General features: G+C 44.9%; 50 protein-coding genes (2 of these 50 only partly in view). 14 read left to right on the forward strand and 36 right to left on the reverse strand.

Features of this window, described 5'->3' with window-relative positions; genetic code table 11:
• On the reverse strand, positions 1 to 303 hold the 5' portion of the coding sequence (gene cls / locus NST74_RS27785) for a cardiolipin synthase (protein ID WP_341115488.1). It extends 1,206 nt beyond the left edge of the window; the window shows 303 of its 1,509 coding nt (coding positions 1-303); the start codon lies at positions 301 to 303; its stop codon lies beyond the left edge, outside the window.
• A gap of 229 nt (positions 304 to 532) precedes the next feature.
• Here cls and NST74_RS27790 point away from each other — a divergent pair, with 229 nt between their 5' ends.
• Together NST74_RS27790 and NST74_RS27795 are read left to right on the forward strand one after the other, a co-directional pair.
• The gene (locus NST74_RS27790) at positions 533 to 1,450 is read left to right on the forward strand and encodes a TetR/AcrR family transcriptional regulator (protein ID WP_341115489.1); all 918 of its coding nucleotides are present in this window, start codon (positions 533 to 535) and stop codon (positions 1,448 to 1,450) included.
• Between the two features lie 113 nt (positions 1,451 to 1,563).
• Complete coding sequence (locus NST74_RS27795; RefSeq protein ID WP_341115490.1) at positions 1,564 to 4,740, forward strand: efflux RND transporter permease subunit; 3,177 nt, start codon at positions 1,564 to 1,566, stop codon at positions 4,738 to 4,740.
• Between the two features lie 591 nt (positions 4,741 to 5,331).
• Here NST74_RS27795 and NST74_RS27800 read toward each other — a convergent pair.
• On the reverse strand, positions 5,332 to 6,024 hold the full coding sequence (locus tag NST74_RS27800) for a TorD/DmsD family molecular chaperone (RefSeq protein WP_076119010.1): 693 nt from the start codon (positions 6,022 to 6,024) through the stop codon (positions 5,332 to 5,334).
• Between the two features lie 414 nt (positions 6,025 to 6,438).
• On the opposite strand from NST74_RS27800, the gene moaA reads away from it, so the two are divergent.
• Positions 6,439 to 7,440, forward strand: coding sequence for a GTP 3',8-cyclase MoaA (gene moaA / locus NST74_RS27805; RefSeq protein WP_042131400.1), 1,002 nt, complete (start codon positions 6,439 to 6,441; stop codon positions 7,438 to 7,440).
• Between the two features lie 91 nt (positions 7,441 to 7,531).
• Here the strand turns inward: moaA and NST74_RS27810 are convergent, their stop codons facing one another.
• The 4 genes from NST74_RS27810 to NST74_RS27825 form a co-directional block, all read right to left on the reverse strand.
• Complete coding sequence (locus tag NST74_RS27810; RefSeq protein ID WP_341115491.1) at positions 7,532 to 10,936, reverse strand: S-layer homology domain-containing protein; 3,405 nt, start codon at positions 10,934 to 10,936, stop codon at positions 7,532 to 7,534.
• Positions 10,937 to 11,066: 130 nt separating this feature from the next.
• A complete protein-coding gene (locus NST74_RS27815) occupies positions 11,067 to 12,119 on the reverse strand; it encodes a HAMP domain-containing sensor histidine kinase (protein ID WP_341115492.1) in 1,053 nt (350 codons plus the stop codon).
• On the reverse strand, positions 12,116 to 12,793 hold the full coding sequence (locus NST74_RS27820; RefSeq protein WP_042131402.1) for a response regulator transcription factor: 678 nt from the start codon (positions 12,791 to 12,793) through the stop codon (positions 12,116 to 12,118). Before NST74_RS27820 ends, NST74_RS27815 begins: the two co-directional genes overlap by 4 nt.
• On the reverse strand, positions 12,723 to 14,585 hold the full coding sequence (locus NST74_RS27825; RefSeq protein ID WP_341115494.1) for an ABC transporter ATP-binding protein: 1,863 nt from the start codon (positions 14,583 to 14,585) through the stop codon (positions 12,723 to 12,725). The genes NST74_RS27820 and NST74_RS27825 overlap by 71 nt, the downstream gene beginning before the upstream one ends.
• Positions 14,586 to 14,895: 310 nt before the next feature.
• Here NST74_RS27825 and NST74_RS27830 point away from each other — a divergent pair, with 310 nt between their 5' ends.
• Positions 14,896 to 16,128: an MFS transporter gene (locus NST74_RS27830; protein ID WP_341116003.1), complete on the forward strand. Its 1,233-nt coding sequence runs from the start codon at positions 14,896 to 14,898 to the stop codon at positions 16,126 to 16,128.
• Between the two features lie 85 nt (positions 16,129 to 16,213).
• Here NST74_RS27830 and NST74_RS27835 read toward each other — a convergent pair whose 3' ends face one another.
• Positions 16,214 to 17,920: a glutamine--tRNA ligase/YqeY domain fusion protein gene (locus tag NST74_RS27835; protein WP_042131405.1), complete on the reverse strand. Its 1,707-nt coding sequence runs from the start codon at positions 17,918 to 17,920 to the stop codon at positions 16,214 to 16,216.
• Between the two features lie 230 nt (positions 17,921 to 18,150).
• On the opposite strand from NST74_RS27835, the gene NST74_RS27840 reads away from it, so the two are divergent.
• The gene (locus NST74_RS27840) at positions 18,151 to 18,699 is read left to right on the forward strand and encodes a GNAT family N-acetyltransferase (RefSeq protein ID WP_341115496.1); all 549 of its coding nucleotides are present in this window, start codon (positions 18,151 to 18,153) and stop codon (positions 18,697 to 18,699) included.
• An 85-nt stretch (positions 18,700 to 18,784) separates the two neighbouring features.
• Here the strand turns inward: NST74_RS27840 and NST74_RS27845 are convergent, their stop codons facing one another.
• From NST74_RS27845 to NST74_RS27910, 14 genes are all read right to left on the reverse strand, one after another.
• Positions 18,785 to 19,429, reverse strand: coding sequence for an MOSC domain-containing protein (locus NST74_RS27845; protein WP_341115498.1), 645 nt, complete (start codon positions 19,427 to 19,429; stop codon positions 18,785 to 18,787).
• Positions 19,410 to 19,940 (reverse strand): GNAT family N-acetyltransferase, encoded by a 531-nt coding sequence (locus tag NST74_RS27850; protein WP_076118994.1) that lies wholly within the window; start codon positions 19,938 to 19,940, stop codon positions 19,410 to 19,412. The genes NST74_RS27845 and NST74_RS27850 overlap by 20 nt, the downstream gene beginning before the upstream one ends.
• A 71-nt stretch (positions 19,941 to 20,011) precedes the next feature.
• Positions 20,012 to 21,232, reverse strand: coding sequence for an MFS transporter (locus NST74_RS27855; RefSeq protein WP_341115501.1), 1,221 nt, complete (start codon positions 21,230 to 21,232; stop codon positions 20,012 to 20,014).
• 408 nt (positions 21,233 to 21,640) lie between these two features.
• Entirely contained in the window at positions 21,641 to 22,468 is an 828-nt protein-coding gene (locus tag NST74_RS27860) for a formate/nitrite transporter family protein (RefSeq protein ID WP_042131410.1), read from the reverse strand.
• A gap of 276 nt (positions 22,469 to 22,744) precedes the next feature.
• The gene (locus NST74_RS27865; RefSeq protein ID WP_341116004.1) at positions 22,745 to 24,109 is read right to left on the reverse strand and encodes an FAD-dependent oxidoreductase; all 1,365 of its coding nucleotides are present in this window, start codon (positions 24,107 to 24,109) and stop codon (positions 22,745 to 22,747) included.
• A gap of 335 nt (positions 24,110 to 24,444) precedes the next feature.
• Complete coding sequence (locus NST74_RS27870; protein WP_341115502.1) at positions 24,445 to 26,079, reverse strand: formate--tetrahydrofolate ligase; 1,635 nt, start codon at positions 26,077 to 26,079, stop codon at positions 24,445 to 24,447.
• Positions 26,080 to 26,328: 249 nt separating this feature from the next.
• The gene (locus NST74_RS27875; protein WP_042131412.1) at positions 26,329 to 26,805 is read right to left on the reverse strand and encodes a glutathione peroxidase; all 477 of its coding nucleotides are present in this window, start codon (positions 26,803 to 26,805) and stop codon (positions 26,329 to 26,331) included.
• Between the two features lie 143 nt (positions 26,806 to 26,948).
• Positions 26,949 to 27,812 carry a M15 family metallopeptidase gene (locus NST74_RS27880; RefSeq protein ID WP_341115504.1) on the reverse strand — a complete coding sequence of 288 codons (864 nt, stop codon included), beginning with the start codon at positions 27,810 to 27,812 and terminating at the stop codon, positions 26,949 to 26,951.
• A 197-nt stretch (positions 27,813 to 28,009) separates the two neighbouring features.
• Positions 28,010 to 29,812 carry a DEAD/DEAH box helicase gene (locus NST74_RS27885; RefSeq protein WP_341115505.1) on the reverse strand — a complete coding sequence of 601 codons (1,803 nt, stop codon included), beginning with the start codon at positions 29,810 to 29,812 and terminating at the stop codon, positions 28,010 to 28,012.
• A 393-nt stretch (positions 29,813 to 30,205) separates the two neighbouring features.
• Complete coding sequence (locus NST74_RS27890) at positions 30,206 to 31,873, reverse strand: ABC1 kinase family protein (protein WP_341115507.1); 1,668 nt, start codon at positions 31,871 to 31,873, stop codon at positions 30,206 to 30,208.
• Positions 31,874 to 32,221: a phasin family protein gene (locus NST74_RS27895; RefSeq protein ID WP_042131416.1), complete on the reverse strand. Its 348-nt coding sequence runs from the start codon at positions 32,219 to 32,221 to the stop codon at positions 31,874 to 31,876.
• A 97-nt stretch (positions 32,222 to 32,318) separates the two neighbouring features.
• Positions 32,319 to 32,957: a ThuA domain-containing protein gene (locus NST74_RS27900; RefSeq protein WP_341115508.1), complete on the reverse strand. Its 639-nt coding sequence runs from the start codon at positions 32,955 to 32,957 to the stop codon at positions 32,319 to 32,321.
• A gap of 206 nt (positions 32,958 to 33,163) precedes the next feature.
• Entirely contained in the window at positions 33,164 to 33,976 is an 813-nt protein-coding gene (locus NST74_RS27905; RefSeq protein ID WP_341115509.1) for a uroporphyrinogen-III synthase, read from the reverse strand.
• A 121-nt stretch (positions 33,977 to 34,097) separates the two neighbouring features.
• Positions 34,098 to 36,083 (reverse strand): methyl-accepting chemotaxis protein, encoded by a 1,986-nt coding sequence (locus NST74_RS27910; RefSeq protein WP_341115510.1) that lies wholly within the window; start codon positions 36,081 to 36,083, stop codon positions 34,098 to 34,100.
• A gap of 242 nt (positions 36,084 to 36,325) precedes the next feature.
• Between NST74_RS27910 and NST74_RS27915 the strand changes: the two genes are divergently transcribed.
• From NST74_RS27915 to NST74_RS27930, 4 genes are read left to right on the forward strand one after another with little or no spacing between them, the layout of a single operon-like run.
• Positions 36,326 to 36,550, forward strand: a complete 225-nt coding sequence (locus NST74_RS27915; protein ID WP_341115511.1) for a TetR/AcrR family transcriptional regulator — start codon at positions 36,326 to 36,328, stop codon at positions 36,548 to 36,550.
• Between the two features lie 22 nt (positions 36,551 to 36,572).
• Positions 36,573 to 36,848, forward strand: coding sequence for a hypothetical protein (locus NST74_RS27920; RefSeq protein ID WP_341115513.1), 276 nt, complete (start codon positions 36,573 to 36,575; stop codon positions 36,846 to 36,848).
• Between the two features lie 3 nt (positions 36,849 to 36,851).
• Positions 36,852 to 37,127: a hypothetical protein gene (locus NST74_RS27925; RefSeq protein WP_341115514.1), complete on the forward strand. Its 276-nt coding sequence runs from the start codon at positions 36,852 to 36,854 to the stop codon at positions 37,125 to 37,127.
• Positions 37,128 to 37,155: 28 nt separating this feature from the next.
• Complete coding sequence (locus tag NST74_RS27930; RefSeq protein WP_341115515.1) at positions 37,156 to 37,443, forward strand: hypothetical protein; 288 nt, start codon at positions 37,156 to 37,158, stop codon at positions 37,441 to 37,443.
• Positions 37,444 to 37,491: 48 nt separating this feature from the next.
• On the opposite strand, the gene NST74_RS27935 is transcribed toward NST74_RS27930, so the two are convergent.
• From NST74_RS27935 to NST74_RS27950, 4 genes are all read right to left on the reverse strand, one after another.
• A complete protein-coding gene (locus NST74_RS27935; RefSeq protein ID WP_042131422.1) occupies positions 37,492 to 37,887 on the reverse strand; it encodes a Fur family transcriptional regulator in 396 nt (131 codons plus the stop codon).
• Positions 37,888 to 37,978: 91 nt separating this feature from the next.
• Positions 37,979 to 39,076 carry a Ger(x)C family spore germination protein gene (locus NST74_RS27940; protein ID WP_341115516.1) on the reverse strand — a complete coding sequence of 366 codons (1,098 nt, stop codon included), beginning with the start codon at positions 39,074 to 39,076 and terminating at the stop codon, positions 37,979 to 37,981.
• Positions 39,073 to 40,173, reverse strand: a complete 1,101-nt coding sequence (locus NST74_RS27945) for a GerAB/ArcD/ProY family transporter (RefSeq protein WP_341115517.1) — start codon at positions 40,171 to 40,173, stop codon at positions 39,073 to 39,075. Before NST74_RS27945 ends, NST74_RS27940 begins: the two co-directional genes overlap by 4 nt.
• A complete protein-coding gene (locus NST74_RS27950) occupies positions 40,173 to 41,531 on the reverse strand; it encodes a spore germination protein (protein ID WP_341115518.1) in 1,359 nt (452 codons plus the stop codon). Before NST74_RS27950 ends, NST74_RS27945 begins: the two co-directional genes overlap by 1 nt.
• 157 nt (positions 41,532 to 41,688) lie before the next feature.
• Here NST74_RS27950 and NST74_RS27955 point away from each other — a divergent pair, with 157 nt between their 5' ends.
• Both NST74_RS27955 and NST74_RS27960 read left to right on the forward strand, forming a co-directional pair.
• A complete protein-coding gene (locus tag NST74_RS27955; protein ID WP_341115519.1) occupies positions 41,689 to 43,236 on the forward strand; it encodes an FAD-dependent oxidoreductase in 1,548 nt (515 codons plus the stop codon).
• Between the two features lie 193 nt (positions 43,237 to 43,429).
• Entirely contained in the window at positions 43,430 to 44,149 is a 720-nt protein-coding gene (locus NST74_RS27960; RefSeq protein ID WP_042131427.1) for a 3-ketoacyl-ACP reductase, read from the forward strand.
• On the opposite strand, the gene NST74_RS27965 is transcribed toward NST74_RS27960, so the two are convergent.
• Positions 44,136 to 44,342, reverse strand: coding sequence for a hypothetical protein (locus NST74_RS27965; protein ID WP_341115520.1), 207 nt, complete (start codon positions 44,340 to 44,342; stop codon positions 44,136 to 44,138). The two genes, NST74_RS27960 and NST74_RS27965, sit on opposite strands and share 14 nt — an antisense overlap.
• A gap of 528 nt (positions 44,343 to 44,870) precedes the next feature.
• Between NST74_RS27965 and NST74_RS27970 the strand changes: the two genes are divergently transcribed.
• On the forward strand, positions 44,871 to 45,188 hold the full coding sequence (locus NST74_RS27970; RefSeq protein WP_042131428.1) for an antibiotic biosynthesis monooxygenase: 318 nt from the start codon (positions 44,871 to 44,873) through the stop codon (positions 45,186 to 45,188).
• A 117-nt stretch (positions 45,189 to 45,305) separates the two neighbouring features.
• On the opposite strand, the gene NST74_RS27975 is transcribed toward NST74_RS27970, so the two are convergent.
• The 8 genes from NST74_RS27975 to cidR all read right to left on the reverse strand — a co-directional run bounded on the left by NST74_RS27975 (position 45,306) and on the right by cidR (position 55,064).
• On the reverse strand, positions 45,306 to 47,534 hold the full coding sequence (locus NST74_RS27975; protein ID WP_341115521.1) for an MMPL family transporter: 2,229 nt from the start codon (positions 47,532 to 47,534) through the stop codon (positions 45,306 to 45,308).
• 212 nt (positions 47,535 to 47,746) lie between these two features.
• Complete coding sequence (locus tag NST74_RS27980) at positions 47,747 to 49,636, reverse strand: ABC transporter ATP-binding protein (RefSeq protein WP_341115522.1); 1,890 nt, start codon at positions 49,634 to 49,636, stop codon at positions 47,747 to 47,749.
• Complete coding sequence (locus NST74_RS27985; protein WP_341115523.1) at positions 49,633 to 51,393, reverse strand: ABC transporter ATP-binding protein; 1,761 nt, start codon at positions 51,391 to 51,393, stop codon at positions 49,633 to 49,635. Before NST74_RS27985 ends, NST74_RS27980 begins: the two co-directional genes overlap by 4 nt.
• Positions 51,386 to 51,907, reverse strand: coding sequence for a MarR family winged helix-turn-helix transcriptional regulator (locus NST74_RS27990; RefSeq protein WP_052414766.1), 522 nt, complete (start codon positions 51,905 to 51,907; stop codon positions 51,386 to 51,388). Before NST74_RS27990 ends, NST74_RS27985 begins: the two co-directional genes overlap by 8 nt.
• 200 nt (positions 51,908 to 52,107) lie before the next feature.
• Positions 52,108 to 52,230, reverse strand: a complete 123-nt coding sequence (locus tag NST74_RS27995; RefSeq protein WP_340005513.1) for a hypothetical protein — start codon at positions 52,228 to 52,230, stop codon at positions 52,108 to 52,110.
• Positions 52,184 to 53,584, reverse strand: coding sequence for a DNA-binding protein (locus NST74_RS28000; RefSeq protein WP_341115524.1), 1,401 nt, complete (start codon positions 53,582 to 53,584; stop codon positions 52,184 to 52,186). Before NST74_RS28000 ends, NST74_RS27995 begins: the two co-directional genes overlap by 47 nt.
• 166 nt (positions 53,585 to 53,750) lie before the next feature.
• The gene (locus NST74_RS28005) at positions 53,751 to 54,020 is read right to left on the reverse strand and encodes an aspartyl-phosphate phosphatase Spo0E family protein (RefSeq protein ID WP_341115525.1); all 270 of its coding nucleotides are present in this window, start codon (positions 54,018 to 54,020) and stop codon (positions 53,751 to 53,753) included.
• A 156-nt stretch (positions 54,021 to 54,176) separates the two neighbouring features.
• The gene (gene cidR, locus NST74_RS28010) at positions 54,177 to 55,064 is read right to left on the reverse strand and encodes a cidABC operon transcriptional activator CidR (RefSeq protein ID WP_341115526.1); all 888 of its coding nucleotides are present in this window, start codon (positions 55,062 to 55,064) and stop codon (positions 54,177 to 54,179) included.
• A 112-nt stretch (positions 55,065 to 55,176) separates the two neighbouring features.
• Between cidR and NST74_RS28015 the strand changes: the two genes are divergently transcribed.
• Positions 55,177 to 55,551, forward strand: a complete 375-nt coding sequence (locus NST74_RS28015; RefSeq protein WP_339288433.1) for a CidA/LrgA family protein — start codon at positions 55,177 to 55,179, stop codon at positions 55,549 to 55,551.
• Positions 55,545 to 56,228: a CidB/LrgB family autolysis modulator gene (locus NST74_RS28020; RefSeq protein WP_339288435.1), complete on the forward strand. Its 684-nt coding sequence runs from the start codon at positions 55,545 to 55,547 to the stop codon at positions 56,226 to 56,228. Before NST74_RS28015 ends, NST74_RS28020 begins: the two co-directional genes overlap by 7 nt.
• Positions 56,229 to 56,304: 76 nt before the next feature.
• Here the strand turns inward: NST74_RS28020 and NST74_RS28025 are convergent, their stop codons facing one another.
• The gene (locus tag NST74_RS28025; protein ID WP_341115527.1) at positions 56,305 to 57,273 is read right to left on the reverse strand and encodes a Gfo/Idh/MocA family protein; all 969 of its coding nucleotides are present in this window, start codon (positions 57,271 to 57,273) and stop codon (positions 56,305 to 56,307) included.
• A 53-nt stretch (positions 57,274 to 57,326) separates the two neighbouring features.
• A protein-coding gene (locus NST74_RS28030) for a helicase C-terminal domain-containing protein (RefSeq protein ID WP_341115528.1) crosses the window boundary here: on the reverse strand, positions 57,327 to 57,671 show its end. 1,968 nt of this gene lie beyond the right edge of the window; only the last 345 of its 2,313 coding nucleotides appear in the window; the start codon falls outside the window, past its right edge — the gene reads right to left on this strand; it ends in the stop codon at positions 57,327 to 57,329.

Genomic DNA, 57,671 nt, shown 5'->3' on the forward strand with positions numbered 1-57,671 from the left:
CTCATAGGCCATAAGATCTCGTTGTGCTTTTTTATCATATTTACGTCGTTTAAACACGTTCTGTCCGAATAAAAAATAGAAGACTAGACCTAGCACCGGAATCAACGCAAGCAAAAGAATCCAAGACATTGTGGTAGAAGGATTACGGTTCTCCATAAAAATAGCCAAACTAATCGAAATGACGGTCAGTGTGGAGAAAATACTAATAATCGTTCCAGCAGTACTCCCAAAAATACCAAAACCAAAATAATAAAATGCTATGAAAGCCCCAATAATAATTATAGATTGAAGTCCTCTTCTCATATTGTACCTACCTTCTTATTCATACAAGCAACACCAAAATGACACATTTATATATTACATGAAGAACCTATATCTTCCTAGACAATTACTGTGTAAAAATCTATTTACAACAAAACTGTAACCCTTCTGTTCTGAAATTTGTAATGACAGGATGGATCGAATATAATTATTTTTGACCGATTAGTCAATTATAGAACTGAGTAGTCAGAAAGGAGGTTATCCCCCCCCAATGAGCGATAAAACTATGGACAAACAAGAGCAGATTATTAAGATCGCCATGCAGTTATTCGCTGTGAAAGGCTCCTCATCCACGTCCATGCAAGAGATCGCCGAATTATGCGGAATTTCGAAGGGAAGCTTGTATCTAGTATTCAAATCAAAAGAAGAATTGGAACGAAGTATTTTTCTCTATTGTTACCGAATGATTCGTGATCCCTTATTGCGTGAAGAACAAGAAACCCAAAGAACACCGCGTGAGAAGCTTAGAAATCAAATAGAAATTCTACTGAGCCATGTATACGAATTACGGGAGTTCTTACAGCGTCAAATTCAGGAATTTGCCGGAAAAGGATTTGATACTGAAGTACCGGAATGGCTACGTAGAAACAATGCCTCCTTCTTGCGCTGGTTTCAGGTGAAGATGGAGAACCTTTATGGAAAAGACATCGTTCCCTATACCGGAGATTTATGTATTGTAGGTCATGGACTAATCAAGTCATATATTGCGGTTATTTTTCGTCAGGATACCCATTTGTCCCTTGCCGTTATGGCTGATCATCTAATGAATCTACTAGATATTATTGTAGCTGGTCTTCTTACAAGTAAGCAGGCGCCTCTCATCAACTCTACTATTCTAGCAAGCTGGATGGAGGAGAATGAGGAGAGTAAGCGCAAGAATCCACTTCAGATCATTAAGGACATGAAGACTGTGGTCAGTAAATTAGATAGTATAGAACCCGAAGAGTCAGCCGATTTGCTGGAATCACTCAACATTCTAGAAGGCGAAGTTCTCTTACCGCACCCACGCAAAGCAATCATACAGGGGATGTTGTCCAACCTCCAATCCTGCTCAGAGCTCACTACACCATTGGAAGAATTGAGGAAGCTGGTTACCTCTTTTTCAAATCATTCATGCGTATTTCGTTAATTGCTCTATAAAGAGTTCGTGAGAGAGAAGAAATTGGATAGCGAGTATTATAAATTTTCAAAATGGCGCCCTATTCGTAAAGAAAAGGCCCGAGAGGAGCAGAAACAACACTTATGAAAAGCTTAATTAATTTCTCGCTCAGGAACAAATTTGCCATTTGGCTTCTGACGATAATCATTGTATTTGCCGGTTTATATAGCGGACTGACAATGAAGCAAGAAACCTTACCTAATATTAGTATACCCTATCTTAGCGTAACAACCATTTATCCGGGGGCTGCACCAGAAGGTGTCGTTAATGATGTCAGTAAACCGTTGGAGCAGAAGCTACGTAATGTGGATGGTGTAAAAACGATCACCTCTACTTCTCTGGAGAATGCCTCCAGTATCCAAATTGAGTTCGATTATGGTACGAATCTGGATAATGCGACAGCAGCAGTTCGCGAGTCGCTAAATGAAGTCTCACTGCCAGACAATGCGCAGAAGCCTTCCATTTCTCGCTTTAGTCTTAGCTCAATGCCTGTCGTTTCCCTCAGTCTATCCAATGGAGATTCAGAGGATCTTGAGGAACTAACCCGTATTGCCGAGAACGACATTCGCCCTGCCCTTGAGGATGTTGAGGGTGTCGCTTCTATACAAATCTCTGGACAATATGTTAAAGAGGTTTCGCTTAAGTTCAATCAAGACAAGCTGAGTCAATATGGATTAACCGAAGATACAGTTAAAGGTATTATTCAAGGCTCTTCCCTCCGTGTTCCACTAGGACTGTTCGAGATGGACAAAGCCCAAAAGGCAGTAGTAGTAGATGGCAACATCACTACTGTTGATGATCTTAAAAATGTGGCCATTCCAGTGATGCCAACTGGGGCTGCCGGTGCTGCTGGCGCTGGTTCTCCTGGAGCTGAGGCTGCTGGGGCTGCCGGAGCAGGTGCCGGAAGTGCGGCTGGTACAGGCGCTGTAGGCGGAGCTGCAAATGCAAATATGGGACTGCCAACTGTGAAGCTGGGAGAGCTTGCCACGATTGAGGTTGTTGGGAATTCTGAATCTATCTCCCGTACGAATGGTAAAGAATCGATCGGTATACAGATTGTCAAAGCCAATGATGCCAACACTGTTGATGTCGTAAATGGCGTTAAGGACAAAACTGAAGAATTAAAAGCACAATATAAAGGCATCGATCTAACAGTTCTGCTTGACCAAGGTAAGCCGATTGAGGACTCCGTAAATACAATGTTGTCCAAGGCAGTATTTGGTGCCCTTTTCGCAGTAATCATCATTTTGGTCTTCCTGCGGAATATTCGTTCGACGATCATTTCTATCATCTCAATTCCATTATCACTACTGATCGCAGTGTTATGTCTGCGTCAAATGGATATCACGCTTAATATGATGACCCTTGGAGCGATGACCGTTGCCATCGGACGGGTAGTCGATGACTCGATTGTAGTCATAGAGAACATATACCGACGGCTCTCCTTATCCGGCGAGAAACTGAAGGGTCGGGAATTAATCAGTGCAGCCACCCGTGAAATGTTTGTACCCATCATGTCCTCTACAATTGTAACCATCGCCGTGTTCTTACCGCTTGCTTTGGTTAGTGGTATGGTTGGGGAGCTATTCTTGCCTTTCGCTTTAACTATGGTCTTCGCCCTGCTCGCTTCATTGGTAGTTGCGATTACCCTAGTGCCTGCAATGGCTCACTCCTTGTTCCGAAATGGATTGAAAGGCAAGAAAACGCACAGTGAGAAACCAGACAGACTGTCTGCCGGTTATCAAAAAATTCTGAACTGGTGTCTTTCTCATAAGCTCGTTACGTTCGGAGTTGCAGTTCTCCTCCTTGCGGGCAGCTTGTTCCTGATCAAGCCTATCGGTGTTAGCTTTATGCCTTCTCAAGAGGATAAAACGGTAATGTTAACATACTCACCAAAGGCTGGACAAAGAACTGAAGAAGTTCAAGAGCAAGGCCTGAAAGCTGAGAAATATATTTTAGCGCAGCAGCATGTGGATAAAATGCAATATTCCATCGGTGGCGGCGGCCCAATGGGTATGGGCGGATCCAGCAACTCAGGACTCTTTTTCATCGTTTATGATAGCAATACTCCTGATTTCGAAAACGTAAAAGAGAAGTTGATCGAAGGCTTAGCCGCAGAAGTTCCAGATGGTGTATGGGGCGATATGTCCGCCATGATGAGCGGAGGTATGGGTGGAAGCACGTTAACCGTAAATGTATTCGGAGATGAACTAGATCAAATTAAGCCGGTAGCGGATGAGATCGCCAAGATCGTACAAGCTGACACCGCTAATTTCAAAGATGGAGAAACAAGCCTCAAAGAAGCTTACGATCAATATACGATTGTAGCGGATCAAGGAAAGCTTAGCTCCCTTGGACTTACAGCGGGACAAATTGCGATGAAGCTTGCTCCTGCAGGCACACGTCCGGTACTCACAGAAGTAGAAATGGACGGCAAGAACTACAAAGTCTATATCGAAACTGATAAAGAAACGTATAAGAGTATTAAAGAAATGGAAGAGGCTACATTGACTTCACCACTAGGCATTTCCGTGCCAATCGGGCAAGTCGCTAAAATTGAAAAAGGCTCTTCCCCTGACTCGATTACTCGGATGGACGGTAAAATGAAGGTAGATGTCACTGCTGAGATTATTTCTAGTGACGTCAATAGTGCTTCAAATATCGTGAAGGAAAAAGTAGATGCTATGGAATTACCTGATGGCGTAACGGTTAGCTTCGGTGGTGTAACTGAGCAAATCAATGATACGTTTGGTCAATTAGGTATTGCTATGGCGGCTGCTATTGCCATCGTATACTTTGTGCTTGTGGTTACATTTGGCGGTGGATTAGCTCCATTTGCTATCCTGTTCTCACTTCCTTTCACCATCATCGGGGTTCTCGTGGCCCTTCTGATCGCTGGGGAAACCTTAAACGTCTCCTCCCTCATGGGTGCGCTGATGTTGATTGGTATCGTAGTCACGAATGCGATTGTCCTCATCGACCGCGTTATTCATAAGGAAAAAGAAGGAATGACCACACGTCAAGCCTTGCTTGAAGCAGGCGGTACACGTTTACGTCCAATCTTGATGACTGCACTTGCAACAATTGGTGCATTACTGCCACTGGTTACAGGACTTGAAAATAGTGCGGGGATCATCTCCAAAGGACTAGGCGTTACCGTTATCGGCGGCTTGATCAGCTCCACACTGCTGACACTTGTAGTAGTACCAGTTGTGTATGAGTTCCTGATGAAATTCCGCAGCAAAAAGGTAATTGACTAAACCACTTGATGCGAATCAAGTAAGCATGCTAGATGAAGAAGCTGTCTCAAAAGTAGTGAATGCTACTTATGGGACAGCTTCTTTTTTTATGGAATGGACAAAGTAATGGGCACTACTTATCCATTATTTTTTTGGTTGAGTAATGGGGCTTTTATACGGTGGCGGCGGGTGATTCGCGATAGGCGACTATGTAACGGACAGTGGGTCTAAAATTAATTAGGGAAAAGCTCCCTAATAAAAGCCGATAATCACTCAGAATTAACGAAATCAGGGAATTTCTCCCTGAAAATCAGCTAATTCGCCTGATTTATTACCCAGTCAGGTGAATTATAGGGAGTTTTTCCCTAATTACACGTCTTGTGAGCATTAACCCCAGAGTTTTAGGGAGAAATTCCCTAATTATTATTCTAGCGCTTCACTCGGATCGGAATTTGAGACTTCACTCAGATCATCATACCTACTTCACTTGGATCACCGCTTGGATCACCGCTTTGTTCACCATTCGACACTTCATTTTTCAGCGTATTTCACAACTCTTCAGCACGAAAAACCCGGCCTAATTTATAGGCCGGGCTCTATATTATAGTGTTCTTATACCATTGCTGTTGCACTGCTCTCCAGCGAAGCTCTCCAGGAACGCAGCATTTGTAAATCAAGGGGTAGAAACTCTGCGAGCATATGGGAAAGTCCCAAATACAACGTACTATCCGTTGCCGCATTTAATTTCTCACAGAACTGCGGAGTCCATTGCAGTAAATGATCCTCTAAAAAGGCTACCTGAATATCAAGTAGATCCATAGCACTTCTAATTGAGAAGCTATTGTACAACATACGCTCATGCATCACTGCCATAAACTCCAGCTCGATAGCAATATGATCATCAGCCTCACCATTACACTTGTTAAATACAATTCCCGCGGAAGTATACACATCAGCAAGCACGTTGCAGAAATCTTCAGAACGCCCTAGAATAGCAGCTTCACGTAATTTAAAAGAGCTTACTGTTTGTTCATGCATAAGCCGTTTATACTCTTGGCTCTCTTTCTCGCAAATATAAGGTAGCTTATTCGGTTCCTGACTCAAATATCGTTTCAGTTCCCGTCCACCTTCCGTCATCTCTGCTGCAACACTCATCTTGCGATTGCGGCTCCACTGAGCCACAAGCGAGAGTGATGGTTTTCTACCCAAAAAATCCACTAAAAGCTGATATATTAATCCCCGACTTTCCAACCAATGGCTAAATGCCTCCGGCACGGCGAGCGATGGAACAGTTTGCATAGTCATTTTGCAAATCCTCCTCAATGGGTTTCCCGGTCACGCATCGTCTAATTACGATATGCATTTTCCGGTATCCTTTCTGTTTTCGCAAAAGTGAACGTAAAAGTAATCCGCACCTAGATTATATCGGATATTTAAAATGCTTTCCGTGAGCATTCTATGTCTAATCACTTCATTTGTCGTACTTTTGTCACATTTTCGCAAGTCTATTTCGGCTTCGTTATTTTATTTAGTTTGTCCATTATTATGCAAAAAAATCATATGCCGACTTGTTCAAAAAGGGAGTGTTCGACCCATCCAACACTTTGCTCATTGACGTACCTCCGAGCGATCTTTAAAATTCTAAACAAGTATAAATGCCTTCGCCTCCTCTTAAGGAGAGAAGCACTCAAAACACCAACAAATGAAGGGAGCAACGCCATGGAGCCGCTGACGGACCCTTTTGGACGTTTACACGATTACATCCGCATTTCGGTTACCGACCGCTGCAACCTGCGTTGCATTTATTGTATGCCAGCGGAAGGGATGGAATTCCAGCCGCAGGACGAGATTCTAAGCTATGAGGAAATCACCGCAATTGTGGAATCGCTAGCCCCCCTTGGATTGCGTAAGGTACGGCTAACAGGAGGAGAACCTCTTGTACGCAAAGACCTGGAGAAGCTAGTGACTATGATATCCGCCATTCCGGGGATTGACGATATTTCACTGACTACGAACGGATTAATGCTTCCAGCGAAAGCAGCGCTGCTAAAAGAAGCCGGGCTGTCACGAGTGAATATCAGTCTGGACTCTTTACGGCAAGATCGCTTTTCTATGATTACACGCGGCGGTGAAGTCTCCAAGGTACTAAAGGGAATCGAGGCAGCACAAGCTGCTGGACTGGAGCCAATCAAGCTTAACGTTGTATTAATGAAAGGGATTAATGATGACGAGATCAAAGACTTCATCTCCCTTACGTTGAACAGTCCACTAAATGTACGCTTTATTGAATATATGCCCATCGGAAGTGCTACTGATTCTTGGCGCCAATCCTATCTGCCGCTGGAAACTGTTATAGAAGCTTGTACTGCGGCCGGCTGGGAAACCGAGGAGGCAGAGATGCCATCTGGTAATGGCCCTTCCCAGAATCGGCGGGTTATTGGAGCGCAAGGAACGTTCGGTCTAATCCATCCCGTAAGCGATCACTTTTGCGATAACTGCAATCGTCTAAGACTAACTGCAGATGGCCATATTAAAGCTTGTCTATATTGGGAAGATGAGTACAATGTCCGCCCCCTAATAAGCGATCCCGCAGCAGTGCAGGCCTTATTCCGCAAAGCTCTGGGTAACAAGCCGCATAACCACGAAATGGCATTAGCCTTGGAGAAAAAAGCACAAAGTCACACGCCGACGGCTCGGCGTATGTCTCAAATTGGAGGCTAGTCCGTCTCATTAAAAACGCCGCTTTCCCCAAGTCATCTGGGAAAAGCGGCGTTTCATTTAGAGATTAAAGGATAGCCTTCGCCATCCACTATTATAGATATAGAGCCTCGAGCAGCTTGTAAAGCGTCGTTGCTGCCTCCGCTCTTGTAGCATTGTTCTCAGGTCGGAACGTATGATCCTCGAATCCACCCAAAATACCAGCTTCAACACCTGCTTGTACAGATGACTGTGCCCATTGTGGAATGGAGGCAAGATCCGCGAAGTTCCCCTCATTATCCGTTTGCTTATGGGCATTGACCTTCAAAGCATTAGCGAGCATAACTGACATTTCAGCACGTGTAATCTTCTCAGAAGGCTCGAAGAACTTTTTACCGTTCACATCATATCCACGAAGGATTCCGGCATCTACCGCCGCTGCTACATCACCTGCAGCCCAAGCTGGAATATCACTTTGATCCTCGAATTTCACTGTGCTGCCTGTAGTTTGCAAACCAAGCGCCCGTACAATCATAGAAGCAAACTGCGCCCGGGTAACATCCTCATTCGGGCGGAAGGTATGATCCTCGTACCCTTTCATGATGCCCATACCAATTAGACGGTCTGTAAACTCTGTGGACCAATGATTATTCAAATCGGTAAGCAATGGGGCCTGATAATTAAACACAGCATATTTGGCAAATTGATTTAAACTTGCAGTTATAGTCCCATCCAATTGGATGCTTCCACCTACATATACCCACTTATTAAGCTGTTCATTGTAATAGTAAATAGCTGCTTTATGCCCTGGTGTAATCTGACCCGCATCGTAATTCAGAGATAGTTCTACGGGTTTATTAAGCATTCCAATCTTGTCGCTAGTAAGCTCTAATGTTGCACTCACAGCCTGAAGATCACCCATCACTGGTGTCTCACCGGTGGCAACAACCGTAAAGACAATTTCACTGTCTGCAGACAATGCTCCAGCCGGAATTGTAAAGCTGCCCATGTCTTTAAGTGTGCCTGTTCCTCCCTGCTGTGCTTTTACATCCAATTCCACATACGGAGTTGTAGAAGGCTGCTCTGTAGGAGATGGCGTTGGCGTAGGGACTGAAGTTGCAACTGGACCGCTGCCCCCTCCACTGCTGTTACCCGCATTTACAACTACGGTGCGTACAACCTCAGCAGCCGCATTACCAGCCAAATCTGTGGCATTGTACTTCAGTGTATAGGTTCCTGGAGTCTGAACATCCACTGTTCCTGTCACCAGGATAGAGCCTGCAACTCCAACCTTGTCAGTAACGTCTGCGCCCGGGTCCTTGAAGTCATCGCCTTGAGTCAGACTAAAATTGCTATCCCCCTTCAAGGTGATCACAGGTGCTGTACGATCGATATTCACAGCAATCGGCAATGTTGTCTTATTTTCTAAAGAATCCGTAGCCTCAAATTGCAGTTGATGTTGCCCTTCTTCCGAAATCTCAACTACTTTCCCGCTTTCATAGGGTAGGAAATCTCCGTTCACATCTTTCGCTAATTGAATAGATACATCTGACCCAGGAATATATACGCTGGCATATACACTTACGGAAACACTCTGATTCGTCCAGTTACCGCTTAAATATGTTTGTCCGTTCTCAGTCTTTAATGTGCTATGAAGCGCCAATGGAGTAATGTTATCATCTCCGCTAAGCGTTACTTCAAAAGCCTTCGTTTCCTTAGCCGCGCCTCGCTGGATCGTAGCTGTTAAGGTTAGCTTCGCATCCTTTTTAGGCTGGTAGATGAGTTTACCTTCATTCGTCATCAGAACCGGATTAGAGCTGTTCCAAACAATACTTGTTCCGTGTTTGCCTTCGGTAGGCAACGTTAGATCAGAAGTTACTGCGCTTGTGTCTCCAAGATCTAACTCAGTCATAGTATCGTTAACGGCCTGCTGATCGCTATACGACTCCACATAAACAAAAATGGGATTGGAATAAAACCACATATCACTATAATTACGGGCATTGATTTCTTCGAAACGAGTCAGGTTATCGACAGTATTATTTTTAGGATCAATCTGCGGTTCACCGTTTACGGTCTCTCCAGCAACGTCAGTTCCAAGATTAGTCCCTCTTAAACGGAAATAACGATCCTTGTCCGCTGCCCCTACCTGATACTTAATAACATTGTAGCCTTCGGCATCTGTAGTCCAGTCCTCCCTTGTGAAACGTTTCAGTACTTTTGTTGTATCGTTAGTTGCTTTGGTGTACTCAGGTGTACCAGGATCAACCTTGCCGTTGACTTCACCGGAGATCAGATCTACATGGTCCACTTTAACGGCATCGCCATTATTATTTTGCTGTGGACTTTTGAAACGGATCGTAAGCTCTAGGTCGTCCCCTTGTTTTACGTCCAGTTCACCGCCCATTTCTTCCTCTTGCCCATCTCCAGATACATTAAACTCTAAGGCGTTGATGAGATCTCCAAAGACAGAGAAGGATTTCCCTGACCGCATGCCGTCTACGACAGCATGAATATCGGAGCCATCCACCCAAGTGTAGTTCTTGGAATACTCACCAGGCCAGTAACCGCTAGAGAATTGATCATTTTTTGTTTTGAAATGAAAATCTGAGTTAGCAAAATTCCAGAACCTGCGGCCCTCGCCAAGCAGAGCATCCCACATTCCTCCAAGCTGAGCAACCTTGACATCTGTACCCCCGTAAGTCTCAGGCGTCTCTCCTCGATCACTCGACATCTGATTGCCCAGCATACCTTCAAAGCCGAAGACAAGATTTGGATCGATATTATTAAAGTCCCGGATATCCTCTATTTTAAGCTCCGAGCTTGTACCATTTTTTCTGGAGGGATGATTGATCAGTACATAGCTATCTGGATAATGACTGCTTAGCCATTTCATAGCTGTGCGTGTATCTTCTTTTGTAGAAAAAGCTCTAGTATCCGCCGCACTCCACTCAGCCACATCTGCCGGATCGAACATACTTACATCCCGATTAGTAAATAAATATTCAAATTGATTAATAGCCTTCAAAGCTTCTGCGGACCTTGGTTCATCTGTAACAATGCCAACCGCTGCATGATCATATTGAGGCATATCCCACTCAAAGCCGGAAAAAATGATTTTTCCAGCGTATTTGCCTTCTGCCTGTAATTTCTTAATTTTCTCATTTTGATAATCAACAATGCCTTGAGACATCGGAATAGAACCGCCAGGGATATTCACTCCTTCATCATCCCGGTCAGATACCCGAAGATGGTCAGCCAGTGCCATCCAGTCAAAACCATTTTGTTCAAATGCAGCATCTAGCACACTTTTCAAAGATTCCTGAGCATCATTCGATTCATAAGTATGTGCATGGTATTCACCTGTCATCCATTTCCCTGAATGTTCTGAAGTTGTAGCTGTGAAATCAGGCGTTGATTCACCTGAAGCACTGTAAACTGTCTGTAATGAAAAGTTGGGTGCTAACAATAATACGGCAAGCGAACTGGTCAGAAAAACGCGAATTTTGCTCTTCTTCAAAATATTTAATCCTCCGATGACTTTTTGATTTTCGTAGATTCTATATTTAGAATAGTAGAAAATTGTAAAGCCATGTCGGATTTTGTTGCATGTTTATGTAAATATTCATTTTTATATTAACATTACCGATTTATTTTACTTGCATTGGCAAGCTCACTATAAACGCTGTTCCTTCACCAGGACGGCTAGCTACGGTTACTTTACCTTTATGCAGCTCAACGATTTTCTTAACCAGTGATAGGCCTAAACCACTGCCACCACCGCTCGCGGTTCTAGCTTTGTCTGCCTTATAGAAGCGATCAAAGACGCGAGGTAAATCTTCGTCAGAGATGCCAATCCCACTATCATGAATCTCCACCTCTACGCGCTCATCTACTGTTCGAAGCTTGATATGAATACATCCATTCTGGGGAGTGAATTTAATGCTGTTATGAAGAAGATTGGTCCAGACCTGAGTCATCAAATCTTTTACCGCAGTTACATTCAATTCTTCCAATTCAGCCTCTACCTCTATATTTTTCTCCAGCCACTGTGGTTCAGAAGCCAGAATCGTATCTCTAAGCTGCTTATCCAGACGGTAAACCTGATTTTCAAACGGAAAGTTGCCCGATTCCAGCGCGGACAGCTTCAATAAATTATCACTGAGCCCAGATACGCGGGTACTCTCAGCCACGATAATATTAAGGTAGTGCCTCCTACTCTCCACACTCAGAGTCTCATCCTGCAGCGCAAGAGCAAACCCCCGAATAGAGGTTAGTGGAGATTGAATTTCATGCGATACATTGGAGATAAAATCCTGGCGCATGGTCTCCATCTGGCTCAGTTCACTGGCCATGACGTTGATACTCTCTACAATCTCACCGAATTCACCATAATCCTTAGTATTATCCAGTACTACATTGAAATCACCTTTAGCAATACGCCCCAAGCCTTCGATGATCGATTTATAAAAAACACGTTCCCAGCCCCGGAATAACTTGGAGGATACCAATGCCATCATGAACAAGATCACAATACCGACCATCACGCTGATTAATTGGACTACATACTCCGAGGAGGGACGCCCAACCCTGCTATATATCCAGTTCATCAGGAAATAAGCTGCACTCCAGCTAATCGCAACGCCACCGAAATAAACTAAAATCATCCCGATTCGCTTAACAATTTCTTTAAATCGATTCATGCCTCAGCCTCCAACCGATAGCCTAGCCCCCGAATGGTACGAATAACGAACCCATAGTTATCCTGATTAAATCTTTCACGCAAACGATTGATATGCACATCTAGTGTTCGTTCATTCCCCTCAAAATCATAACCCCAAATCTCTTCGATCAGTCTGTCTCTAGTCAATGTCTGACCTGGATAGCTGCCTAGCTTAAACAACAACTCAAATTCCTTAAGCGGCAAAGTGATTTCTCCATACTCTGAGGAGACCTCATACGTTTTACGGTTCATTCGCAACCGACCAACGGTCACTCTTTGTGCAGCAGAAATTTGATAACGCTTGAGCAGCGCCTTTACTCGTGCAATAAGCACCACTGGCTCAAAAGGCTTAACGAGATAGTCATCACTACCCAGCTCAAAACCTTTTACAATTTGTGAGGTTTCCCCTTTAGCCGTCAGCATTAAAATCGGAAAATCATAGTTCTGGCGCATCCGCCGGCATAGCTCCCAGCCGTCCAAATTGGGCATCATCACATCAATAATAGCTAAATCTATATTATTGCTTTCCAGTATCTGAAGAGCCTCCAGTCCATCGGAAGCTCCATAGATCTCATCCATTCCCTCAGCTCTCAGAAATACTTCTACCAATTCGCGGATGTGCGGATCGTCGTCCGCTACTAGTATTTTTGTCATGTGTCACTGGAGCCTCCTCTTTCTCTTCTGTGTCCTTAATCTCAATGGTATTCATTTGTAGCTGTTGAGTGGCAAATTCCCGGTATAGCTCATGATTGTCCAGTAACTCTTCATGTCTTCCCATTCCGGTAATCTGACCCTTTTCCATAAAAATAATCTGATCTGCATTTACAACCGTAGCCAAACGGTGGGCAATAACAACCGTGGTACGACCCTTCATTAAATTGGACAGCGCCTTCTGCACTACCGCTTCTGATTGACTATCGAGACTGGAGGTCGCTTCATCAAGCATAAGAATCTTCGGATTCCGCAGCAATGCTCTGGCAATGGCAATCCGTTGCCGTTGTCCACCAGACAGCTTCACGCCTCTTTCGCCGACATCCGTATTATATCCTTCAGGAAGGGCATCAATAAATCCATCTGCATAAGCCATGGCTGCTGCTGTGCGCATCTCCTCACTGCTAACGTCCCGATCCAATCCGTAGGTTAAATTCTCAGCAATCGTACCGGCTAACAGTGGGCTTTCTTGTGAGACGTACCCGATCTGCTTCCGCCACGAGCGCAGTGAGAAGGTCGACACTGGCATGTCGCCAAGCTTAATCTGACCTGACTGAGGTTTATAAAAACGTTCGAGCAACGAGAACAACGTGGTCTTACCGCCCCCGCTCGGACCAACAATAGCCGTCACCTGACCCGGAAGCATACGGAAGCTTACATCCGTCAATACATTCTCACCTTTTTTATATCCAAAGCTTAGACCCTCTACCGAGATTGGACCTTCAGCACCAGTCGCCTCTTCCTGTCCCTCGTATACTTCCTCTTCTGCTGCCAAGGTTTCAATAATACGCTCTGAGGCACCCTTAGCCTTCTGAATCTGTGTGAAGAACGTAGTCAATTGAGTAAGTGGCATAATTATCTGAATAAGATAAAGAATAAAGGCGACTAGTTCACCAGCGGTAAGGACACCGGAAGATACCTGCATTCCACCGTAGCCGATAATGACGACGAGCAACATCATAAAAACAAAGGAAACTAGCGGACTGATCATGGCGCTAATCTTACCTTCACGAATACCAAAGGAAAGCAGATTCATAATTCCGGTTTTGCCTGCTTCGTACTCTTTCTTCTCTGCACCCGAGGATTTCACCAGACGGATCTCTGACAATACACCACTTAATGTAGCGGTAAACGAGGCTGTCTCGTCTTGCATCCCCTTGGAGATTTTGTACATCTGCCGTCCAAGCGGCACTAGAATCAGCGCAGAAAGCGGAAGCACTGTAAAGAGAACCAGCGTCATTTTCCAATTGAGAAATAATAACACTGAAATAGAGCCCACAATGGAGATCACTCCGGTAAATAAACTAGCTAAATGTTCAGAAATCAGTGTTTTGATGATCCCTGTGTCATTCGTCATGCGGCTGACGCTTTCTCCTGTTCGATTGTCGTTGTAATAAGCCACAGGCAGAACTAAAAACTTACGCCACAGGCGATCCCGCAGACCTGCAACCATCTTCTGACCCACATAATTAAGCAGATAGATGGAGATCCCTCCCGCAATGGTCTGCGCGATAAACGCGGCTGCTATACCCGCAATCTGAAGCTTACTAACGGAGGCTAGTGAGAAGCCATCCACTAAATTCTTAGTGAACATCGGAATTACCAGACTGACTAATGTCGATATCATGCTTAGTGCAATGGCTATAGCCAATAAGCCGTATGAAGGCTTGGTTTCTCTTAGTAGCATCAGGAACGGCTTCAGCGCCATCTTGCGCTTGGATTCGGATTTCTTCATGACAATAACTCCCCTTTTCTTGGTACCTCTACGAGAAAAGCATAGTAATGTCTTTCTCGTCTTTCAATTATCCTATCTGCAAATTGTAAACTGAAGTTAAACCCGCTGATTAGCCATTTTGCGTCTTCTTCACCTTTTGTACCACGTTTTATGCGTTTTTTGTCGCTTATCGTCTCAAACCTAAATAAACACCAAAATAATGTAAAAAAGTAAAAAAGGGTGTTTGTATCCCTTTTCAACACGTGTTACAGTGATAGAAGGGCCTACTATTGGTCATTCTACTCCATGCAAGATATTTAGTGAGAAAGGAGTGAACCATTTGCGAAAAGGCGCTATTCCATCTTCTATCACGTCTTTAAAATGGTTCAATTTTTTTGTATATGGAACCATGGTCCTCTTCACCAGCTTCTTTCAACTATACTTGCTGGATGTAGGGATGAACAAATTAGAGATTGGTGTCTTATTCTCTATGGGAGCGCTAGTATCCATATTTGCAAATCCATTCTGGGCGTTCTTAACAGACCGTTCTCAGAATATACGGCGTATCGTTTTGTTTATGTTATTCGGAACGCTAGTGGTCTCACAGTTTATGTTTCGAGCAAATACATATGAGATGATCTACAACGCCATTATTTTATTTTATTTCTTCCAAGGGCCATTATTTGCTCAAAGCAACTCGATGATTCTTAGCTATATTGAAGGAACTAATCAGCGCTTCCGTTCTTTCCGGCTTTGGGGCTCAATAGGGTGGGCACTGATTGCGATTGTCGCCGGTTTTATCCTTGATTGGGCTGGCGTATCCATCTTGACCTATCTGCTTACAGCGTTACTAGGCGCATCAATTCTATCCGTTCTTGTATTACCTAAAATTAACCATACCATTATGAGAGCTCCGATGCCGTTTAAAGGCCTAAGTAAAGTGATTTTCAATCCCTTTTTCCTGTTGTTTTTGTTATTTGGCATTCTGGTTTCCATACCAAACACGATGAACACCACATTCATCTCATTGTATATTACGGATCTGGGCGGTTCTAAAAAAATGATTGGTCTTGCCGTGTTCCTCTCCTCCATTTTGGAGATAGGCGTATTCGTTCTCTGTGACCGATTCCTAAAACGTAAAATTTCTGTTCTGCTCGGCTGGCTTGCATTGGTCAGTGGTTTGTTCGTTCTGCGTTGGTGGTTTATGGCTGATGCGACCACTGCCATTCAAGTAGTGTTTATTCAGATTTTGCACTGCATAACGTTCGGCGGCTTCTTCTATGTAGGGACCCAATTGACGATGCTCCTGATTCCACGGCCTTATCGCTCTTCCGGACAAGCGCTCTACACCCTAAGCTGGAGTGGGATATCCGGTTTCATTGGAGGCATTCTCGGAGGTTGGATGTATCAATATCTGGGTGCGCAGAGCATGTATCAGACGGGTGTATTCTTGACGTTGTTTGGAACGCTCGGTTTTGGCTTTATGTGGCTCTTTGTTAGTCGTGGAGGTTATCGTCCCCCTACAGAGGAAGAAGAAGAGCTATCCGAGATTGAAATTTTATAGACACGAAAATAAAAAAGAGGCTCAGGCGTACCCGCACGGGACGCTTGAGCCTCTTTCAATATAATCAACTTGCTCGAGTTAAATATTAACCTTGTTTAGGAGGTTGAAATGAACTCTTCAGTGAAACGATAAGGTTGAATACAAGATGTCCAGGTGCCGAATATTTGCTATCCACATTAAAATAGCCATGACGGAAGAACTGGAATTTATCCTGAGCCACGCTATCCTTAAGCGCTGGTTCAACAAACCCTTGTAAGATTTCAATGGACTTAGGATTAAGCTGATCTAAGAAGCTAGGCTCCGATTTCTCTACCGAGGAATCCAAACCTTCTACTTCCACAGCCTCATCCGCTTCTTCAGCAGAAATCAGAGGCTCGTATAAACGGAATTCCGCAGGAACCGCTTGGCTAGCTTCCACCCAGTGCAACGTCCCTTTTACCTTGCGGCCTGTAAATCCGCTGCCACTCTTCGTTTCTGGATCATACGTACAATGCAGCTCCACTACCTCGCCATTCTCATCCTTAATAACCTCATTACATTTGATGAAATAAGCGTGCTTCAGACGTACTTCATTGCCAGGGAACAACCGGAAATATTTGTTCGGCGGATTCTCCATAAAGTCATCACGCTCAACATAAATTTCACGTGAGAACGGAATTTGGCGTACACCCATTTCCTCATTCTCTGTATTATTCTCCGCTTCAAGCCATTCTGTTTGACCTTCCGGATAATTGGTGATAACAACCTTAAGCGGTCTCAGCACAGCCATTGTACGCGGTACAGTTAGCTTAAGATCCTCACGGATAAAGTGTTCCAGCATTTGCAGATCCACCAGGCCCTGACTCTTAGAGATACCTGCTTCATACACGAATTTACGAATCGCTTCCGGCGTATATCCTCTGCGGCGTAGACCAGAAATCGTCGGCATCCGCGGATCATCCCAACCATCCACATGTCCTTCGTCTACAAGCAGCTTCAACTTACGCTTACTAGTCATCGTTTGAGCTAGATTCAGACGACCAAATTCATATTGATGTGGAACAGACGGCATCTCACATTCAGCTACAACCCAATCATAAAATGGACGTTGATCTTCGAATTCGAGTGAGCAAAGGGAGTGAGTAACTCCCTCAATAGCATCTTCTAACGGATGAGCGAAGGTATACATTGGATAGATACACCATTTATCGCCTGTGTTATGGTGATGTGCATGTGTAATCCGATAAATTACAGGATCACGCAGGTTAATGTTCGGTGATGCCATGTCGATCTTGGCGCGAAGGACCTTCTCGCCGTCCTTGAATTCGCCTGCACGCATACGCCGGAACAAGTCTAAATTCTCTTCGATGCTACGATCGCGATGCGGACTGTTCTTCCCTGGCTCCGTCAGCGTTCCCCGCAATTGACGAATTTCATCCGCACTGAGGTCATCGACATAAGCTTTGCCCTTTGTAATTAATAATTCGGCACGTTTGTACATTTCCTCAAAATAATCAGATGCAAAACGCAGCTCTTCCCATTCATAACCGAGCCACTTTACATCTTCCTGAATCGAGTTCACATATTCCGTATCCTCTTTGGCCGGATTCGTGTCATCAAATCTTAGGTTCGTCTTGCCACCGAACTCATCCGCCAGTGTAAAGTTAATCCAGATCGCCTTGGCATGTCCGATATGTAAATAACCGTTCGGCTCCGGCGGAAAGCGTGTAATAACTTCCTTTACTTTACCCGTACGGAGGTCCTCGGTAATAACATTTTTAATAAAATTGGAGGGGGTGCTACGGTTCTCCACAGCTATCAACCTTTCGTTCTGTAGTGTTACACTACTTCTTGTATAAACATGTTTCCTACTAATATACCCGTTAACCGTAGATTGTTCAATAAAAGGGGGCATAAGGCATAGATCATTTTTTAGCATCTTTAGACCTTTTGACTTCTGTCAGGGCGATAGAGTAGCATGATAATCATAAGAAATAATCCATAATCATACATAAGGCCTTGTGCCAAAAAGGAGGCAACCGCTTGTTTAATTATGTCATCGATGAAGAGCTGATGTTAAAGCCGCTCATGCCGGAGCACGCTCGGCACATGTTCACGTTAGTAGAGCACTCACGGGATCGACTAAGACAATGGCTCCCTTGGGTGGATGCCGTTACGGAACAGGCTCATACTCTAGATTTCATCAAAAATGCGATTAAACAAAGTACCGAGAATGGTGCTTTTACCGCTGGACTGTGGGTTCGTGGTGAGCTCGCCGGTGTGATTGGGTATCACCAGATTGACTGGCATAACCGATCCGTTGGGATCGGCTACTGGCTTGGTGAAGGATTTGAAGGCAAAGGGTATATGACCAGTGCCTGTCGGGTTCTAGTGGACTATGCACTTCTGGAAATGGAGCTGCAACGTGTAGAAATCCGCTGCGCAACCGGCAATGTTTCCAGTAGAGCGATTCCGGAACGGCTTGGTTTTGTGCTTGAGGGTGTGATTAGACAGGCAGAGAAATTGCCTGATGGCTACGTGAACCACGCCGTATACGGTTTGTTACGTAGCGAGTGGCAATTGCTCGGCTAAGTTAAGCAAGTAAAATAAGCACACAAAACCAAAATAAACCTGGCAGGCATATGCCTCCGGGTTTATTTTGGCTAATAGATATAGTCTAACCCTCCGACAGACCCAGCTGTTTTCGAAATTTGTTCCGAACTACGGCAGAGAGCGCCTCTAGCTCCGCAAGCTCAGCCAGTGCAGCTTCCTCTTGCAGGCCCACCTGCATTAAATGCAGAACATGCGCTACGGACGCACCGCCAGCACCATCTTCTTTTTTAACAATGGCATCTCCGGTTGAAATCTTCCCCTCACGAAGCACACGCAAATAAAATCCGCTATATCTAGTATCCAGCACTTGAGCGGGGAGATCTGCCGGACCATGCTTTTGCGAGATTTTGAAGCAAGGATAACGTGGCTGGCTGACCTGCAGCACAGTGGTGCCTATTTCGTACACATCACCTATGCACACGTCTGTCTCCAATAAGCCGGCAGTTGTTATATTTTCCCCGAAGGCAGAGTATTCCAGCTTCTTCCCTAGCTGCTTCTCCCAGTAGGAATAATGCTCAATCGGATAGGCACAGACCGCCTTATCAGGGCCACCATGATGTTTAAGATCCGCTTGACCATCTCCGACAAAACCGTTGGTATGTAACTGAACCGCTCCTTCTACAGGCATTTTATAAATCCCAGTCTCCAAAGGTTTTCCCCGATAATCCACTGTTACCGGCCGCCCCACGTTAAGCGAGATGATCTCCATATCCTTCTCCTCCTGTCAGCATGCAGCACATAAATATTTCATCCACATAACGACCGCCAAGATAAAACTCTTCCCGCAGACGTCCCTCTTCTACAAATCCACATTTACGATAAAAAGAAAGCGCTGACTCATTGCAGGATAATACGCGTAAACGAAGCTTTCGAATAGCATTTTCTGCGGCATGTTCCTTAATCGCCTCTATGAGCTGCCGGCCAATACCTAAGCGTTGATAATCTGGATGGACAGCAATATAGACTTCGCACACATGCCTGTTGCTCTCCATTCGACTAGGACAACCAAACCCAACATATCCGCAAAGCTTGTCATCCTTCAGCGCTACAAGTTGCGAACCCGGAGGAGCATTCAATAGGTAATCCTCTTGGGAACGCCACATTAAAGGCCCCGGGCTAGTGTGCTCCGTCCAGATCAAATGATCCAGATGAATCAGTTCCCGCACGTCTTTAATCTCTGAGAACCTTATGATAAACCTATCCCTGTTGCTTAGTTTCATATAAGATGTACACCCCTTGCCTTGCACCTCTATAGAATTCACAGTAGATCAACTGAATCCACTATGCACAACTATCCTATTGACCGCTCCAGTGAATTTCCTCGGCGGTTGATATACGCATGAACAATAAAGAATCCTACGGATAGCAGTGCCATCGCACATGCCAACCATGCGGTAGGCGCTAAGCCTCCACTATCATACAATCTACCCATTAAGTAAGGCCCAATCACCCTTCCGACTGCCCCCATACCTCCACTAAGCCCTAAATAGAATGGAGCACTTCGACCTGCATGATCCGAAATAAAGGAAGGCATGGCCGGAGATATCAGCATTTCCCCAAGCGTAGCGAGCACCATCCCAAGCACTAGACCTGAATAAGTCGGCATCCATAAAAGAACAGCATAACCACCCAAATAAAATAGAGCACTTACAGTCATTTGCGCTGTTGAGGTGGACGCGAACCAACGTTTAATCACCGTTACGAGCGGCTGGGCCGCAAAAATAAGAATACCGTTGAGCGTCCAGAGAAAACCATAAGTCTTCTTAGGCCAGCCCTCAGAAATAATGAACGGAGATACCCCTGTATTCCAGATAGAGTTCCCTAACAGTAGGAACATCGAGGCAATACCCATATAAAGATAAATCCGTGTATGTCCCATTAGCTTCCAGGTGGATTGTTTGTCAGGACCAGCCTTCTGGTGTTCTGCGACCTCCTGTGAAGAATCTCCTCCGACTTTCTTGAGATATACAAAAAAGAATACCGCAAATACCGCTGAAGTTATGCCGTTCATTACAAAGCTGAGCATATAAGAAATATCGGCCAAAAAACCACTTAACGCCGTACCCAGTGCTACACCAATATTATTAGCGACATAAATAACATTAAACAGCTCTCCGCGCTGCTTCGTAAAACGAAAGCCGATAAATGCCTGAATCGCAGGTAATGACAATGAATTAAAGAGTCCTACCAGTCCCATCGCGACCATAAATAACGTCCAGTTGTTACTTGCTGCCGGCAAAGTGAACAGTGCAAGTGCATTCATGCCCAGCGCTCCGACAATCAGCCGGTTAACGCCTACCTTATGATAGAGTGAGCCCCCGAGTAGTTGACCCACAATCCCTCCAACTGATTGAATAAGAATCACTAATCCAGCATCCGACATGCTGCGTCCAAGCTCATCAAAAACATACATTGTAACCAGTGGCCACATCAGTGCACTACCCGTTGCATTAATAAGGCTAGCAATTAAAAATATCTTAACTTCTTTAGGATAATTCTGTAAAAACTTCATAAGTAGTGTACATCCCCTGTAATATATGTGTCATTATTCCATCCAGTATTATCCCAAAACAGGGTTCAGGGCAAGCAGACGCATTGACGTGCTATCGTGATAAAGTCTTAGTGCACTTTACCTCTTAATTAGGACTAACTTCAACCGTAGCTGAGAAAAAAGTAGCACCCGTTCCCATCTATTTATATTTTATAGTTGCTGCTGTCGTCCGTAAAGCAGACTAAACAAAACGATGTGATTCGTTCTTGCAAAGTCGGGGTAATAGAGCCTAGAAACACTCCCCCTTCTAAAATCCGCCGTGCGTCCGAATCGTTCCCCCGAGCTCGGATACATCACGGCGGATTTTATTTGTCTATAACATCAAAAAGCACCCCTCGACTATGCTAAGGAGTGCTCTATAAGATAGGTTTAGGCGTGTTTCTTTACACCGCTGCCGGACATGCTGTCCACGGATTGAATAGATGCTGGCTCTTTACGTAAGTAAGCCATCCAATAAGCTGCCGCAACAAAGATCGCACCGCCAGTCAAGTTGCCTAGCCATACCGGAACAAAGTTGTTGAAGTACTCTCCCCATGAAAAATAGCCTTCAAAAATAGCCGCCGGAATTAAGAACATGTTAGCTACAACGTGCTGGAAGCCGATAGCTACAAAAGCCATCGTCGGGAACCAGATACCGAGGATTTTACCACTGAAGTTATCTGCTCCATAGGAGAGCCATACCGCCAAAGCTACGAGCCAGTTACAACCGATACCGGAAACAAATGCCGGCAAGAAGTCTGCCTCAAGCTTATGCCCTGCCATCTCTACTAATTTTTCCAGATACACACCGTCAGAGGTTAAACCAACCACGTGACCAAAAAAGTAAGCTACAAACAAAGCTCCCGCTAAATTGCTCAGGGTAATCAATACAAGATTCTTAATAACTTCCCAGAAAGATATCTTCTTCGCCATAAAAGCAAGCGGCACAGCCATCATATTGCCTGTCAGTAGTTCTCCCCCTGCAAGCAATACTAGAATCAATCCAACAGGGAAGACTGCTGCCCCAATAAAGTTAGCGATAGATCCCCATTCATGCGGTGCGCCAGCAATGACGCGAATATCCAGTAAAAATCCGAGCGCGATAAACGCCCCTCCCAGAAAGCCCAGAATTAGTACGGTGCTTAAAGGATTGTGCGCCTTTTTTATGCCGTTCTCGACCGTGACTGCGGCAATCTGCTGCGGTTTATTATAAGCCATGATTCCTATCCCCTTCATCTATTTACTTAAAATTTGTTCCTTTACGACCATTGTAGCGTGTCACAAAACACAATAACGTGACAATTATCACTTAATGAAAAACTAAGTGAAACTTTTCACTGACATGTCAAATTTAACGAAGCGCATCCATAATTACAATTGTAAGAATAGGCTCCATATTATTTTAAAGGTAAATAGTACCAGCATCAAACATGAAAAAACCGAAGCCATGAATGGCTCCGGTCTACCCGACTATAATGTTCTTATGCAATTACGTTAAACGGTTACTGCCTCTTTACTTGGTACTGATGTCGGCAGCGCTTGAATTCCTACGGTGTTCAGGAAGTTCCAAGGCTTATTGTAATGAGGTTGGAAGAAGAAATCGATAAAGGCCAGCTGGTCGATTGTCATTTTATTTTGAATACATACAGATACGGTGTTGATCGATTGCGTCAAATCCATCTTGGACATAATTTGTGCTCCGACAATGCGGCGTGTAGCACGATCAAATACAACTTTTAATTGAACCTGCTCGAACGTTGGCATAAATTCTGGACGGTAGTTGTCAATAATCGTGGTAGTCTCTACGTCCATGCCTTCAGCCTTAGCCGCTTCTTCTGTAAGACCGGTAGCAGCGATATTATCTTCATAAATCTTAATGCCCGAAGTCCCTTGAGTGCCCATATATGGAATCGTCTCTGTCATCAAGTTACGTGCGACCAAGGTGCCCATCCGTACTGCGTTGGTTGCTAGTGGAATATAAGCGTGCTTCCCTGTAGGGTTGTAATGAATCGCACAGCTGTCACCAGCGGCATACACATCTGGGCAACTAGTCTGCATATAGTCGTTGACCAAAATCGCACCATTTGGCAGCATATCCACCTGGCCTTTTAAGAGTTCAGTATTCGGACGGAAGCCGATGCAGAGAATAACAAGATCCGTCTCATGCTCTCCTGCGCTTGTGATAACCTTGGTAACTTTACCGCCTTCTCCAGCAAAAGAACTGACCTTCTCATTCAGTGCCAATTTAATGCCGTGATCCTTAAAGGATTGTTCGATTGGTGCAGTAAACTCTGGATCCAAATATTTATTCAGAATGCGGTCTTCACCATCAATCAGCGTTACTTGCTTCCCATTCATTTGGAAGGCTTCCACCAATTCAACGCCGATATAGCCAGCGCCTACGACTGTGATTTTGTTCGCATGTTTAGCTTTTTCTATAATGGTGTTGGAATGTTCATAATTCTTGCAAAGCAAGACGCCTTCCAGCTCAAGCCCTTCGAGCTTCGGCACAATCGGCCATGATCCAGTAGTCATAATCAGCTTATCGTAGGTATCCTCAAACTCCTGTCCAGTTGCCAAATTGCGAACACGCAGTGTTTGGGACTTCGTATCCACTTCGGTCACTTCATGACGCATGTTCGTCTTTACTCCGAGCTCTGCAAGCTTCTCTGGGGAAGAATAGAACAGTCCGTGCGGGTCTTTGACCACTCCACCTACATATAAAGCAATGCCACAGGATAAGAAGGAAATATTATCGTTACGCTCATATACCGTAATCTCAGCTTCTGGGTACAGTTGGGCAGTATTTACAATTGCGGCAGTTCCGGCATGGGTACATCCAATGACAGCTATTTTCATCATTTTCTTCCTCCTTCAAATGGACAACCTGGTTATATATTTGACTTGATTGACTGACCAAACTAGATATCTGATCACCGATGAGTTAATTGTGATTTATTTCACTTTATAAACTGATTATATTGTGATATTTATCACATTACAAGTCTTTTCGCCTATATTCTCAGATTGTTCACAATTTTAAGCATTTTCCGTCACCACTGCCGATGCGACCTTGTTAGCTTTGCCATGGGCGTAAGACATTATGTTCAGACCCCTCAGGATATACTTTCTTATAGCGCACAAAAAAGGCTTCCCCCTAATCCAACAGGGAAAAGCCTGATCATAAACCTAATTTACACCAAACCGTGAATCTCGCCGTCCTCATCCACCCATAGTGCCTCAGCGGCAGGTTTAGCCGGTAGACCTGGCATCGTAACAATATTCCCCGTAATGACAACAGCAAACCCTGCACCGAGCGAAAGGGTAATATCACGGATACCTACGGTAAACCCTTCAGGCGCGCCAAGCAATCTTGGCTGGTCCGAGAAGGAATACGGTGTCTTCGCCATACATACTTGAAGATCATTTAACCCAAGGCGCTCGATCACCGCCAGGCTGCGTTTAGCCGCAGGGGAAAAGTTAACCTCAGCACCACGGTAAATTTCGCGCACAATCTTAGTGATTTTAGAAGGAATGTCGAGTTCATCCTCATACAAAGGCGCAAAGCGCCCAGTGTCGCTATGCTCCAGAAGCTTCTTTAGTTCCGAAGCCAACTCTTGTCCGCCCGCACTACCTTCTGCCCATACCTTGGATATTGCCGCAGGAACGTTCAATCGGCGACAAGCCTCTACAACATCATTAATCTCTTCCGGGCTGTCACCTTCAAAATGATTAATGGCAACAAGGACAGGTACCCCAAATTTGCCGAGATTCTCTACATGCCGCTCCAAATTAGACAATCCAGATCGCAGCGCCGTCCGGTTCTCAGTTTGAAGCTCATTCTTAGGTACACCACCGTTATATTTCAAGGATTTCACCGTCACGACAAGCACTGCCGCTGAAGGGGTTAGACCGGCTTGCCGGCATTTGATATCCATGAATTTCTCTGCACCAAGATCCGCTCCAAAGCCTGCTTCCGTGACAACAACATCTCCCAGCTTGAGTGCGTAACGAGTGCCGATAACACTGCTGCAGCCATGGGCGATATTTGCAAATGGACCGCCGTGTACAATAACAGGGGTGCCCTCCAAGGTCTGTACCAGATTAGGTTTAACTGCTTCCTTCAGCAGGGCTGCCATCGCTTCAACTGCCCCTATTTGCTCTGCCGTTACAGGTTGTCCCTCTTGGTCATATCCAATCAAGATACGGTTTAGACGCTTTTTAAGATCGCTCAGATTATCGCATAAGCATAATACAGCCATAATTTCTGAAGCTGTCGTAATCTGGAATCCACTTTCCCGTACGGCTCCGTTTCCATCTCCGAGCCCTGTCACAACATTCCGCAAACTGCGATCGTTCATATCCATCACACGTTTCCAAACGATGCGCTGTGGATCAAGACCCAGTGCATTGCCTTGGAAGATATGATTGTCAATCATCGCAGACAATAGATTATGTGCAGAAGTCACTGCATGAATATCGCCTGTAAAGTGCAAATTAATCTCATCTGCCGGAACGATCTGCGACTTGCCGCCACCAGTGGCACCACCCTTCATGCCTAGGCATGGTCCGAGAGATGGCTCGCGTAGAGCAGCCACGGTCTTTACACCTGCTGCGTTCAGTGCCTGTGCCAGCCCTATGGTGGTTAAGGTCTTTCCTTCGCCGGCAGGGGTGGGATTAACCGCAGTGACCAGCACCAGCTTGCCATCTGGCTTGTTCTTCTTTTCCTCCCATAAGGACGGTGAAAGCTTACTTTTATATTTGCCGTATAGTTCCAGATGCTCTTCGCCAATTCCCGCTTGTGCCGCTACCTCTGTAATTAACTTCATGCTTGTATAAAACCCTCCTGCCGTTATTATCCTGCTGCATTCCACGCTTTATGCATATTTTGCATTGACATTACATTCTCTTCAAAGGATACATGGTCTCTGTAAAGCGTCAAGTATAATTTATCACAATAAAATTCAAGGCAGCTATTTCCTTATTCCTATGTAAAAAAGAATCCCGTCGAGACTCGGCCAAAGACCGGGTTCGAAAGGATACTTCTAAAGAAACAATTTATCAGACCCTAAGCGGGTCTAAAGTAAGGACTCAATATGTTCTGTCATCGTTTCTGGCGATTCCTTCGGCTCAACCCGAGCCACTACATTACCGCTACGATCTATAAGGAACTTTGTGAAATTCCAGCTAATATCGCTGCTGTCTCCAGTACCCGGCTGCTGCTCTTTTAAATAATTGAAAAGAGGGCTCGCTTCCGGTCCATTCACATCCACTTTAGCAAAGACGGGAAAGGTAACACCATAATTAATCTGGCAGAATTCTTCTGCCTCTTCACTTGTACCCGGCTCTTGACCCGCAAATTGATTGCAGGGGAATCCTAATACTACAAGTCCCTGATCCCTATACTGCTCATATAGCTTCTGGAGATCCCCATACTGCGGTGTAAGTCCGCATTTGCTAGCCGTATTGGCAATCAACAGCACCTTACCTTCATACTCCGTAAATGACACTTCTTTACCCGAAGGTGTAACGCCGGAAAAATTGTAGATCGACATCCTTATTCCCCTTCCTTCCATGTACTTAGACTACACTACGTATCTTACCCGAACTTTAATAGAATGCAACTTATCGTCACTTTCTGTAATTACTAAGAAAAAGCAGCCCTATGTATTTCTTAGGACTGCTCTCTATAACTCTGTTATTTGGATACGGGTACAACATCATAATATTCTTCCAACGTAATCCCTTTTTCCGCTATATAAGTAGCTATATCCTTACCTACATAACGGATATGCCAAGGCTCATATTTATAGCCTGTAATGTCCTGCTTACCTTCTGGAAAACGGATGATATAACCATATTCCGCTGCATGCTGCGCTAGCCACTCCGCTTCCTTCGTTCCACCGAAACAGCTCTCCGCAGCACATTTTCCGTCACTTCCTGAGACATCGATAGCAAGCCCTGTCTGATGCTCACTATAGCCAGGCACGGCACTGTAAGTACGGGCCAGTTCCTCTCCATCTTTCTCAACATAACGATTGAACAGTCTCGTTTGGGTCTCCTTAGAGCGGTAGGCCGAAACGCCAGCCAAGTAAATCCCGTCTTCCTCTGCGCCTGCGAACAGTTTTTCTAATGCTTCGGCAGCTTCCTTACGCATCATACGCTTCTCGATTTTCTCTTTAAACGTAAACCGCACATCCGGATAGACAAGATCAGAGGGTTTATAGTTATCAGGCAGTCCATACTGCTTATTCACCATCACAGCTATGCTATCAGGCTCTTTAAAAGAATCATCCGTGTTATTTCCCTTGCCGCCATTATCCGATTCGGATGGATCAGAGGGATCTGCTGAATTAGATGGATTAGCTACCACGGGTTCCGTTATGCCCCCTTCGGCGCTATTGCCGTCTTCACCAGGCTTAGCTTGAAGATTATCTTGTACATTTATATTTGACCCGCTATTGGTCGACGCAGAAGGTGAAGTTGTCGTATACTTCCCGATTCCCCAACCCACTGCAATAACGACAATTAACAAGCTCACTAATTTCAATTTTTTAGACATCTGCAAGTTCTTCCTCCTCGAAGTCGAAACACTCTATTTATCTATTAGACAAGCTTTCCATTAAAAATGTTACACTAAGATTCTTTTTTAGACAAATATCGCACGAATCTGCCCACAAAATAAAGTTACCATAGGTAATTAGCTTGTCCGCTAACTTTCCTATGGTAACAAGTTTTAGTTATGAAATTCCACTCACATTATCTGGATGTGCCTCTGCCGCCGCTTTTAAAGCCGCCGGAGCTGCCTCGTCCACCGCGTGAGGAACCTGCGTTTCCGCTGTTGCGCCCGCCTTTACCAGCGCCACCTTTGGCACCGCTGTAGCCGCCTTTGCTGCCTTTACCGCCTTTACCGCCGCCTCTAGACGGGCCTGCACCGTAGCCGCTGCCTAAGCCGCCTCGTGGTGTGCCGCCAGCGTAGGCACCGCCGTCTGCGCCTCTGGCTACGTTCTCGCTGTAGCCTGTGCTTGGTCCGCCCTTACGGTTCGCACCGCGCGAACCGGCGCTAGGCGCTGCTGCGTTACCGCTAGCTGGCGCATCGCCTCTGGTGGCGAAGGCGCCGTAGCCGCCGCCTACTCTCACTACGCCGGCAGCCTTGCCGCCGCCCTTAGGTGCGGCAGCATCATAGCCGCTGCCTCCGCGCTTGCCAGCCGCCGCATCGGAACGACCGCCGCGGCGACCTTCTGCAGGCGCACCCCAGCCGCCTGCTTCCTTACCGCGGCCGCGGCCACCTTGCCGCGCTCCGCCTTCGCCGCGCGGAGCACCGCCGCGGCCAGAGCCGCCGGTCTTCGGTCCGCGGCCCGTGCGCGCTGCCTCAGCGCCGCCGCTTTGGCGACCGCCGTGGCGTCCGCCGCCTTGTACTGCAACGAATTCGCCAACGCCGAATTCATCCTTGTCGTAACGGCGACGATCCAGGCGCTGCGAAATGCCGTGCTCGATCATGTCTAGTCCATCTTGCTCACGCGGAGAAGTGAACGTAATCGCAAGCCCTTTACCTCCGGCACGGCCTGTCCGGCCGATCCGGTGGATATAGCTGTCCACATCAAGTGGCATATCATAGTTAAAGATATGCGTGATACCTTCGACATCCAGCCCCCGAGCCGCTACATCTGTGGCTACAAGAAGCTGCAGCTTCGCATCACGGAATCTCTTCATTACACCTTCACGTTTACCTTGAGACAAATCGCCGTGCAGTTCATCACAATCATAACCGGCTGCTTGAAGTGCTTCGTTCAGCTTGGACACCCGACGTTTGGTCCGGCAGAAAATAATAGCCAAGTAAGGACGATCTCGTTCAATCAAAGCTATTAGTGCCTCTTCTTTATTGCGATCCGAGACTTCCACGACTTGCTGTTTGATATTATCCAGCGGAATCGGAGAACCACTCTTAATAATGATATCCAGAGGCTCTTTCATGTAATTAGCTGCGAGGCGTTTAATCGGATCTGGCATCGTCGCAGAGAACAGCATCGTTTGACGACGATAAGGAACAGCCGTAATAATGGTCTCTACATCCTCCAAGAATCCCATATGCAGCATTTGATCCGCTTCGTCCAGAACGAGCATCTTAACACCACTAAGATCGAGCGTCTCGCGGCGCATATGATCTAGCAGTCTACCCGGTGTACCGATAATAAGATGTCTTCCGCCTTCCAGCTTACGCAGCTGCTTCTCAACATCCTGACCACCGTAAACGGCCAAGATTTTGATATCCGTATGACGTGCCAGCTTACGTGCCTCTTCTGTAATCTGCAAAGCCAACTCACGTGTTGGAGCCATAATTAGCGCCTGCGGATAAGCTCGCTCCGTGTGGATCTTGTCCATAATTGGCAGCAAGAAAGCCAATGTCTTCCCTGTACCTGTCTTAGCTCTTGCAATTACATCCAGACCCTGCACCAATGGCGGTATTGCTTCCTGTTGCACTGGCGTAGGCTTTACGATGCCTTGACCTTGAAGCAATGTACACAGTAATTCTGAAACTCCTAATTCTTTAAATCCCGGCAAATTCTCCACCTCACTATTTTCTCAGTTAAATTTGATTACATCTCTTACTTAACTTCCGTCTTCCAAAGCCCTATTCAGGCAGCCCCTATCAACTGTCCTTTTGGGGGCTTATGCTTCCGATTCAGCTATATTCAAACAAAAGCGGAAGAACCCCGTCACCGGCATTCTTCCGTCCCATGTATCCCTTGACCCGTTAAAAGAGTGCGGTCAAAGTTCGGTTTCTGGGCAGCAGCGATCCACCGGACGTTTAGACGGCACTCCATTTGCGTTCCATTCCACTTTATACAATAGAAGTAAAGTTAAGCTTAGAAAGTTATCCTTTATATTGTACTTGATAGAACGGCATTTGTGTGAAACTGCAGAATAATAATTATTCTATCCTGTAGTTGCAGGTTAGAACCTTCCCGATTTAAAAATCGCAAAGATCAACCATAAAAACATCAGAAGTGCCACCACGCCGCCAATCTCCACTGTAGGGAAATTCCATAACACTGAAGGCTGACCGCGCATCGCAGTCCCAATAATGAGTCCAACCATGATGATACTGAACGCAAGCATCACAATACTAAATGCTAAACGATTCCCGACCCGGTCCAGCTTTCGCTCCAAATGCTCGAGCTCAGGTGCCACAATCTCTACCTTTAGCTTTCCCTTAGTAATTAGAGCAGATAGCTGCTTAGCCTGCCCAGGAAGCTCCAGCAGACTTTCCGTTAAATCAGCTACGCCTCCGAGGAGCTTACGCTGCAATCGTGGACCGCTGAAGCGCTGCTTCACAAGTTCCCGTCCAAAGGGCTCTGCCATCTCTAGAATGCTAATCGTTGGATCCAAGTTGCTAATGACACCTTCAAGCGTCAGCATCGTCTTGCCGAGCATCGTTAGATCCGGGGGAAGGACTAATCGATGCTTGCGAGCGATGCCAAACAGATCGTTTAGCGCTTTACCTATGCTCATCTTACTGAACGGAACATCATAATACTCATCGCGAAGTCGATCCATATCATTATGGAGCGCCGCACGATCAGCATCCTCAGGGATGACTCCGAGACGCAGGATTGCCCGGACCATAGCGTCCGTATTCTTGCGCATCAGCGCGATGACAAGCGCAGACAGCTGTTCTTTCATTTCTTCGTTCAGTCGCCCCATCATGCCAAAATCAATCAGAGCCAGCTTCCCATCCGCCATCCGTATAACATTTCCTGGATGAGGATCCGCATGGAAAAAACCATGAATGAAGATTTGTCTTAGCATCATTTCCACGAGCTGCTGAGCGATAGCCTTAAGCTTAACTCCGTTACTCAGCAGCTCATCACGACGACTTAGCGTAATCCCTACTACATATTCCATCGTAAGTACCCGCGTTGACGTATAATCCCAATAGATATCCGGGATATACACTCCATCATAATCCATCTGTTGAGCAATTTTCTCTGCATTACGCCCTTCTTGGCTATAATCCAGCTCGCCAAGAAGCGATTTCGAGAACTCCTCTACCATACGGGATAACTGATATTGCCTTGCCCAGCCTAACTGCTTCTCAGCAAGCGTGCTTAGATCTTTGAGAATTTCCAAATCTCTGCTCATCGTTCGCAGAATGCCGGGGCGCTGAACCTTAACAGCCACGACCTGCCCGCTGTGAAGAACAGCTCTATGCACTTGACCGATCGACGCAGCCGCAAGAGGCGTATCCTCAAAGGAATTAAAGATTTCATCCATCCGTTGATCCAGCTCATGCTCCACAATCGTGCGCACGCGTTCCACAGGGAACGGGGGCACATTATCCTGTAGTTTTACCAATTCTTGAATAATAGAATCAGGCAGCAGATCTGAACGGGTACTGGCAAGTTGTCCAAGCTTTATAAAGGTTGGACCCAAATCCTCCAGTACTAGCCGAATCCGCTCCCCGAGCGTAAGACTTGTATGTGCTTCTTGCGTTACAAGACGGCGTGGAAGGGATAATAAATGATAGAGCCCCAGCTCCTCCACCATATAACCAAAACCATGGTGCATAAGCGCCATGGCAATGGACCGGTATCGTCCGGCATGTCTAATACGTACTGCCATTTAGTCCGTACGCGTTTCCGCCGATGTTCCTTCTAGATGGGAAATCCCCTCTAGCTCGGCCAATCGACGCTCCAATACAGCAATTCGGCCTTCCAGCTCGTCAATATCACTTTGTACAGGAACCTTCATTTCCTTCAACACGCGTTGTACTTGCTCTTGTACAACAGACTTGAGCATGCCTCGCTCTTCCTCGCCGCGTTCAATCAGCCGATCAACGAGGGCCTTAGACTCCGAAGGAGCAAGCTCCCCTCGCTTCACTAGTTCTTCAACAACCTTTTCTACTTTTTCCTTGCTAACAATGGTGAGGCCCACTCCTAAAGAGATCGCTTTTTTAAACAAATCACTCATAGTACTTTCCTCCCAAAGATTCCGTTTCATTACAAACGGAGTTGATGATTAAAGTATACCTCACTGTGTGCATATTTCAAAAAGCCGGGGCATCGCCTTAATTATTTACCGGAATACGGGCAGCCCAAGTAGCCGCCTGCAAGATTAATTTTCGCAATGCCGGGTGACGGAAGGATGGCTCATGGTGACCAGGCATAAGAAATACTACTCGTCCTAAGCCATAGCTGTGGCACCATGCAGCAGGCAACCATCCATCTTCTGATTCATACTGAAGTAGAATGGTCCGCTCCGTAAACGGGTCAAGTTCAAAATGATATGGCTCTTCATCCAGATGGAAGTCTTCAACGCCCTCAGTAATGTCATGCTCCAGCACCTTGAAATTCATCGGCTCGTATGCGGAGTGGCCGTTAAAGCGGCCGCCAATCAGCTGAGCCAGCTCGTTACGCTTCGTCAAGGAAGCACCTGTATGAAGAACAATCAGTCCTCCACCACCGCTCACATAGCTGAGTAGGCCAGCGGTTTGCTGAGGCGATACAGTTTCATTCCACAATTCGTTGTAGGCTATACATAAGTCATAACTTGCCAGATGCTCAATGCGCATCAACTTTTTATTCTCCGAACACTGAACGGTTAATAAATCATTTAAAATCTCACTAATTTGTTGGTCCACTCCTTGAAGTGGATGGAAACGGGGATGGGTGTAATCACCAAGTAATAGACATTTTCTTTTGTCCATGGGGATCCTCCTCCTTATTCATTGTTATTATTCATCACATGTTGCCTATATTCTAAGGAAAACTGCTGCGAATGTCCATGCAGATGGCAGGTTTACTACTCTTAAGACATCATCTTCCGGGAAAAAAAGCATCCCCACCCAGTGAACCCGGAGGGAATGCTTCTGTGTGGTAACACCAATCTTGTAAGGCTGCCGCACAAAATGGTCTAGCGATTCGCTGCCACATATTTGCCCAGCTCTACAATCATGCTCCCCATCCGTTCATGCTCGGGCATAATGATACGCTGTACGCCCTCTTCCTTAAGGGCTTCAGAGGTAATACGCCCTACAGAAACGGCAAGTACCTTATCCTCAAAAGACTTCAGCATCTCTTCCAGCTTACCCTCTTCCCGAGCAAATTGAGAGAGAAAACGAAACTGCGGCGCACTCGTAAAAGCCACGGCATCAATCTTGCCTTCTATAATCTCAATAAGCAGCTTGTCAAGCTCCCCCGGCTCTGGCGGAGTATGCCGATACGGCAGCACTTGGCGGGTATTTGCCCCTGCCTCCTGCAGCCATGCGAGCATACGAGGAGCTGGATCACCGTGCAGCTGCAGAACGACTTCCTTGCCCTGCAACTCCAGGGATTGAAGCCCACGAATCAGTCCGATCGTACTTCCGTCGTCGTCGCGAAACTCTGGCGTAAGCCCTCTTTTTTTCAAAGCATTCACTGTCTTATAACCCCGTGCAGCAATAATAGAACCAGAAAGTACTTCTAAAAAGCGATCGGCGATGTTCAGGCGTTCAGCCGTTTCGAAGAGAGCGTCCAGTCCCATGCCTGTAGTAAGGATCACCAAGTAAGGTGGATGGCTGATCCATGAATTCAATCCTTCCTCCAATGCCTCATCATCAAGAAATACAGTACCTTGGGCAGGTCGGTATAATGCCGTCCCCCCCATATTTTGGACCAGCTTGGCCATTTCTTCCGATTTACGCGGTCCCGCCAAGGCGACCGTGAACCCTTTCAGTTGCTCTGCCATGTACTATTATCTCTCCTCTCTCCGTTGCCTAATCCAACATTATTGTTTATCAGTATACTTGGAAAGGACTGCAAAAGGGAAGATAAAACCATCGTTATCCTATCTGAAATATATATTTTTGCTAGGAGGAGTGTATCTTAAAGGTACTCACAAGCTTTTGCAGTTCCTCCGCAAGACGACTAAGGTCGGTAGACGAAGACGCCATCTCTTCAACAGAAGCAAGCTGCTCTTGTGCTGCCGTTGCGATGGTCTCTGTATTCACAGCCGCCTCTTCAGAGATGCCGCGAATCTCTCCAATTGCCTTCTCCATATGATTTGACTCCACCAATAAGGTCTGTACCGCACCGCCCATCGACTCAATCTTCTCCGCGGCACTCTTGACCGCTCTACGAATACGGGAGAAAGAACGTCCAGAAGTGTCAACAGCCTCAATTCCTTCGGTTACGCGCTGCTTTGTATCCTCCATTGTATGGGTCACCAGCTTCATTTCACTATTAACGGCAATAATCTGCTCTGCAATTAGATGCGCTGATCTCTCTGATTCCTCTGCCAGCTTACGCACCTCGGCAGCAACAACGGCAAATCCACGGCCATGCTCTCCAGCTCTGGCCGCCTCAATGGAAGCATTGAGAGCTAACAGGTTGGTCTGACGGGCAATCCCTGTGATGACGCTGACAATGCCCTCAATTTGATCCGTTCTTTCATTCAGCCTGTCGATTACACTGCCAAGCTCTCCCACCGTTCTATGAATACCATTGATTTTATCCACCACGCTAATGACCGAATCATTTCCTTCTGAAGCAGAGAGCGAAGTCTTGTCCATCATCGCAGACACCTGCTCCATATATACGGAAATATGATCCACTTCGCTTGTCGTCGCCGCTGTACTCTCCATTCCCTTTCGTACACTGATCACCTGCTGTTCCGTACCTGCTGCTACCTCCTGGATCGCTATCGTCATCGACTCAATCGTTTGGGCATTCTGCTCTGCACTAGCGGTTAGTTCTTCGGCTGAAGAGGATACATTGCTCGTCATCTCCTGCACGCCGATGATCATCTCCCGCAAGCTGAGCACCATTAATTGAAAGTTCTCGGCAAGCATGCCAATTTCATCTCTGCGGAACCCCCTAATGTCTTCAGACAGATCACCTTTCGCTATCACTGCAGTTGCTTTTCTCAGCTGGAGGAGCGGCCGCAGAATAGATTGAATATTAAAATAGATCATGATCAGCGCAAGCAAAACGGAAACTATAATAACAAGAAGCGCTGTATTGCGAATTCCGCTCGTTGCCGATGTCACTTCATCTACGCTTATCGTACCTCCGATTCTCCAGCCCGTAAGCTCATTCACCGTAAACATCATCTTTTTGTGTGTACCCTTATAGACATAATCAAAAGTACCTTGATCTTCCTCAAACATTCTCTTTATAAAATCATCGGATGACTCCTGTCCAATCGCCTCTGTTGGATGAACAAGATATTTCTTGCTGTTATCAAGGATAATAATGTATCCTTCCTTGCCAACCTTAGTCGAAGTCAAATCGCCTAAGGCAGATAGATTGAGATTCAAGGTTACCACCCCGTTACCGCTCTTAAGAACCGTCGAGATCGCAATCGCCGTTTCTTGATTTACGGTTTGAAAGGCCGGGGAAATCACAACACCATTCCCGTGCTTCAGAGAATTAATGTAGGCACTCTCCTGCCTGGGATCGTAGCCTTCGGGCAGCTTGGCTTCCGAAGCGTGGATGGATCGCCCCTTGCTTGTACTAACATAAATATCTAACACATCAGGATGTAATACAGCGTATTCCTTTAATCTGTTCTTCATAGAAGCTGCTGCCCCCCCAGTTACCTCACTGTTGGTCCCTTCATCAGTGAACTCAGCGGCAAAATAAGAAACAGCATCTATTTTGGATTGAATATTCGAGTTGATGATTTCATTTACTGCTACCACACTTTCGGTAGCATTGTTCACCAGTTGATCTTCCACTTCATGGCTAGCAGATTGATAGGTTCTCCAGCCGATAATGATACTGGGCAACAGCAGAACTAATAGGTATGTAAGAATTAACTTGGCACGGATACTCATACCTGTTTTTTTGTTCATAAATGTCATCACGCTCTCTCTCTTCGAGTCTTAAAGTAGGACCTATTTACCAGACTAAATATATAATTATATATCCTACTTTGGAACCGATTTTCCTCCTATCTTTCTTCATTTTTCTCATTATTTTTATGAATTGTCATATAAACGCAACAAAAAAAATGATTATTTAAAGTAATCAATAAATCACCGTCAATCAGGTTAACAACTGTTCACCAGTTTGCTTTAAGGGGAGAGGTTTCTAAATGACTACTAAAGAAAAGATTCTATATGAAGCATTAGCGCTATTTTCGAATTGTGGATACGGCTCTGTATCTGTACGTGAAATTGCAGGGGCTGTAGGGATTCGTGAAAGTGCATTATACAAGCATTACAAAAATAAACAGGATATTTTTGATACAGTAGTTCAAGTAGCTGCTGAACGGATTCAGAAGTTGCAGAAAAAATTTATCGGAATCATATGTAGGTAATGATGTAGAAGTTAATTGGAGTGTGAGTGATCAGATACAGGAGGTATACAGTAGCATCTTTTCTTTTTATTTAAATGATGGGATTATGTCCCAATTCCGTAAAATGATGACGATTGAGCAATATAGAAATCCAGATATGAGCCAGCTCTTTATGGCATTGCACTTCTACTCACCAATCTTCCTGCTGTTGTTCCGTTATGATGGTCAGATAGAGAAGGCAGACGAAGCTTTAGAATTAGTCAAAAGTCATATTAAAATTTCCTTCCAGATTAATAGTCGAGTAAGAGAGGAGGAGTAGACGATGAAACAACGGGCAAATTCTAATTTGAAGAAATGGACAGCAATATTTATAACGATTATCGTCTATTATGTAATTCATGAAGGTGCACATCTGATTCTTGCTCTCTGCTACAATGTATTTGAAAGAATACGTATCGTCGGATTATGGGGAGTTCAAATTGTGACAACGGACGGGGAATTATTGGGATATCAGCTTGCAATATTCTCAGGGATCAGTAGTATTGTTACCGATTGTAATCGGGTATCTTCTTTACGTACTAACTCCTCAGATCCTTAAGCTTAGAACTAAAAGTTTTATCATATTGATGTATTATATAACAGCTTGTTTTCTGTTACTCGATCCTATTTACATATCCATTTTATCCTCTTTTATAGGCGGCGGTGGAGATATTAACGGGATTGTAACAGGTTTAGGGATTCCCGAAGTTCCAATTCAATGGTGTTTGGTTGCATTGCTTTGCTTAATATTTTTCTTTTTACTAGAAAAATATCCCCCCAATTTACCAAGCTATTTAGACGCTGATTTAAGAAAGGTTGATGATTACTTTTACTTTGGTAAAAACGAATCACCCACCGTGAGCAGAATTAACTAAAAGAGGCTGATTCTTAGGTCATAAACCTTTGAATCAGCCTCTTCTATCTTAGTTTACGTTCTTGTTCTTACAGTTCGGGCAGACGCCTCCGAATACCACATGAGCATGACCAATTGTATATCCTGTATCCTTCGCCACTGTGTTCATCCAGTCTCGTGGAACTTGGTTCATTACCTCATCAACCGCACCGCAAACCTCGCAAATGATATGCTGATGATCATCCATGCGAGCATCATATCTGCTGGCAGCCTCACCAAGCTTAAGCTCACGAATCATTTGTTTATCTGAAAGATAACGAAGAGAGTTATATACAGTACCGTATGCTAAGCTATGACCTTGTTCTACTAGCCGGTTCATTACTTCCGCAGCAGTGGGATGGTCATGTGAATTAAGGACGATATCGTAAACGGCTTGACGTTGGGAAGTCAAATTTAGACTTTTCATTGCTATCATCCTCTAACTTGTTTTTAGATCAAGTATAAATCGTGAGTGTAAGAACGTCAATCCCACTTTTATCCACTCATTACTTTCTAAGCTATTTGATCAATCCAGAATATTTGATGTTTACATCAGCCTCGACCTGAAAATCAAGCCCAGCATAGAGGTCCTTCCACACTTCCATTTCGGTATCATTCTTAAAATGCCTAGCTCCATAGTGAAGCCCCCATCCAAAAGGATCCAAACCGCTCGTATGAATTTTTTTTAGTAATGCTGAGATATCATCTTCCAATTCTTTCTCGCCAGCTGTCTGAATTTTTTTCAACTTGCTATGTGTCACCAAGTCCGGACTGCTACTCTCTTCGAGGATCCCTTTAATCTTAATATGGTATCGAATAGTAGCTTTCCCGCTCTCCGTATCTAGTATCTTGTAGTCCGACGATGATCTCTCTGTGTAATACTGATACATGACCCCCTCAGTATGGGCTGGCAAATTGGTCCGTAAGTTGGAGCGCGACAGCAAATTGTATAGCCGGGTTTCGTTCGGTGTAAGCACCATCTTGATTTTCTCGCTATCCAGTAGAGCAATTTTATTAATTAAGAACTCACTCTTCCCTTTGGCCTCGATAATCGGCAAAATCGGATCAATACCCTTCTCATAAATATTTCTCATCAGCTGAAAGGAATACACACTAGCAATAAAAGGAGACTCCGTTCCCTGACCACTCATCGCCAGAATAAGAGAATTCGATGGGATACGCTCCGATTCGGGTCGTACCTGCAGCACTTGAAGTGCCTCCGGACGCCCGACTGCAAAATTTACAATAAGCTGGACATCTCTGCGCCGCACGGCCCAATCCATAACATGCTGAATATCTTTACGTGCGATCCCTTCACCCAAAATAATCGATTTACAATGGGAATAATCAAGCTCCTTCTCCACTTTTGACTTCATTCTGCGGAGCGCTTCCGAAATACTTGGGGACTCTTCGGTTAATATCTGCATCTTCTCATCAATCTTGGTAACTTCTCCCTGTGGGATGGCCAGTTTCAAGCTGATCTTGAAAGTCCCTTCTTCTTTACCAGGGTCAACACCGATCGCCAGTACGAATATCCTTAAATCAATTTCTTTGAAGTCACAGCCGGCAAGGAATAGCAGTAACACAATTCCTATTGCACTAAGTGCTTTTCTCACACGCCCTGCCTCCTTACTTTACGATAACAATAAAACAGCAGTGCGATTAAGAACATCTCACCAAACCAGCGGACTTGTAGAAACCAAGCGCCCATTAAGTTGAGCTGATATTGATCCATCCATATTAAGGAGAGGACCACTCCGCTAAACAAGCACAGGATGAGCCACTCTTTCCACTGCTCTGCCTTCTGAGATTTTTTTTTCGTAGATGAAATAGCACCTTTGAATAATCCTAACCCTACATGCCAATGAACAATTACACTCACCAGAGATAAAGTCATATAGGCAAAATAAAAAATAAACAACATCCGTTCAATGATAAAGGATTCTATCCGGATACTGTCTGCCGTCGAGAACCACGTATATACATGTCTCTCAATCGCAACAGTACCGAAATAACCGATAGGGACCAAAAAGGTTACGAGAAGTACGAGAAGTCCTTCCACCCCTAAAATCCAGACATGCTTTAGCTTTAACCCATGAAATACCCGATTAAAGATGGCTAGATTAATATAACCACTAAAAGAAAAGGTAGCTGCCGAAAGACTCATCAGATCCGGCTTATGCCAGATGTATGTAGTGATCTGCAGAACTGAATCCCAATTGAAATCTGGATTGGTCAGCGCCTTTACAATGCCATAGATAATTAACGGTAATGTAACGACAAGAATGATCTCAAGACCATACAAAAGTGATAGTGAATCAAAGCGACAGCAGATGCAGACTAATATCAGAAAGCCGATCACGACAGTATATGGGCTTGAATTCGGACTGACATATCTAAGCGTAATATCTACAAAGGAGAGCAAGGTAACCCCCCCAGCCACACACCATAAACCCGCAAAAAAGACAAGTAAGGGTTTGACTAGCAGCTTAGGAAGAAGAGGGTTAAATATTTCCGGAAACCCCTTACCAGGAAATTTAGCAATCAATACAGTAAATATATAGACAAACAAAGTGCCAAGGACCGTTGCAATTAGTATGGAGAACAAAGCACCGTCAAAGCGTCTGTCTATTAGTTCCCTAGGAACAAAATTAATGATGTTGATCAGGCTGTTCATCAGAAAAAGACAGTAGAAATAACGGCTTTTGGCCATCAATGTTCCCCGCCCTTCTTCTTACCAAGGTTATCAAGAAAAAACAATCTGAAATAAGGTTGTCCAAAGCTGCGCTGATTGCATAAATACATCGCGAATCCCACAACACAGACCACTACACCAACCATTCCTAGAACAGCGGCAGCTATAAGAAAAATGTACTTCAGCACGCGTATCGACAAGCTCATCATATTCAGAGGAATCAGAAAATTGGATATCGCAACGGCAGAGACCAATATAATCATAATATTACCTACAAGCCCTGCCGCCGTAGCTGCCTGACCTAAGATTAGACCTCCGACCGTCGTGGCCGTAGGACCAATCGCTTTGGGCAGCCGTAAACTCGCCTCGGTCAGAAATTCCATCATCATAAGCATTAAGAGCACTTCCACAAAAGATGGATAAGGCACGGTCGCACGACTACCCGAAATGAGTAGTGCAACCTGTACACGAATAATCTCTGGGTTATAAGAGGTAAGTGTTACATAGATCGCAGGCAGCCATAACGTCATGCACACACCGATAATTCGGAGTAGCTTTAAGAAACGGCCCACAATAGGAAATTGGATCTTATCATCCATAGATGTAAAGAAATCGTTAAATATGGAGGGCAGCACTATCGCATATCCCGTTGTATCCAGGAGTATCGCTACCTTTCCTTCAGACAAATTAAACACAACTCTATCAGGTCTTTCAGTAATAATAGACTTAGGGAGTATTCTCAATTTATCACTGCTTATAAACTTCTCAAGTTCTCCCGTAGCCTGTAAAATATCAACCTTTAGGGTATTCATCTTCTCCCTTAATTCCGCTAATACATTATGATCAACACGACTGATGTCGTACAGGATGGCCACTTTTGTTTTGGAGACGTCACCGATGGCCATGGTTTCCATTTTGAGATTAGTGGATTGATAGCGCCGACGAATCATGTTCAGATTAACCGCAATATCCTCCGTTAGTGCATCTGAAGGTCCCTGTGAAATGCTTTCTGCAGACGTTTCACTAACACCGCTGCTCTCTGTACTCATCGCGTCGAAAAGACAAATCACATCATTTATACCAAGAAGAACATAGCCGCTTAGCAAAAGCTCGATCGCTGTTTCCTTCGTAGTCTCCTCTTCCGTCCCCGGATACGTCGTAATGTAATCAAGGTAAGCGTTAGTATCCCCCATCTCATAGAACGGCGTAATCACATGGCGACTGAGCGTCTGCGAATCTGTAACGCTTTTAATATAAATTAAGTTGATCTGCCCAAAAGGTGCAACGAGCGTTCTATCAATTAAATCAGCAAATCCGTCCAACTCACCCTTGATCCATTCCAGAGAAACATTGTGCTTATCCTGTTGAACTGACATGGATCATCCCTCCTATTTATCCTGCGCTTCCCGGATGCCACCTTATTTTGGCACTATTTCTCTGAATTCATGCACTGTACATATGAATACAGAGTTTCTTTTAACGGGACTGTGGTAATAAATGAAATGAGGATTGTACAGATGGAGGGATACTAAGATGGATTCACACCGTAAAATAACGCAAGGTCTCCCGCAATTTCCAGAATCATTATGGAGAGACACTACCGATTTGCCGGCTTTTCCAAAGCTGACTGAAGATATTTCTACAGATGTCGCAGTGGTAGGCGGCGGGATTACAGGAATTACAACAGCCTATCTCTTAAGCAAAGCAGGGTATAAAGTCACGCTCTTGGAGGCAGGGGAAATCCTCAGTGGCACTACGGGTTTTACAAGCGCCAAAATCTCCGCTCAGCACGGATTAATCTATCATCATTTGATCAAGCATTTCGGGGAAGAGAAGGCCCGCCTCTATTATCGATCTAACCATGAGGCTATGAACTGGATCTTACAAACGGCGGAAGAACTTGAAGTGTCTTGCGGTCTGAAACGCGAAGCAGCTTATTTATACGCAGATGCTGAAGATCATAAAACGCTTAAAGAACTGAAGGATGAGTATAAAGCCTATGAGCAGTTGGGTCTGCCTGGTGAATGGCTGGATAACGTTTCTATCCCCCTAATAGCCAGTGGTGCGATTAAATTACCAGGACAAGCCCGCTTTCATCCCCTCCAATATTTGAAAGCCTTGTTAAAGGTTATAGTGGAAAAAGGCGGCGTGATCTATGAGCATACAATGATGGCGGACAAGGTGGAGAAGAACGATAAGCTTACGCTTTTTACGGAAAAGAACGACTATCGGATCAACTGCCGTTACGCCGTGTCGGCTTCTCATTTCCCCTTCTACGATGGAGGTGCGTTATATTTCTCGCGACTACATGCTGAGCGTTCCTACTGTCTGGCGATCCAACCTGAAACGGATTATGAGGGCGGAATGTACTTAAGCGCTAGCGAACCCACCCGTTCTCTGCGCGCTGTGGAGTGGGAAGGGCGAAATCTAGTTATCGTCGGAGGCGAGAATCATAAGACAGGCCAAGGCATCTGCACGATAGGTCATTATGAGAATCTGGAATTGTTCGCAGGCCACTTGCTGGGCATCAAGTCGATCCCTTACCGCTGGTCGGCACAGGATTTAATCACGCTGGACAGAGTCCCATACATCGGCAAGATTTCGGACAATGAAGAGATTTATATCGCGACCGGATTCGGAAAATGGGGTATGACAAGCGGTACCTTGTCCGCTCAAATCATCTCGGATCAGATTCAGCGCAAAGATAATCCATATACGGAGTTATACGATCCATCCCGCTTCAAAGCTGGCGCCAGCATAAAGAGCTTCATCGTCCAAAATGCTAATGTGGCCAAGGAGCTAGTAGCGGGTAAAGTTGAAATTGTCCATAAAAAGACAAGCGATTTGAAGGCAGACGAAGGGGCTGTTGTCTTCCACGACGGCAAACGAGTCGGCGCCTACAAAGATCCAGAGGGGAAACTTCATCTGGTGGACAGAACCTGCACTCACATGGGCTGTGAATGCGAATGGAACGACGGTGACCGTTCTTGGGATTGCCCTTGCCACGGTTCCCGCTTCTCCTTCGATGGAGAAGTTTTAGAGGGACCTGCATCGGTTCCGCTGACGAAGCTCTACGAATAAATTCACTTCGTTCGCGAAAAAAATGCTATGTTCACGGAAAATCTGTACATTCACGAAAAAACTGCATCTTTTTACATGAAAGTTTTCAATTTGTTTTCTTGGAGCGATTGTAAATGCCCTATAGCATTCAGGTATAATAGGACATGAATGAAGCATTAGCTTCAAAAATGTTTAAGGGAGCGTGACGTTAGAGATGGATTTGAGAGGAAAGAGTGTTGTGATTACTGGTGCAGGCAAAGGAATCGGTAAAGCCTTAGCCATGGCACTAGCTAAGGAAGGTGCTAACTTGGGCCTGATCTCCAGAACTTCAGGCGATCTCGAAGCGTTAAAATCAGCACTAACGGAAGTATACGACGTTAAAGTTAGTATTGCCGTTGCGGATATCGCTGTACGCGAAGAAGCTGAACGAGCGGTTGCTTACCTGCAAAATGAGCTAGGAACATTTGACGCATTAATCAATAATGCCGGAATTGCGAAATTCGGTACTTTGGTAGAAATGGACCCTGCCGATTGGGAAAGTCATATCCAAGTCAATCTTTACGGCACCTATTATGTAACTCGCGCTGCACTGCCAGCTATGATTGAGAAAAATGGCGGGAATATCATCAACATCTCGTCTACAGCCGGAGAGCGCGGCTTCGCGACTGGCTCAGCTTACTGCGCATCCAAGTTTGCACTGATGGGCATGACCGAAGCCCTCGCGCAAGAGGTCCGTAAGCACAACATCCGCGTCGTAGCTTTGACTCCAAGTACTGTTAACACTGGACTAGCTTCCAACGCTGGACTTAAAATCGGTGACGAAGATCGCATGATGCAGCCTGAGGATGTAGCTGAATTGGCGTTAACAGCCTTGAAGCTGCCGGATCGTGTCTTCCTAAAAACAGCAGGACTATGGACCACTAACCCGCAATAAAAAGGACTGGCTGGTTCTGCACCAGACTCTGATTGCGGCTTTTTGCAGGAGAATGCTCATGGGTGAGGAGCAGTAGACCGGATTGGGTGTCCCTGTGCCAGTCAATCCCTTTGGTCTGCTCTTCTCCATACTCTGATTGCACTTTGTGCGATAGAATGCCTCTGGGAGCGGCTGAAATACGGTTTGATTGCACTTTGTACATTCAAACTGGAGAATCCCCCCCTTTAGGCGATTTAACCACAGTTCTATTGTACAGAATGCGATAGAATGCCTAATGCAGACTGTTTTCAGGCTGTTCTGTTGCACATTCTGCAATCAAAATCAATTTCTGGGGCAAGAGATGGTTACTTTAGCGCCAGATTGGGCAACCGGATTTTAGAGGTACTTATTTATTCGTTGGTTCTAATAATAATGTCGTGTGCTTATAGTTACGCTGGGCGCTTCGGCTCTGGACACTACTTGGCGTTCGAATAACAATAGTTGCACTATGTACATCTATTCAGCGTAATTAGAGGAACCGTTACACTTTAATTGCACTCTGTGCAACTAAAAGCAAATAATTCTCGACCATTCCCCAGATTTATCTTATTTAGTTGCATAGAATACACTTATCGCTTCATTTCTAACGAACCAGAACTTTTTAAGTGTATAAAGTGCAATTAAATATTCAATTTAATGTTTATATATGGATATCACACTACTGAACGGAGGTTTATCTAATATGCTGGTAGTAACAAATACCATTAAGGTTAAAGAAGGTCATGGTGAAGCCATTGCTCAACGGTTCGGAGGAAATAACGGAGTACAAGATATGCCAGGTTTCGTACGCATGGAGGTTTGGCAAGGAAGTGCCAAAGAAGGTGTTGAGGAGCTAAAGATCTGCACCATGTGGGAGAACGAGGAAGCATTTAAAGGCTGGACCTCAAGCGACTCCTTCCGTCAATCACACCGTGGTGCTGGTGGCAACGAAGCCATTCTTGGTGCTTCGATCGACAAATATAAGCTGATGATCAGCCGAACACCCGGCACCAGCAATTAAGTGATGTAGGCCGAATCGTACAATGAATATAAGTTCGACTGCCACGACAATACAAACAGGGATGCCCTGAGCCAATATGGCTTTGAGGCATCCCTGTTTGTTTTTACAGTGTGTTGCTTATTGCTCACTACCACGAGGCAGAGCTTCCTCCACCTCTTGATGTTTCCCCGGCCAGAATGCCCACCGACCAAACAGCGTCGTAATCGCAGGCACAAGGAACGGACGAACTACGAAGGTATCAAGCAGAATACCTAGAGCGGTAATGATACCAAATTGCACAAGCACCTGAATCGGTAAGCTAGCTAATACAGCAAAAGTACCTGCCAGAATGAGACCCGCCGAGGTAATTACCGAGCTAGTCTCATTTACACCTTCTGCGATCGCCTGCTTAAGCGGCATGGTTTTACGCTTTTTCCAAATATTCGAGATCATAAAGATGTTGTAATCTTCTCCAAGTGCCACCAGGAATACAAAGGAATAGAGCGGGATCGCTCCCTGAATGGCATCTGCCCCCATCGCATAGTGAATAATAATCCAGCCTAAGCCAAGTGCAGAGAAGAAAGAGAGAATGACCGTTCCAACCAGATAAATGGTTGCCACTATCGAACGCAGATATATCAATAACAGCAAGGTGATCAGCCCGATGACCACAGGGATAATCAGATCCGTATCACGATCTCCGATTTTTTTGGTATCATATTGAGTTGCTGTCTGACCGCTTACCCACACATGATCCGCAGGGTTCTCAACCCCTACATCAATCAGCGCTTGCTCTGCCGTTGCTAGAAGGGCCGGAATATGCCCCATCGCTTCAAGTGAATAAGGATTGTTCTTAAATTCGAGATCAAAACCCAGAATATCCTTGTTCACAGCACCTGGCTGAGGGTCGGAAACCATGTCCACATAGGTGAGCCCTCCGAGAATGACTTTGAGATCCTCTCCACTCGCTTGCCCCTTAGTATCAATAATCAGCTTAGCAGGAGCTAGTTCTCCCGGGGAAAACTGCTTACCGATGAGATCAAACCCTTCGCGGGACTCCATATTTTTAGGAAAAGAAGAAAGGATATCATACGTGAATTTGATTCCACTAGAGAACGAAGCCAGAATCCCTAGTCCGATAACGGTCACGCCTACGATAGCCCAAGGCCGGGAAACTACAAATCCGCCAATCCCTTTTTTGCGGGAGACTTTTTGTTCTGGAGCAGGTTTGCCTTTAGCCTTGGCCCGTTCAACCTCCATTTGCGGAGTACGCGGAATGAATGGGAAGAACGAGGTCCGCCCGAAGATTGCCAACAGTGCAGGTACAAGCGTTAAGCTGGCAATCCCCATAATGAAAATCGACACGCTAAATGGGATTGCAAAACGATGGTAAGCTCCGTACTTGGCCAGTAATAGTGCGAACAGCGCAAGCACAACGGTGAAGCCACTCATAGCGATAGCCCCTGAAGCATCGGTAATGGAACGAAGCAGGGCACGACTTTTACTTTGCTCTATCTTCAGAAGCTGACGGAATCGCGAGATCAGGAATAAACAATAATCCGTACCCGCACCGAACAACAGAACCGTCATGATGGAAACTGCCTGCGAATCTACGGTGATCCAGCCTTCTTGCGCCATTTTTCCAAGAATCGGGCTCGTTACACCATAAGCGAATCCAACAGCAACAAGCGGGATAAGTGCCAATATAGGCGAACGATAGATCACCAATAAGAACACTAATACAAGCATAACCGTAGCAATTAACAAGGAAACGTCAGCATTTTTGAATAAGCCTGAAGCATCTATAGAGATGCCCACAGGACCCGTAACACGTAAACTCAGATCGGTTCCATCCACCTTAGCAGCGGACGGATCTCCACCCGTTTCAGTGCTTATGATCTTCTTCATTTCTGTCACAGCTTCACCGAGCTGATCACTATCTGCCGTTTTATCAAAAAGCACCGGGGTTACTAGTGTACTAAGATCCTCAGATAATGAGGCTTGCAGTGCCTGCGGAGGCAGCTTCCCTAGAGGGGGAACAAAGTTCTGATGGGGTAACGGTTGCTGCTCCAGCTTGTTGTATACAGCAGTGATATGTACTAAATCGTCTTGCGAAAGCCCACCTTCTCTATGCCATACGAGCAATGCAGGTACTCCGCTTCCACTTGGAAATTCTTGTTCTGCAATTGCTGTTGCCTGTACTGATTGTGCATCATCTGGGAGATTGGGCGCATTATTAGCCACTTGAGAATTCACTGCAGGCCATAATAGGGTAAGTGCACCTACTAGCACTATCCATACGAGAAGAGTAATCCATTTCGTCTTTTTTCCTGCCACCCATTTACCGTAGCCTGACATTCCCTTCATCCTCTCTTTTATCGTGCAGCCTCAAAAATGAGCCGCGGGTCATTTTTGATTCTATCATACCTATCCTTAAATTTTTAATCAAACCTTTTTTTATTATGAATGCTGTCTTAAGAGATCCCACCACATATAAAATACCCCTCCTTCACATAAATAATCAGCAAAATGTGAAAGGAGAGGTTTATAGTTTGCTATAATTTTTTCTTCACTTCAATTTAGCCTGCGTCCAAATCACCTTCGGAGAACTGACTGTTGTAAAGATCAGCATAGAATCCGCCTTGTGCAAGCAGTTCCTCGTGGTTACCCTTCTCAATTACACTACCTTGATTCATAACAAGGATCAGGTCGGCATCTCGAATCGTCGAAAGACGGTGAGCAATTACGAAGCTGGTTCTGTTTTGCATCAATGCCTTCATTGCTTTTTGAATTAATAATTCTGTCCGTGTGTCGACACTGCTTGTTGCTTCATCAAGGATAAGGATCGATGGATCGGCCAGAATCGCACGAGCAATTGTAATCAGTTGCTTCTGCCCTTGTGAAATATTAGAAGCTTCTTCATTTAACACCGTATTGTAGCCAAGCGGAAGTGTGCGAATAAAGTGATCGGCATGAGCAGCCTTGGCCGCACGAACCACATCAGCTTCTGAGGCACCTTCACGACCGTAAGCAATATTATCACGGATCGTACCATTGAACAGCCAGGTATCCTGAAGCACCATGCCAAATTTGCTGCGCAGATCACTCCGTTTCATATCGGTAATGTTCACACCATCAATGATAATTTCCCCATCGTTGAGCTCGTAGAAACGCATCAACAGGTTAATCAGAGTGGTTTTACCAGCACCAGTAGGACCGACAATCGCTATAGTCTGACCTGGACTAACCTCAATATTCATGTCCTCAATCAGAATCGCATCTTCCTTATATCCAAATTTCACATGACGGAACTCAACGGAACCTTCCGGAGTACCTTCATCAAGCTTCGCAAGTGTAGTATTAACTTCCTTAACTTCCTCTTCTTCATCCAGAAGTTCAAATACACGTTCTGCAGAAGCGATAGTGGATTGAATAATATTAGCAATATTAGCCGTTTGTGCAATCGGCTGGGTGAACTGACGGGAATACTGAATAAAAGCTTGAATATCCCCGACATCGATCATTTTTTTAGTAACAAAGATACCGCCGACTACACAAATCATTACATAACCCAAGTTACCAATAAACATCATGAGCGGCATAATCATACCGGACATGAATTGGGCACGCCAGCCTGAATCGTAAAGCTTATCATTAATTTCATCGAAATCCTTAAGGGATTGCGGCTCACGACCAAATGCTTTGATAATCCGGTGACCTGTATACATTTCTTCTACATGACCGTTCAACTGACCAAGCGATTTCTGCTGTCCGACAAAATAAGTCTGCGAACGTTTGGAAATAGCCATAATCACAACGAAGCTAAGTGGCAATGTAACAATTGTAATCAACGTCAGCCATGGGCTGATGGTAAGCATCATTATAATGACACCGATAATGGTGACAATAGAAGTAATCAGTTGAGTTAAGCTCTGTTGCAGTGTAGTACTGATGTTATCCACATCATTCGTAGCACGGCTTAGAATTTCCCCATGGGTACGGGAATCAAAATATTTCAAAGGCAACCGTTCCAGCTTACTGTTAATCTGCTCACGCATGTCGAAAACGACCTTCTGAGCTACACCAGCCATTACATACTGCTGAATATAGCTGAACAGAGCACTAAGCAAATACAGACCGGCAAGTATGATCAGGATATCATTAATGTATCCAAAATCAATGGAGGCTCCCTCGACACCCATTAATTTGCCGTAAGCACCTTCGAACAGTTTAGTTGTTGCTTTACCCATAACTTTAGGGCTGAAAATACTGAATACAGTACTGGCAATAGCCATAACCAAAACGATGATTAATTGAACCATACGAGGTCTTAAATACTTAATCAGACGACGAAGTGTACCCTTAAAGTCTTTAGCCTTTTCTGCAGGCATCCGCATGCCAGGACCGCCACCAGGTCCTGGACCTTTGTGGGCGCGCGGAGCTACAGGTTTATTGTTTTGTTCGCTCATGCTATTTCCTCCTCTGACAGCTGCGAGGATACGATCTCGCGGTACACATCACTGCTCGCGAGCAGTTCACGGTGAGTGCCCATTCCGGCGATTTCACCCTCATCAATAACAATAATCCGGTCGGCATCCATAACGGTACTAACCCGTTGAGCTACGATTAGAACAGTGGATTCCGTGGTTTCATCTTTGAGTGCCGCGCGAAGCTTAGCATCTGTTTTGAAATCAAGGGCAGAGAAGCTGTCGTCAAACAGATAAACTTGAGGTTTTCTCACAAGAGCACGTGCAATGGACAACCGTTGTTTCTGACCACCGGAGACATTACTTCCGCCTTGAGCAATTTCAGAATCAAACCCATCTTTCATGGCTGACACAAAATCGTAGGCCTGAGCTACCTTAGCTGCATGAATAATTTCTTCATCGGTAGCATCCTCTTTACCGTAGCGAATGTTTTCTTTAATTGTACCTGAGAACAATACCGCTTTTTGAGGGATGTAACCAATTTTGCTCCGTAGCTCTTCTTGTGTCATTTCACGTACATCTACTCCGTTCACACGTACCGCGCCTTCATTAACATCATAGAACCTTGGAATCAAGCTAAGCAGCGTAGATTTACCCGAACCTGTACCGCCGATAATGGCAGTAACTTCACCCGGACGAGCACTGAAGCTAATTTTCGAAAGTGCAGGTTGTTCCGCGCCAGGATAAGAAAAGGAAACATTATCAAATTCAACAAAACCACGCATATGATCACGGCCATCTTTTTTAGTAGCTTGAGCTGTTGTTTGCAGTTCACTCTCTGAAGGATCTGTGAACTCCGGCCGCATATCGAGCACTTCATTGATACGCAAGGCAGAAGCTGAAGCACGAGGAATCAACACGAACATCATCGATACCATAATCAGGGAGAACATAATTTGCATCGCATATTGAATAAATGCCATCAGTGAGCCGACTTGTAAATCGCCGTCGCCAATCCGGATTCCACCAAAGTAAAGAATTGCGATCATGGAAAAGTTCATAATAATCATCATAAGCGGCATTAAACCGGCCATAATTTTATTTACTTTGATCGCTGTGTCTGTCAGATCACGGTTAGCCTCGGAGAAGCGCTTATTCTCATGATCAATTCGGTTAAATGAACGGATAACACGGATACCTGTCAAATGTTCACGCAGCACCAGATTTAATTTATCCAGCTTAACCTGTATCGCTTTAAACAACGGTAATCCCTTCATCCCGATGAAGAAAATTGCGCCTACCAGTACCGGAATTACTACTACGAAGATCAAGGATAATTTCGCATCTTCAGAAACCGCCATGATGATACCACCAATCATCATCATCGGTGCACCAATCATCATACGCAGCATCATGGTAAGTACAGTCTGCACCTGCGTAATATCATTCGTTGTACGTGTAATTAAGGATGCAGTACCGAGCTTATCGAACTCATGCAGCGTAAAATTCTCTACATGGTTAAACACACGAGCACGGGTAAGTTTACCGAACCCCGCTGCCACTTTTGCCGATAAGTAACTGGCAATGACTGAACATAACGCCCCGCCCCCTGCAACTAGAAGCATGAAGCTACCTATTTTCCAAATATAAGTACGGTCCCCTTGAACAATCCCTTTGTCCACGATGTCGGACATCAGCGTAGGGAGGTATAAGTCGCCCATGGACTGCAAGAACACTAGAATTAATACAGCACCAATAGCTACTCGAAATGGCTTCAGTTGTTTAAATAATTTAATCAAGCTTCTCATCTCCGTTCATTTGTAGCCTATCCCAATTAGGTGGCGGATTATCCTCAACGAATGCATGTACTTTCAGCAACAGTTCTGTGAGCTGCTTAGTCTCTTTTTCACCTAAGTACTGTACGAGCTCATCAAGCATTGCATCTCTATATTGCTCTGCTCTTCGTGTGAGTTTTTTTCCGCTCTCCGTCAATTTCACGCGTACGACTCTCCGGTCCGAAGGATCTGCGTGTCTTTCCACCATTTGTTTCGCCTCAAGACTATTAATCAACTGCGTAATAGTTGGAGGTGTGAATCCGAGAAGTCGGCTGATCTCAGATATCTTTAGACCCTCATCATCAGAATGATTCCATTTTTCAATGCATATCATTAAAGTCATCTCACTCGGCTTATGGCCTTCAACACCCTTGTGCCATTGGCCTTTATGCAGCCTTTTCATCGCCGCAAAAAGCTTGTGTGCGACTGAATTTTCAGTATCTTCTGTATTTCCTCCGTTTATCCCAATTTCCTTCACCTCTATTTAGTTAGGTCAACTAATTATTAAATACTATATTATTTAGGCTACCTAATTATATTTTTGGTGCAACGCTTTGTCAAATTTTGAATACGCTATCAATTATTACGAAAAAGAAAACTCCCAAGCTCAAGGGCAAGGGAGTCCAATTTCGTATATGTATTACTCTGTATTATAATGATGAATAGAGTTCTTCACTCTTAGAACCAAGCTCCATGCTCGTAAGTTGTAATGCCCCCATTGCTTCCAGAGCCTACAGGTCCAATAATGATGAAGCTAAACAATGCTAACACGCTTGCCATCATCAATAGTGATTTTTTCATTTTTTCTCACCCCCTTTACTAATTCTCTATATTTCTCCTGTTGAGCTGTATTAGCATAATCTCTGCTCGTCTCAAATAAAGTTATACAATTAATAAAGTCTTTCCCATTATTCTGCTTAATGGATAATTCCAAAGATTTAACGAGATAATCCACGCCTGTACTATAACGTTTCCTATTTATTTGATAGATTGCTACTTGATAGTATAAACGGAATACACGGTCAACGTTATTCGGCTCCTGAAACCCCTCAAATCTCAACATTTCTCGTGAGAATCGTGTAAGTATATGATCAGCAGAGAACCTATATCGATTAGCCGCATCCATAATAGTAATAAGCCCTGCCAAGATTTCACCGGGGTGATCTGCCAAAAAATCAGTATAGCTAGTTAAGACATCTACATTGCCCATCAGCATCTCTATCGTGAATCCATTACCGATTGCAAATAATCGAAATTGCTCTACAGCCTGACGACCTTCTTCGTCAAGCATTTCAAACCAGCTAAGGTCCGCATAGCCCGCAGTATATTTCTTAGCTTCCTCATACTTACCCTGCTTGGTAAGCGAAATTGCTTTGAGTAGATACCCGTGGCCATAATAAACAACAAGCGGACGTTCTGTATGAAGAGCTTCCTTCCGTCTATTCTCATTTTTTCGTAATTGATCACGGTAAACAGCATTGGCCAACGTTCTCAGTTCATCGGCGAACGACTCCATTTTAATCCATCGCCGTAGATCGAAACTCAACTGCGTTAGAGTAAGTAGACCATCCAACTGCATATTTTCTGGGAGACGATTCCTGAAAGGTTCAAATGTAATAACTGCATGCAGCTTCTCATCTGAATCGACGATGGATAAGATTGCTCTAAAAATACGATAATGACTGATCGCCAATCTCTCTGAGTAACTGTCGGACTCATTCTCTGCTACAACTTTATAGAAAAATATGGATTCATTCACTTTTCCTTTATTAAACAATTTATCAGCCACTGAATAAACGATATCCAGCGATTTCGGATATTCCAATAACCTATTTAATGTTTCATCTATGCATTGCTGCTTGCCCAATTCAGCGCAGCGTATTAAAAAAGGCTCCACCCTGCGGCGGGAGACCTTCTCCTCATTGAAGCATTCATCAACATACAACGGATACAACCAGCCATCAGGAAAACCAAAGGCTTTAATGATTGCATCTATTTGTCCCAAGGACATAGGCTTCGGCGGATTCCCATGCAGAATTGCACTGAGACTTCCTCGATTCAGGCCACAAATTTTTGAGAAAGAGGCGAGATTATGGCCGGAGCGGGACAGATTTTTCTCAATTTCTGAGCGTATAGTTGTTAACTTTCCCTCCACTCGGCACCCCCAAAGTTCGACTTGAAAAGATTCTATTAATTGACATTATAGGTGAAAGTTATGGATTGTACAACCAATAGATTGTACGACAAAAAGAGGAGCGTATTTCTCTCCTCTTTATCGGTTGGATCTTCGTAATAGTGTAATTCTATGGATGTATCGAAGTTTAACTTATTGTAATAGCGGCTTTTGAGTTTCTGCCGTAGGGCGTTGCGCCTGACTTGCGACTACGCAAATTCTCCATCATCTTATGTTGTGCCAGCAAAATATAGCTGTCCAATCGTTCGCTTAGCTCTAATACTGCATGGTCACTAAGACTCCGTTGCTCCGCAACTTCCAGCAATTCACATCTAAGGCTCTCTATAGTCACAAACAGTTCATCTTCTCTGTAGTCTCTTCTATAAATATTCTCGGAAGAACCTTGATATAATGTCACAACTCTCTCCTTCTCTCTATCAACTTCTCCACCTATCATAATCCATGATACCAAAAAACATATTTTCAAAAAAAAGAAAAAAATGCATTGTATCTACAATAATAAAATCGCTATTTGTTCAGAGTGATCCATTGAATCTTAGGGAAGTTCATTAGGTTACTGTTCTCTCAGTAGTCCCTTTGCAAAGGAAATCCATTCACGTGCTGCAAAAGATAAGTAACGGTCTCTACGCCATGCCATAGCAATCTGCCATGGAATTACCGGATCTGTCAAAGGAATGACTACCAATCGCGAACGATCCATGTCACGGCAAATAGTTTCCGGTAATAATGCGATCCCCATTCCCGCAGCTACCATCTTGCTGATTAAGTCCCATTGTGAACTCTCATATATCACCTTCGGCTGAAATCCCGCTTTTACACATTCCGTAATAATCCGATCATGCAGCGTGAAATCCTCTCGAAATAGCACGAACTCCTCTTCTGCCAGCTCACTTAGCGGAACAAGCTCCGCCTCGGCCAGCCGATGTCCCATAGGCAATATAAGATTCAGCTTTTCTTCAACAAAGGTGAAACAATGAAGTTTGGCTGTATCCACAGGCAACACGACCATTCCAATGTCCAGCAGTCCCGTTTCTACATCTTCCTCCACTTTTTTGGCCCCATCTTCATGGAGACGAATCGTAACCTGTGGATAACGTTTATGAAATTGACCAATCACCGATGGAAAAAAGCTCGCCCCTACCATTGGAGGTAAGCCTATGCGGATGTGACCCTGCTCCAGATTTCGTAAGTTATCCAGTTCGGAAGACAAGCTAGCGAAAGACTCCACGATATTTTGCGCTTTGGTGAACAGAATTTCCCCCGCGTCTGTAAGTCTTATACTTTTTCCTTCACGGTAAAACAAGTCTGCCTCTAGTTCGGTCTCCATATTCCGGATCATTTTACTGATTGTAGGCTGTGTGATATATAGTGATTCAGCAGCTCTGGTGAAACTTCTCATTCTTGCTGCTTGAACGAAATATTCTAATTGCCGGATATCCATTATTTCGCCTCCTAATCCATAGACAAAAGGAATGTCACTTATTCGATCTATTCATTTTACCTATGAAAACAATTGATGTAAACTTTCATTATCATGAAAGGAGCGAAGCCTTATGAAAAAGATTGTTATAGGCTTGCTGCAGGTAGCGGGACTTACATTATTCTCTTTACTTATCAATGCTGTGACCCCATTATTGCATATCCCTATTCCCGGAAGCATACTCGGAATGATTATATTGTTTCTCCTGCTTGAGTTCGGTGTTATTCGTCTGAATTGGGTAGAGGTTGGCGCTTCTTGGTTACTCGCCGAGCTCCTACTGTTCTTCATTCCATCGGCTATAGGTGTAATGAAATACGCTAATATTCTGGAAACGGATGGATTACGCATTCTTGCCGTTGTCGTCTTGGGCACTTTTGTTGTAATGGCCAGTTCCGGATTACTTACCAGTAGAATTTATAAAGCGAAGGAGCGGAAAAGATCATGTTAAACGCTCTGCTGTTCTTTGGTCTCACGGTCGCGGTATATTTACTCGCGAAACGTATCTATGCTTCTACTGGTAAAGTCTACACCTCTCCATTAATCATCACACCGGTGATTATGATCGTCATCCTGCTCATAACCGGTATTACTTATGACTCTTACAATGCGGGAGGAAAATGGCTGACGGATTTGCTGCAACCGGCAACCATGGCCTTTGCCATCCCTTTGCATAAGAACTTCAAGGTACTCAAAAAGCACGCCGGCGAAATTGCAGCAGGCGTGCTATCAGGGACGATAGTTGCGGTGATCTCTTCCATTCTGCTGGCCAAATGGCTGCATGTTAGCGGCGATCTGGCAGCTAGTCTGGTACCACGTTCGGTAACCACACCGATCGCTATGAGCATCTCGCAAAGTATCGGCGGTGTACCAAGTATCACGGCAGTCTTCGTCATTATTACCGGGATACTTGGTACAATGATGGGCCCTACTGTACTTCGTATCTTCCGCATTGAGAATGAAATTGCGCGCGGTGTATCGCTGGGAACCGCTGCACATGGTACAGGAACATCCAAAGCCTTCGAGCTTAGTTCACTGACCGGAACCATCTCCAGTATTGCGATGATTCTGTCCGCGCTGCTATCTATCGGCGTGGCGCCAGCTTTGCTCGCGATATTCCTCCACTAGGCTAACCCAGCTTGGGCCAAGGGCATGTCTCTTTAGTACATCTAAAGTAGCATGTCCTTTTTCTATGAATTGAACCTTAGAACTTAACAGGCAATCCGCTTTGCGCTGAATCGTAGGCTGCACAGGTAACTTTGAGGGTTTTATATCCATCCTCATAGTCGCATAAAATGCGCGAGCGATCGCCCGTCCGTACAGCATGTATGAAGGCTTCACTTTCTACTAAATATGGATTTCCTTTATTCTCAAATTCGGTACTATTGCCGCTTCGCACTTCCAAGAGACGATCCGGGTTCCAGTCCAAAAGTCCCCGATCATTATAGAAGCTAAGACCTACACTTCCCACCTCATCAGGTAAAACGCATGTATTTGAAATATTGGCAATAATTCCATTTTCAAGCTTCAAGGATACGGTGCCTACATCTGCCACGCTCACACCTTCATTCTGCTCATGCATAATCCGGTTTCCGAACATGCCGTAGACTTCCTTCACTTCTCCGGCTAGATAGCGCACCAAATCGACGATATGTGTAGTCTGCTCTGTGAATTGTCCTCCGGATTGCTTCTGATCACGCCACCAAGCTACGCCTGGCATGCCGCCCATCCATTGCCCCATAATCATACCGACCTTGTCACCACGCAAAGTTTCTTTCAGACGTTTAATGTTCTCCTGATAGCGAAAATGATACCCTACCGAGGTTAACAAATTATGTTCTTTGATATCCTGAAGTAGGCTTGCGGGAATTTCAGTAGTCATACTAAGCGGTTTTTCTATAAAAAAGGGAATATCCCTCTTGATTAATGATCGTTCAATCGCGCCATGAGATTGTGGAGGCACACAAATATAAACAGCATCGAGCTTCTCCGCATCCAGCATCTCCGTAATATCACCATATCCAGCAGCATCGTATGGGCGTGCCATATCTTCGCCTTTAGCCTTACTGCTTCCGCAGACCGCCTGCAAACGGACATCATCCATCTCTGCCAGCAAATCAGCATGTACCTTAGAGAACCAGCCCGTACCCACAATACCCACTTTTAATGTCATTCTTTTTCCTCCTGCCGATTGATTATGAATACCTTTTCATAGATTATACCCTCTTATGAGCGGATAAGATAATCTCTCCATTCTTCGGGAAGCAAATGCATATAAGGACTCTGCAAAAAGCGATCATCTGCAAGCACAATAATGCCTGTGTCCGTCTCGCTGCGAATCAACCTGCCTCCGGCTTGCAATACCTTGCACATTCCTGGGTAGACGTAGGCATAATCAAAGCCATTCTTACCTTTGCCATTAAAATACTGACGCAGTAGATTACGCTCAAGACCTAGCTGTGGCAGACCCACACCGACAACCATTACCCCGTTAAGACGGTCTCCCGGCAGATCCACACCTTCTGAAAAAATCCCACCTAGTACAGCAAATCCTAACAGCGTCTCGTCATT

It is taken from the genome of Paenibacillus sp. FSL F4-0125, from assembly GCF_038008565.1.
Classification (GTDB): Bacteria; Bacillota; Bacilli; order Paenibacillales; family Paenibacillaceae; genus Paenibacillus_AQ.

Coding starts and splice junctions, on each gene's coding strand:
- NST74_RS27915 (WP_341115511.1), top strand. CDS start 36,326: ATGACTACTAAAGAAAAGATTCTATATGAAGCATTAGCGCTATTTTCG.
- NST74_RS27970 (WP_042131428.1), top strand. CDS start 44,871: ATGCTGGTAGTAACAAATACCATTAAGGTTAAAGAAGGTCATGGTGAA.
- NST74_RS27980 (WP_341115522.1), bottom strand. CDS start 49,636: ATGAGCGAACAAAACAATAAACCTGTAGCTCCGCGCGCCCACAAAGGT.
- NST74_RS27790 (WP_341115489.1), top strand. CDS start 533: ATGAGCGATAAAACTATGGACAAACAAGAGCAGATTATTAAGATCGCC.
- cidR (WP_341115526.1), bottom strand. CDS start 55,064: ATGGATATCCGGCAATTAGAATATTTCGTTCAAGCAGCAAGAATGAGA.
- NST74_RS28025 (WP_341115527.1), bottom strand. CDS start 57,273: ATGACATTAAAAGTGGGTATTGTGGGTACGGGCTGGTTCTCTAAGGTA.
- NST74_RS27825 (WP_341115494.1), bottom strand. CDS start 14,585: ATGAAGAAATCCGAATCCAAGCGCAAGATGGCGCTGAAGCCGTTCCTG.
- NST74_RS27820 (WP_042131402.1), bottom strand. CDS start 12,793: ATGACAAAAATACTAGTAGCGGACGACGATCCGCACATCCGCGAATTG.
- NST74_RS27900 (WP_341115508.1), bottom strand. CDS start 32,957: ATGGACAAAAGAAAATGTCTATTACTTGGTGATTACACCCATCCCCGT.
- NST74_RS27815 (WP_341115492.1), bottom strand. CDS start 12,119: ATGAATCGATTTAAAGAAATTGTTAAGCGAATCGGGATGATTTTAGTT.
- NST74_RS28015 (WP_339288433.1), top strand. CDS start 55,177: ATGAAAAAGATTGTTATAGGCTTGCTGCAGGTAGCGGGACTTACATTA.
- NST74_RS27945 (WP_341115517.1), bottom strand. CDS start 40,173: ATGGCCAAAAGCCGTTATTTCTACTGTCTTTTTCTGATGAACAGCCTG.
- NST74_RS27955 (WP_341115519.1), top strand. CDS start 41,689: ATGGATTCACACCGTAAAATAACGCAAGGTCTCCCGCAATTTCCAGAA.
- NST74_RS27860 (WP_042131410.1), bottom strand. CDS start 22,468: ATGGCTTATAATAAACCGCAGCAGATTGCCGCAGTCACGGTCGAGAAC.
- NST74_RS27930 (WP_341115515.1), top strand. CDS start 37,156: ATGTATTATATAACAGCTTGTTTTCTGTTACTCGATCCTATTTACATA.
- NST74_RS27865 (WP_341116004.1), bottom strand. CDS start 24,109: ATGAAAATAGCTGTCATTGGATGTACCCATGCCGGAACTGCCGCAATT.
- NST74_RS27960 (WP_042131427.1), top strand. CDS start 43,430: ATGGATTTGAGAGGAAAGAGTGTTGTGATTACTGGTGCAGGCAAAGGA.
- NST74_RS27800 (WP_076119010.1), bottom strand. CDS start 6,024: ATGACTATGCAAACTGTTCCATCGCTCGCCGTGCCGGAGGCATTTAGC.
- NST74_RS27935 (WP_042131422.1), bottom strand. CDS start 37,887: ATGAAAAGTCTAAATTTGACTTCCCAACGTCAAGCCGTTTACGATATC.
- NST74_RS27845 (WP_341115498.1), bottom strand. CDS start 19,429: ATGGAGATCATCTCGCTTAACGTGGGGCGGCCGGTAACAGTGGATTAT.
- NST74_RS27995 (WP_340005513.1), bottom strand. CDS start 52,230: ATGAAAAAATCACTATTGATGATGGCAAGCGTGTTAGCATTGTTTAGC.
- NST74_RS27850 (WP_076118994.1), bottom strand. CDS start 19,940: ATGAAACTAAGCAACAGGGATAGGTTTATCATAAGGTTCTCAGAGATT.
- NST74_RS27950 (WP_341115518.1), bottom strand. CDS start 41,531: ATGTCAGTTCAACAGGATAAGCACAATGTTTCTCTGGAATGGATCAAG.
- NST74_RS27925 (WP_341115514.1), top strand. CDS start 36,852: ATGAAACAACGGGCAAATTCTAATTTGAAGAAATGGACAGCAATATTT.
- NST74_RS27880 (WP_341115504.1), bottom strand. CDS start 27,812: ATGTCTAAAAAATTGAAATTAGTGAGCTTGTTAATTGTCGTTATTGCA.
- NST74_RS28020 (WP_339288435.1), top strand. CDS start 55,545: ATGTTAAACGCTCTGCTGTTCTTTGGTCTCACGGTCGCGGTATATTTA.
- NST74_RS27890 (WP_341115507.1), bottom strand. CDS start 31,873: ATGGCAGTACGTATTAGACATGCCGGACGATACCGGTCCATTGCCATG.
- NST74_RS27875 (WP_042131412.1), bottom strand. CDS start 26,805: ATGTCGATCTACAATTTTTCCGGCGTTACACCTTCGGGTAAAGAAGTG.
- NST74_RS27905 (WP_341115509.1), bottom strand. CDS start 33,976: ATGGCAGAGCAACTGAAAGGGTTCACGGTCGCCTTGGCGGGACCGCGT.
- NST74_RS27895 (WP_042131416.1), bottom strand. CDS start 32,221: ATGAGTGATTTGTTTAAAAAAGCGATCTCTTTAGGAGTGGGCCTCACC.
- NST74_RS27910 (WP_341115510.1), bottom strand. CDS start 36,083: ATGAACAAAAAAACAGGTATGAGTATCCGTGCCAAGTTAATTCTTACA.
- moaA (WP_042131400.1), top strand. CDS start 6,439: ATGGAGCCGCTGACGGACCCTTTTGGACGTTTACACGATTACATCCGC.
- NST74_RS27795 (WP_341115490.1), top strand. CDS start 1,564: ATGAAAAGCTTAATTAATTTCTCGCTCAGGAACAAATTTGCCATTTGG.
- NST74_RS27870 (WP_341115502.1), bottom strand. CDS start 26,079: ATGAAGTTAATTACAGAGGTAGCGGCACAAGCGGGAATTGGCGAAGAG.
- NST74_RS27855 (WP_341115501.1), bottom strand. CDS start 21,232: ATGAAGTTTTTACAGAATTATCCTAAAGAAGTTAAGATATTTTTAATT.
- NST74_RS27975 (WP_341115521.1), bottom strand. CDS start 47,534: ATGAAGGGAATGTCAGGCTACGGTAAATGGGTGGCAGGAAAAAAGACG.